Raw genomic sequence first — 56,685 nt, 5'->3', positions numbered from 1 at the left:
CGTTCTTCGAGGGCCTGTCCGCGAAATCCGATGACGTCGATCTCATGGACGCGGCCCCAGGCTTCCCGGTCTTCCAGATCACCCCGCGCCTCGACGAGCTGCGGGAACGATGGCTGAGAGTGCGCGACGGTGAGTCGGGGATGCACTACGGACGAGGCCTGGAGGCTGCTGGCGATGCGGCGGCCGCGGAAGCCGTCTACGAGGAGCTGATCGCCACCGACTACCTGGTCGGCTACTACGAACTCGCGTGGCTCCGATTCAGAAATGAGGAGGTCGAGGCGGCTCTCGACCTGCTCCGCGCCTGCCTCCGGCTGGACGAGTCGCCCGACGACTTCACGTCCTCCATCGCCGGGCAGCTCGGCCACTGGATGTGGGACGCCACCGCAGATCCCGACGCCGAGGATCTGCTGCGGCGAGGTCTCGAGCATCCGGACGCGCGCGCCGACCTCGCCCACCTCTTGATGGCGACGAACAGAGCGGGCGAGGCGGAGCAGGTGCTCCGCGAGGGTGTGACCCTCGGCGACAAGGGCTCGTTCATCGTGCTCGGAAACCTGCTGGCTAGGTCCGACCGTGAAGCGGAGGCGGAGGAGATGTACCGCCGCGGGTACGCCGCGGGCGACGCGTTCAGCGCCTACAACCTCTCGCTCCTGCTCGACGATCAGGGCCGCGGCGACGAAGCGGACGCGTGGCTGATCCGCGCGGCGAACGGCGGCGACCAGTTCGCGATCGATCGGTTGACCTGATGGGCTCACTGCCGTTCTGGCTGAATGCGCTGATCTTCGTCGCCGCCGCCGCTGTCGTGTGGGTCGCCGGTGTGCAGCTGTCGAAGGCGACCGACGTGCTCGACGACCGCCTGCACATCGGCAGCGCGTTCGGCGGGCTGATCGTGCTCGCCATCGCCACGAACCTGCCGGAGATCGCGATCACGGTCAGTGCTGCGATGGCCTGCAATCTCGAGGTGGCGGTCGGCAACATCCTCGGCGGCATTGCGATGCAGACCGTTGTGCTCGTGCTGCTCGACGCGTTCGGGCGCCGCGACAACCTCACGGGCCCCTTGACGTTCCGGGCCGCGTCGCTCGTGCTCGTGCTCGAGGCCGTTGTGCTCGTGACCGTGTTGGGTGTGGTCGTCGCAGGCACGCAGCTCCCCTCCGACCTGATGTTCGCGCGCCTCACACCGGATGTCGTGATCATCACGGCGGTCTGGGTCGGCGGGCTCCTGGTGATCCGCCGAGCCGAACGTCACCTCCCGTGGAAGCTCGTGCATGCGGAGCACTCCGGCTCGTCGTCCGAACACGGTTCCGGGTCGGCGGGCCGCCACCCCCGCTCAAAGAAGCCGCACCCGAGCTACGCGAAGATGTCGACGCCGAAGCTCGTCGCCGTGTTCGCGGGCGCCGCCCTCGCGACGCTCGCGGGTGGTGTCGCACTCGAACGCGCGGGCGACGCCGCGGCGTCCGAGCTCGGACTCTCGGGCGTGCTGTTCGGCGCGACAGTGCTCGCCCTCGCCACCTCGCTGCCCGAGATCTCGACAGGTCTGCAGGCGATCCGTCAGGGCGACGACGAACTCGCGGTGAGCGACATCTTCGGGGGCAACGCGTTCCTGCCGGTGATACTTCTGCCCGCGACGCTCATCTCGGGCCAGGCCGTGCTGCCGACGGCAGGCGGCGTCGACATCTATCTGACGGCTCTCGCGATGCTGCTGACCCTCGTGTACGTCATCGGACTCATCCTGCGTCCGCACCGCCGGGTTCTCGGAATGGGCGTCGACTCGCTCATCGTCCTGCTGATCTACGGCGTGGGCCTCGCCGGGCTGTTCGCGCTCGCGTAGGCGCACGCCGATCCGGATCAGAGGTCGCGCGCGAGCCGGAATCCGATGTGCGACATGCCGGTGTCCTCCGCCTGCGGGGAGCGCGCCGCGGGGCGGAAGCGCAGGCAGTACTCGGGCGAGCAGAGGTGCGATCCACCCTTCAGCACGCGACGCGGGGCACCGGTCTCGTCGACGCTTCCCGCCGCGAGCAGGTCGGCGCGAAGGCCCCGTTCCACCGGCGCCTCCCCCGGCATGATGTGACGCGGCGTGTAGTAGTCGCTCGTCCACTCCCACACGTTCCCGGTCATGTCGAAGAGGCCGTACCCGTTCGGCGCGTACGAGCCCACCGGGGCCGTCCCCGCCCAGCTCACGTGCTGGTACGGGAAGTGCCCGAGCCAGGTGTTCGCCTGCGCGACACCGCCGGGGAAGGGCTCGTCGCCCCACGCGAACCGGGCACCCTCGAGCCCGCCGCGCGCCGCGTACTCGTGCTCCGCCTCGGTCGGCAGCCGGGCGCCCGCCCACTCGGCGTAGGCGAGGGCGTCCTCGTAGGCGATGTGCACCACCGGATGCGTCGTGCGGTCGTCGATGCTCGTCTCGGGCCCGCCCGGGTGCCGCCACGATGCCCCCGGCTGCCACCGCCACCAGGCGCGCCAGTTGCGCAGGTCGACCGGCCCCTCGGTCGGCGTGAACACCATCGCTCCGGGCGCCAGCTCCTCCTCGCTCAATTGCGGGAACTGCTCCGCATCGAGCGGGCGTTCGGCGACGGTCCGGTAGCCGGTCTCGTCGACGAACGCGGCGAAATCCGCGTTCGTCACCTCGTAACGATCGATGGCGAACCCCTCGACCTCGCGCACGTGCACGGGGCGCTCGTCGGGGTAGAAATCGTCGGACCCCATGCGGAACGTCCCCGCCGGGATCGCGACCATGTCGCGCACGGGAGCAGCCACGCGCTCACGCTACCGTCGCGGCCGGGCCGCTAGGAGGCCCCGCTCGTCACGTCCTCGAGCTTGGCGATCACCTGGTCGATCGTGAACGACGCCGGCTTCTGCCTCGGCGGGAACTCGGCGAGTGTCTGCGCCATCCGCGCCACGAACGCCTGCGCCGGCAGCAGCAGGAACACCCGCTCGAGCAGCCAGTCGTAGTAGACGTTCGAGGTGCGATCCGCTCTCTCGAACGGATCGGTGCGGAGGTTGAAGATCTTCGGCGCCCGCAGTTCGACCCACGGATCAAGCCACACCCCGAGCGTTCCCTCGGTGCGCTGCTCGAGGAACACGATCTTCCAGTTGTCGTAGCGGAGCGCGGTGAGGTCTCCCTCATCGGAGACGTAGAAGAAGAAGTCTCGCGGGCTCTTCTCGGCAGCCCCCGTGATGTAGTCGAGCTGATTGTGGCCGTCGAGGTGCACCTTGAACTGCGTGCCGCCCAGTTCGGTGCCCGCCTTCAGCTTCTCGGCAATCTTCGGCTCACCCGCGATCGCGAGCAGCGTCACGAACCAGTCGGCGTGACTCACGATGCCGTTGAGCGTCGTGCCCGCCGGGATGTGACCCGGCCAGCGCATGAGCGCCGGCACCCGGTATGCGCCCTCCCAGTTGGAGTTCTTCTCGTTGCGGAACGGCGTCATGCCGGCGTCCGGCCACGAGTTCATGTGGGGGCCGTTGTCGGTGGAGTACATGACGATCGTGTTGTCCGCGATGCCGAGCTCGTCGAGGGTATCGAGCAGGTCACCCACGATGTCGTCGTGATCGCACATCGTGTCGTGGTACTCCGACTGCCAGCGGCCGGCGCGTCCGCGACTCTCGGGCTTGCCGTGCGTGCGGAAGTGCATGTGCGTGGAGTTGAACCAGAGGAAGAACGGCTCGTCCTCGCCGCTCTTTCGGGTCATGAAGTCGATCGCCGCGTCGCGGAACTCCTCGTCGACCGTCTCCATCCGCTTCTTCGTGAGGGGTCCGGTGTCCTCCACGCGCTGGGTGCCGTCGCCGTTGGCCCACGAGTGGATCACGCCGCGCGGCCCGAAGCGGTCGTGGAATCCGGGGAGGTCGTCCTCGCTCGGGTAGTCGCGGTGCTCCGGCTCCTCTTCCGCGTTCAGGTGGTAGAGGTTGCCGAAGAACTCGTCGAACCCGTGCATGGTGGGGAGGAACTCGTCACGGTCGCCGAGGTGGTTCTTGCCGAACTGGCCGGTGGCGTAGCCCTGCTCCTTGAGCGCCGTGGCGATCGTCGGGTCCTCGGCTCGGAGGCCGACGTCGGCTCCCGGCATCCCGACCTTGGTGAGGCCGGTGCGGTAGGGGTTCTGGCCGGTGATGAATGCGGCGCGGCCCGCGGTGCAGCTCTGCTCGCCGTAGTAGTCGGTGAAGATCACGCCCTCGTCGCCGATCCGGTCGATGTTGGGTGTTCGGTAGCCCATCACCCCGTTCGAGTAGGCGCTGACGTTCGTGATGCCGATGTCGTCACCCCAGATGATGAGGATGTTCGGCTTGCCCTCCATGGTCACCCCTCCGGTGGGCGCACCGCGCGCCGGAGGTGGGGTCCGGCTCAGTGGGGGGCGGCGACGCCCGTCACGACGGATGGTACGCCGGAGCGGAGCCGAGCAGAAGGGGCGGTCTACGCCGACCGCGGGCAACGCACATCGAGGTCTCGTAGGGTCGATCACGTCGTGAACCCCATCCCGGGCGCTTCGCGACCTGACCATCCAGAGGAGAACCATGAAGACCTTCACCCTTCCCGGTACCGAGCTGGAGGTGCCCGAGGTCGTGCTCGGGCTGATGCGCATCCAGGACAAGACGGATGACGAGGTGCGCGAGCTCGTGAACACGGCGCGCGACGCGGGCATCACCTTCCTCGACCACGCCGACGTCTACGGCGCAGAGCTGCACGGATGCGAGCGCCGCTTCGCGGAGGCGATGCAGCTGACGCCCGGCGAGCGGGAGCAGTTCGTGATCCAGTCGAAGGCCGGCATCGTGCGCGAGGGGCCGTACTTCGACTTCTCGTACGAGCACATCATCGCGTCGGTCAACGGCTCGCTCGAAGCGCTCGGCACCGACTACCTCGACATCCTGCTGCTGCACCGCCCCGACGCGCTCGTGGAGCCCGAAGAGGTCGCGCGGGCATTCGACGAGCTCGCGGAATCCGGAAAGGTGCGGGCCTTCGGCGTCTCGAATCACACGGTCGGTCAGCTGGAGCTGCTGCGCCACTACGTGACCCAGCCGATCGTGGCGAACCAGCTGCAGCTGTCGATCACCCACGCGCCGATGATCGCGCAGGGAGTGGCCGCCAACATGCAGGGCCTCAACCAGTCGATCCCCCGCGACGACGGCATCATCGACTACTGCCGTCTCCACGACATCGCCGTGCAGGCCTGGTCGCCGTTCCAGGCGGGCTTCTTCGACGGACCGTTCCTCGGATCGGATCGCTACCCCGAGCTGAACGCGGTCATCGACCGCCTGGCAGCGAGCTACGACGTTCCCGCGGAGGCGATCGCCGTCGCGTGGATCACGCGCCACCCCGCGAAGACGCAGGTGGTGCTCGGCACCACGACACCGGCGCGCGTGGCGGCAGCGGCGCAGGGATCCGACGTGGAGCTCACGCGCGCGGAGTGGTACGAGCTGTTCCGGGCGGCCGGGTACTCGGTGCCCTGAGCGGGATCGACATCCGCGACTCCGGCGTGAGCGGGGTCGCGACCGCCAGGATGGACGCGTGATCGACGTTCTCGTGGTGGGTGCCGGGTTCGGCCGGGACTTCCTGCCCCTGTATCAGCTGCATCCCGAGGTCGCCCGGGTGGGACTCGTCGAGCCGGATGCGGCCCGTCGCCGCGCGACGGCGGACGCGTTCGGGCTCGACGCCGACTACGAGGACCTCGACAGCGCGCTCGCCTCGGGCACGTGGGATGCCGTCCACCTGCTCTCGCCCGTGCGGTTCCATGTGGAGCAGACGCTCGCGGTGCTCGACAGCGGGCGCGCGTGTGCCAGCGCGGTGCCGATGGCGACGGAGCTGGACGACATCGCGCGCGTCGTGGAGGCGGCGTCCGGGGCGAGCGGCGCGTACATGATGATGGAGACCGCGCTCTACCAGCGCGAGTTCCTGCACGCGCTCCACCTCCGCGACACCGGAGCGCTCGGCAGACTCGGCTACCTGAGCGGCGCGCACATCCAAGACCTCGACGGCTACGCACCGTACTGGATGGGGTACCCGCCGATGCGGTACGCGACCCATGTGATCGCCCCGCTCCTCGCCCTCGCGGATGCGCGCGTGGAGTCGGTGACGTGCCTCGGGTCGGGCGAGCTGCTGCCACTGCACCGCGGTGACGGCACGAACCCGTACCCGATCGAGTCGGCGCTCATGCGTCTCTCGACGGAGGCGCCGCTGACCGCCCAGGTGACGGTCTCGTTCTTCGAGAACGCCCGCTCCTACCAGGAAGGCTTCAACGTGTACGGCGACCGCGGCGCCCTCGAGTGGCCGTCGGTCGAGGGCGACGCCGCGATCGTGTACTCGGCGGGACCCGCCGACGGAGCACGCGGCGGGCGCGGCATCCGTCGCGAGGAGGTGCACGCACCCGATCGCACGGATTCGCTGCCCGCCGCGCTGGCGCCGTTCACCCGCGACGGGCGCTATCGCCCACCCGGAGGCCGGCCCGAGGTGACGGTGCACGCGTCGCACGGCGGATCGCATCCGCATCTCGTGCACGAGTTCGTCTCGGCGGTGGTCGACGGTCGCGAACCCGCGATCGGCGCACGACGTGCAGCGACCATCACGGCACCCGGCATCGTCGCGCACGAATCCGCGATGCAGGGCGGACGGATGCTCGAGGTGCCGGCGTACTGAGCGGCGCGAGGTCAGTCGTCGTTGTCGCTGGCCCACCACCGCGTCGAGCTGACCTTGGGGTCGAGGCTGATGTGCTGCATCAGGCTCTCGAGCCCCGCCGTGCCTGCCCGCTCCGGCGCGGAGATTCCCGCGACCACCACGAGCCGCGAGTTCTTACCGTGCCGGACGTTCAGCGACCGGAGGGTGAACTCCGGACGATCCAGCGCATGAAGAACCATCGCGCGCATGCGCAGCTCGTTCTTCTCCGTGGTGCTGACTTCCACGACGTAGTCGGTCGCCGCGACCAGCGAGTCGTTGTGGGGAGGGAGCGCATCCCGTCCGTGGTGGCGATTGATCGCCATTCCCAGCGGACGAAGTCCGGTGTTCGTCGCGACGATCGCTCCGGCTCCGATGAGCGCCATCACCGTCATCCCCGCTCCGGCGAGCATGCCGACGGCAGCCGCGCACCAGAGTGTCGCCGCCGTCGTGAGGCCTCGGATGTTGGCTCCGTCGCGCAGGATCACACCGGCACCGAGAAATCCGATTCCGGAGACCACCTGTGCTGCAACACGGGTCGGATCGGCGGCCGCCATCGTGCCGAATCCGGTCGACCCCATGATGACGAACAACGCTGAACCGACGGCGACGAGCGCGTTCGTCCTGATCCCGGCCGTGCGCAGCCTCCATTGACGTTCGAGTCCGATGACCGCCCCGAGGGCGAGTGCGAGCAGCGTGCGGAGGGCGAGGTCGACCACCACGAGCGGGTCGGTCACAGATCTCGCCCACCCGCGACGAGGCCGTCGCCACCGGCGAGCATGTCGAGCAGATAGGGCGCGACGAATGTGGGAACGATTGCCGTCGGCAGCGCGGGCCGCTTCACACCTCCCGCGCTGATCAGCTGTGCCGCGAGGAACGCTCGAGTGAGGATCGGATCGCTCCCCCCGTGGCCGCCGATATCAAGGTGCCCGTGATCCGTGGTGATCGCCACGAGCCACTCCTCGTCGGGGTTCGCGGCCGCACGCTCCCGCACCGATTCGATCAGCGTCGCGAGCCGCCCGTCGACGGAAGCGACGGCCGCCCGGTACTCCGGAGCCGCCCCACCGTAGAGGTGTCCTGCGAGGTCGACCTCGCCCAGATAGATGAAGCTCGCGCGAGGGCCGAGCCAGCGCAGCGATTGGGCGGACCACGCGACCACCTCGCCGTCCATGCGGCTGTATCCGTAGGTCTCCCCGTCGCGGACGATCACGTTGTGCCGTCCGGATCGGCGCGCCTCGTCCCGCCACCACACGATGGGGGCGGGTCCAGCCGGATCGGCGATGGGAGGCCAGCTCGTGGCGACCCACGTGGTCACGGTTTGGTCCGCGAACCAGGCACGACTGAGGAAATCGGCGTGATCGAGCAGGTTGTGGCCGCTGAAGAAGTTGTCGCGGACTCCGTGCTCCGCGTGGGACGCACCGGTGAGGATCGACGCCCACCCCGGGCCGGACAGCGTCGGGACCTCCATCTCCATGGATGCCATCGACCCCGCGTCGACGAAGGCCGTGAGCGCTGGGGCGTCGCCGCCGGCGAGCGCATCGTCGATTCGCAGGCCGTCGACGCCGATGAGAACCACGTGCCGCGTCACGCGTCCTCCCCCGCCACCGCGACTGCCGACTTCGTCGGGCGGCCGGGCAAGACCTGGTCCGGCGCCCCTGCGTCGGCGGTACGCGCGCGTCGCGCCGCTCGGAAGCGCACGGCTCGATCGATGATCACGCTCAGCACGAGCGCCAGCACGAGCCCGAACGCCATGGCCAGCAAGGGCTGGTCGCCGAACCACTGAGCGGCCAACGCGCCGATCGCGACGGTGTACGTGGCCCAGAGCACACACGCGGCCACGCCGTAGGGCAGCCATTTGCGGTAAGAGATCAGTCCCCCAGCCACGACAGTGATCCCGACGCGAACGAACGGCAGGAATCGTGCTGTCACGATGATGCGCGCGCCGTGCTGATCGAGCTGGCGCGTGGCGGCGTCGAGCATCTTCGCGATCCTGGACCGCTTTCGGAGCCGTGCTTGGGGAATGACCCGTCCGATCGTGAAGGCGAGGCTGTCGCCGATGATCGCCCCGAGCAGAGCCACCACGAGGAGTCCCACGAGCACGACGGGGTGGCCTGCGGCGACCGCCAGCGCGGACAGGGCGATGATCACCTCGTCGCTGGGCACCGTCGGAACGAACGAGTCGGCGATCGTGAAGACGAGAACGATGAGAAGGAGCCACGGCGAGTCGACGAAGCTCAGTGCGACGTCGATCAGACCGGTCATCCCTGCGCCTCAGCAGCCGTCGCCGTACGCGGTGTGGGAATGTCCACCCAGAGCCTCCTTGACTTCTTCGACACGCCCCATCGGGAGCGAGCCAACTTGTATAGACAAGTCAAACTCTTGCATAGATTTGATGGCGCCGGTTACACGGGCGTCCGCGTTAATCCAGATTTCACCTGTCAGAAATCTGGTCGGCCATCGCGGGTCAGTTCGCCTGCAGCTCGCGCCGGAAAGAAGTGTGGAAACTCACCACATCAGGGAGGTAGCGGTCGTCGGAGAACTCCCAGACGACCCCGGCATCGTCGGCCGCGCGGCGACGCACCCGCAGCAGAGGCGATCCGACCGGCACCTGGAGTTGCGTGGCGTCGATCGAATCCGCGGGCACCGCGTCGATCTGCTGCTCGATGACCGAATAGTGGACCCCCCGCTCGGCGAGGTAGTCGGAGATACCGCCGGAATCGAGGTCGAACTGCATCAGGAGGCGACCGACCGGCTCGGTGAAGATCGACCGCTCGAGCATGCACGGCCGCCCATCCAACAATCTCAGCCGCGTCATCTCGAAGATCCGGTCGCCCGGAGTCACATCGAGCAGGGCCGCGGTGGCGTCGTCGCTCGCGTGCATCGAGAAACTCTCTGTCTGCTGACCGAAGGTGTGGCCGGTGGCTCGAGCCCACTGGGAGAACGGGGTGTAGGAGTCGGCGTTCTGCAGCACCGGGCGCGCACGTACCGTTGCAGCCTTGCCACGCGACAGCTTGAGGTAGCCCTCGTTCGACAGGGTCTGGATAGCATGCCGCACCGGACCCCGCGAGACTCCCCAGATCCCGCACAACTGCGCCTCCGAGGGCAACGCACTCCCGGGCGGATACTGCCCCGAGATGATCTCCGACCTCAGCGACTCGGTGATGCGCTCATGCATCGGCCGTGGGTCATCCCCTGTCATCCGGTGCTCTCCCGCTTCCGCTGTCGTCGGCGTACCCGCGCCTCTACCGCGTCGAGACTACAGTGACCGCGCCACGTCGCTCAGAGTCGCATCGAGGGCCTCCAGCAAGCGCGAGATATCCCCTTCGGAGCTGATCAGCAGCGGCCGTATCTTGAGGGTCGAGTTGTGCGGGCCGCACACCGAGATCAGAACCCGTCGATCGCGCATCGCGTTGATGACGGCGCTCGCGACAGCAGGCGCAGGTTCTTTCCCACCCCGGCTCGACACCAATTCGACGCCCGCGTAGAGGCCCGCGCCTCGGATGTCGCCGATGAGCTCGTGGCGGGAGTACAACTCGGCGAGGCCTTGCCGCAGCTGCGCCCCTCGCACGCGCGAGTTCTCCTGCAACCCCTCGTCCTCGATGACGTCCAGCACCGCCGCCGCCGCGGCGATCGACACCGGATTTCCTCCGAAGGTATTGAAGTAGGGCACGCGTTCGCCGAACGGGGCGAGCACCTTGGCCGACGCCGCGAGCGCAGCAATCGGCATCCCGTTGCCCATCGGCTTTCCCATGGTGACCATGTCGGGAATCACCCCGTGACGGGCGAACCCCCAGAAGGTGTCTCCCGTGCGGGCGAATCCGGGCTGCACCTCATCCGCGATGAACACGGCCCCGTGCCGGTGCGTGGCATCGACCGCCTGAGCGAGAACTCCCCTCGGGTCGGTGTAGACACCGTCGGAGGAGAAGATCGAGTCGGCCAGGAAGGCAGCGGCGCGGTACCCGTGTCGGGCGAGGTCGGCGAAAGCTGCGTCGACATTCGCCGCGAACCACGCGCCCAGAGCAGCCGGGTCGTTCGTCGGACCTCGGTACGCGTCCGGCGGCGGCACGGTTCGCACAGCGGGGTTGAGCGGTTGGCCCGAGCCGGTCGCCGGAGAGGCGCCCGCGACCAGGGCCGTCGTCCCGTGATACGCCTCGTCGGTGACGACCACGCCCGTTCCCCCGGTCGACTCGAAGGCGACTCGCAGAGCGAGGTCGTTCGCTTCCGAGCCAGTGCACACGAACATCACTCGATCGAGTTGCGCCGGCAAGGTGGACAGCAAGTTCTCCGCGTAGTCGAGGATCGGCTCTCCGAGATACCGCGTGTGGGTGTTCAACGTCGACGCTTGCGCCGCGATCGCCTGAACGACTCGGCGGTGGGCATGTCCGATGCTCGCGACGTTGTTGTAGCAATCCAGATACTCCTGGCCGTCGGCGTCGTACAAGTGCACGCCGTCGCCGCGAACGATGTTGAGGGGCGCGTTGTAGAAGAGCCGATACGACGGCCCCAGACTTTCGGCCCGACGCTGAACCATCGAGCGTTCCCTGGCCGGAAGTCCATCGACGTGGGCTGAGTCGAAGGCGTTGCCCTCCAGAATGGACGACCGCGTTGCTGTCACTGCTTGCTCGCTCTCAGCTGTTCACCGGGCCCCACGTGTCAGAGCCTCCGCACTTGTATATACAAGTTAGCACGGGTTGGAGCGAGGATTCGCTATCGCTGAGTCGACACCACCGGCTGGCGAAGGATGGTGCGGAACTTCTCGGGAGGCACTCGACGCGCGTCGCTGAAGTAGATCTCGTGGTGCGTGCCACTGGGGCGGAATCCGTGCTCGGGGATGAACTCGTCGTGCATGCGCTCGAGGACCGGCCCTTCGTCGTCGAACGAACCGATGTGGAGCGTCTGCACGCAACGCCCCTCGGCGAGTGAGCGGACGCGCACATCGGCGAGGCGCGCAGGTGGAGCCTTCGCTCCGACTTGGGCGATCGCCTCGTCGACCGCATGCTGGTCGATCCATTCGGGAACCAGCAGCATCATCGTCCAGTCCCAGCGGGACTTGTCGCGAGACGTCGTGAACGACGCCAGATCGTCGGACCACCACAGTCCTTCGAGAGGCGGGATCGCGTAGTCGCGCCCGAGCTCGCGCTTGCTGGCGAACTTGATCTTGTACGCCACCGGATACAGCGCCGCGAGGGCCTCAGCGTAGGCGGGCGAGGTGTTCGGGTCGCCGTGCCCGTCGATCGCCAGATACCGCATGTCGGGTACATCGACGATCACGAATCCGTCTCGCGGGGCCTTGTAGCTGCCCAGCGCCTTGGTGAAGTCGATCTTGTCCGCCATGAAGTTCCTCAACTCGATCGGTGAGCGTGAATCACAAGGGGAACTTCGATGAAATGGTGGATCTGAGGGGACTCGAACCCCTGACCCCCTGCATGCCATGCAGGTGCGCTACCAGCTGCGCCACAGACCCGTGGGCTGAACTCCGTCTCCGGAGACAACCCGACAAGCTTACATCAGTTTGAATGACACCATTGATCCATGACCGAACCCGTCACGATCGCGATCACCCGCCGCGTCGACCCGGACCGAGCCGCCGAAGCCGCGGCGTGGGCCCGCGCCGGCCAGGATCTGCTGAGCGCACGCCCCGGCTACCTCGGCTCCGGCTGGATCCGCCCCGACCCGGCGAGCCCCGAATGGCACATGCTGTTCCGCTTCGCGGACGACGAGAGCCTCGCGGCCTGGCAGGCCTCCCCCGAGCGGGCGTGGTGGGTCGGATCGGCGCAGGGCATCGTCGAGGACTCCCGCCTCGAACGCCGGACCGGCATCGAGGGATGGTTCGACGCCCCGTCGTCCGTCGAGGTCATCTCGCCCAGCGCCGGCACACCTCCGCGATGGAAGCAGATGGTGTCGATCTTCCTCGTGTTCTATCCGCTCAGCCTCGCGGCGAACACGTTCTTCGGCTGGCTGATCCCCGACTGGCCGCTGTGGGCGCGCGTGTTCGTCGCCGTCGTGGCGGTCACGCCGATCATGACCTACGTCGCGCTCCCGCTCATCACCCGGGCGCTGCGACCCTGGCTCATGCGCGGGATTGCTCGCTGAGACCTGTCGGCAGGGTCGGGCAGTCCTTCCAGAGCCGCTCGAGCGAATAGAACATCCGGTCTTCCCGGTGGAAGACGTGCACCACGATGTCGCCGAAATCCAGAAGGATCCAGCGGCCCTCGCCGCGGCCCTCGCGCCGGATGGGCTTGGCGCCTGCCTCGAGCATGGCGTCCTCGACGCCGTTCGCGATCGAGACGACGTTGCGCTCGTTGTCGCCCGAGGCGAGCACGAAGGCGTCCGTCAGCGGCAAGGGACCTGAGACGTCGAGCGCCACCACGTCCTCCGCCTTCTTGTCGTCGGCGGCGTGGGCGGCGACGAGCACGAGTTCGCGTGCGCGATCGGATGCGGTCACGTGGTGGGCTCTTCCTGAGTCACTAGCCGAGCACGCCCGAGGCGAGAGCGACCGCCAGCAACGCGACCACGACGACCGCCATCCCCGCCGCGGCGATGATGAGGGTCGTGAGAGCCCGGTTGCTGCGCTTGGGCGCGACCGTGTTGATGATGTCGCGCGAGGACGTGTGGCTGCTGACCGCGCGGATGGCGCGCACCGGCTGGGAGTCGGTGGAGGTCACCTGCTGGTCACCGACGTCGAGGAGGTGATCCAGGTCGGACTCGTCGAGCTGCGCAGGCAGCGCGCCCGTCGACGAAAGGCTCGCGGGCAACGAGATCGACCCCGTGACGACGACATCGCCGGTGCCGAGAGGCCCTGCGATGAGGCCCGTGTTGGGGATCTCCGGCAGCACGAGGGCACTTCCCGTGACCGAGCTCGCTCCCACGTCGCGCGTGAGCGACCCCGTGGCGGGCTGATCCTCGTCGTCGAGCTCGGCCTGACGCGACCAGTGGTTGCGCGGACGCTCACCCGCCAGGGGCGGCTGAGAGGTGGACTCGACGGTCTGCTCGTCGACCTCCGGTGCCACGGGAGCTGCGCTCGCAACCGACGGGGCGGAGAACGGCGACGGCGCAGGCGGCGCGACGAAGATGGGCGGCTCGACGGGCGCCGACGGAGGCGCCGCCGGGCTCACACCGGCCGCATATTGCGAGAAGCTCGGCGGCATCGGCACGGGCGAGGTGATCGGGAAGATCTGCGGTGAGGGAGCCAGCGGCTCCGGCGCGATCTCCACGGCAGGCGGAGCACTCGGCGCGGGCGGGGTGCTCTCCACCGGCGCGGGCACCACCGGCGACGCGCCCGTCTCGCGGAAGAGCGCCTCGAAACTGGCGAGCGCGTCGGTCGACGGCTCGGCCGGCTCGATCAGCGGCGGCGGAGTCGTGTCGGCGGGCTCCGCGGCGTCAGCCGACGGAACGGAATCATCGACGCCGTCGTCCGGGTCGCCTGCGAGCAGGTCGTCGAAGCTCGGTTCGGCAACCGGAGCCGCCGAGGGCTGGGGGGCAGCCTCGAACGCGGCGCGCCAGTCGGTGGCCGGTGCGGGCGGAGCCGACGCGGCCGCGGGAGCTGCGGGTGGAGCGGATGCGATCGGAGCGGCGGACGGCACCTGCGGCGGGGCGATCGGGGCCGACGACGGTACGACCGGGGCCTCGGACGACGGGGCAACCGGCGCGGCCGAACCGGACTGCGCCGCTGCCTCGCGCTCCTGCGCCTCGCGCATCGCACGCAGCTCACGCCGCGTCAGAGTGTGCTCGAGAGCCGCACCGGCGACCGGCGCGGCGGACGCCGTGTACGCGGGGGGTGCCGGCGGCACGTGGGCAGCGGGCGTCTCGGCAGTCGACGGCTGCGCCGCGGGCGCGGGCTCCGCGGACGGGGGACGCACCTCGGCGCGACCCTGCGTGCGGTAGTCGAGGTCGGACGAGTCCGAGGCCGCAGGCTGCCAGTTGGATCGCATGGCCCGGCGCCCCTCGGGGCTGAAGTCGCGGAAGCGGTATCCGCGATCGGCATCCTCATCCGAGCCGGACTCCGGCTCGTGCACGGGCTGCGACGAGGCGAGCGGAACGTCGTACTGCGGCAGCGGCGGACGCTGCTGGGTCACGTAGGTGAGCGGCTCGGAGGTCGCCTCGGAGACCGGCGCCTGAGAGCCGGTCGGCGCGTCGGCGCCCTCGGATGACGCCGCGGCGGCGGCGCGAGCCGCTTCGGCCTCGCGCTCCCGGATCTCGCGGCGCGAAAGCGGCTGATCCTGGTAGGTCGTCATGTCGTTCTCCGATAGAGGTGGTGCTTGGAGATGTACTGCACAACACCATCGGGGACCAAGTACCACACGGGGAAGCCCCGTCCTACTCGCTCACGGCACTCTGTGGAGGAGATGGCGAGAGCGGGCACTTCCAACGAGCTTACGCCAGCCTCCGGCAATCCGCGAATGTCGAGGGCATGCCCCGGACGCGACACGGCGACGAAGTGCGCGAGCTCCCAGAGCTCGTCGACGTCCTTCCACTGCACGATCTGCGCCACCGCATCCGCGCCGGTGATGAAGAACAGCTCGGCATCCGGACGCATGCGCCGCAGGTCGCGGAGGGTGTCGATCGTGTAGGTGGGGCCGCCACGATCGATGTCGACCCGGCTCACCGTGAACCGCGGATTCGAGGCCGTCGCGATGACCGTCATGAGGTAGCGGTGCTCGGCGGTGCTCACCTCCGCCTTCATCCACGGCTGGCCCGTGGGCACGAAGACGACCTCGTCGAGGTCGAACGTCTGCTGCACCTCGGATGCGGCCACGAGGTGACCGTGATGCACCGGGTCGAAGGTGCCGCCCATGACGCCGACCCTCGGCCGACGTGCGGCTCCTTCGCTCACGAGGTGAGCCTAGTGGTGGCCGCCATGCCCCGCGTCGTGGCTCGAGACCTTGTCGCTGTGACGGTTGGCCACGTCACGGTAGCTCCACGTGACGATCGCCAGCACCACGAAGATGACGGCGGCGATCAGAGCGAAGACCCACGGCTCGGCGATCATCGGCGCGGCCTCGTGCTCGGTCTCAGCCAGGATCGTCGACAGCATCGGAACCTCTTTCACCTTCTCGGTCGCCTCTGCGGCGTGCCGTCGAGTCTACCGGGCGGGTGCGTTCAGCCGCGCACCTGGCCGTCGCCCCGCACGATCCACTTCGTGCTCGTGAGCTCGGGCAGGCCCATCGGTCCACGCGCGTGCAGCTTCTGGGTGGAGATACCCACCTCGGCGCCGAAGCCGAACTCGCCGCCGTCCGTGAAGCGCGTGGCCGCGTTGACCATGACGACCGCGGAGTCCACCTCGGCGAGGAAGCGGTTCGCGGTGCGGATGTCGTCGGTCACGATCGACTCGGTGTGGTGGGTGGAGTAGCGGCGGATGTGCTCGAGCGCCTCGTCGAGCCCTTCGACCACCTTGACCGAGAGGTCGAGGCTCATGTGCTCCGTGGCCCAGTCGTCGTCGGTCGCCGGGACGGCATCCGGGTAGAGCTGTCGAGTTCGCTCGTCCGCGTGGATGGTGACGCCGTTGTCGGCGAGCGCTGCGAGCACCGGAGGAAGGAGGCGCTCGGCGGCGTCCGCGTCGACCAGCAGGGTCTCGAGGGCATTGCACACGCTCGGCCGCTGCACCTTCGAGTTCACGGCGATGGCGGTCGCCATGTCAAGGTCCGCGGAGCGGTCGAGGAACAGGTGCACGACACCCGCACCCGTCTCGATGACGGGGACCTTCGATTCGCGGACAACCGTGTCGATCAGCTGCGCCGAACCGCGCGGAATGAGCACATCGACGTAGCCGCGCGCGCCCATGAGCTGCGTCGCGCCCTCGCGCCCGAATTCGTCGATCGTCTGCACCGCATCGGCGGGCAACCCGACCGAGGCGAGCGCGCCCTGGATGAGTTCGACGAGCACGCGGTTGGTGTTCTCGGCGGCGGAACCACCCCGCAGCACGACGGCGTTGCCGGACTTCAGCGCGAGCGCGGCGATGTCGATCGTGACGTTGGGCCGCGCCTCGTAGATGGCGCCGACGACGCCGAAGGGCACGCGCACCTGGGTGAGCTGGAGTCCGTTGGGGAGGGTCGAGCCGCGCACCACGCCGCCCACCGGATCCGGAAGAGCGATGATCTCGCGCGTCGCCGCCGCGAGTCCCGCGAGGCGTGCCTCGTCGAGGCGGAGGCGATCCTGCAGCCCGGTGGAGAGCCCGTTCTCGCGTCCGTTGGCGAGATCGAGCTCGTTCGCAGGCAGGATGCTGGCGGCACCCGACTCGACAGCCGCGGCGATCGCTTCGAGGCCCGCGTTCTTCTGGGCGGTCGGCGCCTGGGCGAGCGCGATCGACGCGGTGCGGGCCGCATCGAGCTTGTCGACGAGGCTCAAGGTGGTCGAGGTGTCCGGCATGCCGGAATTCTAGCGAGGGGCGGCTCGGCCGCGCCGTGCTATCCGGCCTGCTGCGGCGCGGGCTCGAACCAGGTACCGGTCGGGGCGCCGGCAAGCGCGGCGGCGACGTTCGCTGTGGACGCGAGGAGCACGGCCGTGCCCGAGGACGCCGCGAGCTTCGCGGCCGCGATCTTGGTGCCCGCTCCCCCGGTGCCGACGCCCGCCGCGCCGATGTCGCCGAGTTCGACGCCCGCGAGGTCGTCCGCGAACGGCACGTGGTCGATCCGGCGCGCGCCGGGGAGCTGGGGCGGACGCGTGTAGAGCGCGTCGACGTCCGACAGGAGCACGAGCAGGTCGGCCCCCACGAGCTCGGATACGAGCGCCGCGAGCCGGTCGTTGTCGCCGAACCGGATCTCGTGCGTCGCGACGGTGTCGTTCTCGTTGACGATGGGGAGGATGCGCAACCCGAGCAGCCGCTCCATGGCGCGCTGAGCGTTCGAGCGCGGTGTCGCGTTCTCGAGATCACCCGCCGTGAGCAGCACCTGCCCCGCGACGATGTCGTGGCGGTCGAGGCTCGTCTGGTAGCGCCACATCAGGACGTTCTGACCGACCGCGGCCGCCGCCTGCTGGGTGGCGAGATCCGTCGGGCGGCCGTCGAGCGAGAGGAACGGGATGCCGGTCGCGATCGCACCGGAGGAGACGAGGATCACCTCGGCGCCACGGGCGTACGCCGAAGCGAGAGCATCGACGAGCGGATCGATCTGGGCGACCTGCTCACCCGAGATGGAACTCGACCCCACCTTCACGACCATGCGGCGCGCGCCCACGACCTCCTGGCGCACGGCATCCGCGGCGAGCGTCTCGCTCACTGCTCGTCGTCCGGCTCGGAGTCGTCGGTGGCTGCCCAGAGACCCGCCTCGCGTTCAGCGTCGAGCTCTGCGCGGGCGGCCGTCTTGGCGTCCATCCGCTCGTAGTAACGCTCACGGCGCTCGGCGCGGGTCGCGCGCTGGTTGTCGTCGAGGCGAGCGTCCGTGCCGCGCGGGCTCGTGATGAGCTCGGCAGCGGAGGTGAGGGTCGGCTCCCAGTCGAAGACCATCTCGCCGATCACGACGGTCGACCCCGGCACCGCGCCGCGCACGAAGAGCTCTTCCTCGACGCCGAGCTTCGCGAGCCGGTCTGCCAGGTATCCGACGGCCTCGTCGTTGGCGAAGTCGGTCTGCTCGATCCAGCGCTCGGGCTTGGCCCCGGTGACCCGGTAGATCGTCTCGGTGCCGCCCTCGACGTGCACCTCGAACTCGGCGGCATCGACGGCCCGCGGACGGATGACGATGCGCGGCGGGGGCGGCGCATCCGCCTTGGCCTTCCGGTCGGCGGCGACGAGCTCACCGAGCGCGAACGAGAGCTGCCGAAGCCCCTCATGACTCACGGCGGAGACGTCGAAGACGCGATAGCCGCGTTCCTCGAGGATCGGGCGCACGAACTCGGCCAGCTCGCGCGCATCCGGCACGTCGACCTTGTTGAGCGCGACCAGCTGGGGACGCTCCAGCAGCGGGATCTGCCCCTCGGGCACGGGATACGCCGCAAGCTCGCCGAGGATCACATCGAGATCGGAGATCGGATCGCGCCCCGGTTCGAGCGTTCCGCAGTCGAGCACGTGCAGCAGCGCCGTGCAGCGCTCCACGTGACGGAGGAACTCGAGGCCGAGGCCCTTGCCCTCGCTCGCGCCCTCGATGAGACCCGGGACATCCGCGATCGTGAAGCGCACCTCGCCCGCCTCGACGACGCCGAGGTTCGGGTGGAGCGTCGTGAACGGGTAGTCCGCGATCTTCGGCTTCGCCGCCGAGAGCGCCGCGATGAGGCTCGACTTGCCGGCGCTCGGGTACCCGACGAGCGCGATGTCGGCGACGGTCTTGAGCTCGAGGACGACATCGCCCTCGTAGCCCATCGTGCCGAGCAGCGCGAAGCCGGGCGCCTTGCGCTTGGTGGTGGCGAGTGCGGCATTGCCGAGACCGCCGCGGCCTCCGTCGGCGACGACGTAGCGCATGCCGGGCTCGGCGAGGTCGGCGAGCTGCTCGCCGTCGGCGGCCGAGATCACCGTGCCGACCGGAACAGGCAGCACGAGCTCTTCGCCCTGGTAGCCGCTGCGGTGATCGCCCATGCCGGGTCCGCCGTTGCCGCTGGATCGGTGCGGCGAGCGGTGGTACCCGAGCAGGGTGGTGACCTGCGGGTCGGAGACGAGCACGATGTCGCCGCCGTCGCCTCCGTTGCCGCCGTCCGGACCGGCGAGCGGCTTGAACTTCTCGCGGCGGACGGAGACGCACCCGTTTCCACCGTGACCCGCCCGCAGATGCAGGGTCACGCGGTCGACGAAGGTCGCCATCGTGTGCTCCTGTCTGCTGGTCTGGTCGGAAAAAGACGAAGGGCGAGCCGTAGCCCGCCCTTCGCGATACCCCGTCTTCGCGGGGAAGTCGTGTCGCCCGGGCGACTACGCCGGGGTGACGATGTTGACGACCTTGCGGCCGCCCTTGGTGCCGAACTCCACCGAGCCCGCCTCGAGGGCGAACAGGGTGTCGTCGCCACCGCGTCCGACGTTCACGCCGGGGTGGAAGTGGGTGCCGCGCTGGCGGACGATGATCTCGCCGGCCTTGACGACCTGGCCGCCGAAGCGCTTGACGCCGAGACGCTGAGCGTTCGAGTCGCGACCGTTGCGGGTGGACGATGCGCCCTTCTTGTGTGCCATGTCTTCAGCCCCTACTTGATGCCGGTGATCTTGACACGGGTCAGCTCGGAGCGGTGCCCCTGGCGCTTCTTGTACCCGGTCTTGTTCTTGAACTTCTGGATGACGATCTTCTTGCCGCGCTCGTGGCCGATGACCTCGGCGGTCACCTTGACCTTGGCGAGGGCCTTCTCGTCGTGCGTGATCGTGTCACCGTCGACGAAGAGAACGGGGGTGAGCTCGACCTTGCCGCCCTGATCGGCCTTGAGACGATCGAGCACGACGATCGAGCCCACCTCGACCTTCTCCTGCCGACCACCGGCGCGCACAACTGCGTAAACCACGTGAGTTCCTTACGTATGGATGGAAGTCTGTGCCCGGCGCGAAACCTGGGCGCGGGTGTACTCCCCGCTGGGGAACCGCACCGCGTCACGCGGACGCATGCGGCAAGACACCAAGGATCAAGAATAGCCGACGGGGCCGCATCCGGCAAACACGCTCAGGCCCGTGCGCGCAGCGGCACGAAGCGCCGAACGACGATCACGAGAAGCACCACGGGGGCGTTCCGCACGGCGAGGGCGACGAAGCCGATCGCATTCGGCAACAGCGCGGGCCAGCTGCCCGTTCCGAGCTGCACGATCAGGCTGACGAGCGTCGCGAGCACGGCCCCCGCGAGCGAGGCGACGAGGCCGCGCAGGGCGATCTGCATGATCCCGTCTGCCTGCCTCAACGGCAGCAACAACCACAGCGAGAGGAACACACCGACCGCGAACGGGATGATCTGAACCGCGATCCCCGCGAGGAAGCCCTGCACCGTGCCACCGAGCAGCGACGCAACCGAGGGACCGGCCACGTCGTAAAGCCCGCCACCCAAACCACCGCCCTGGGGCCAATACGCCGAGGCGAAAACCCACGGAATGGACGAGAACAGGAAGTCGGCGAAGGAGATGACGAGGAGCACGGCGGCGACCCAGGCCGCGGTGATCAGGGCATCCCGGGCGAGCGAGGTGTCTCGTGAGTTGGCGACGATGCTCATGTGAGGCATCCTACGGACCGCGCTCTCCCCGAGCCAGGGCGCGCCGGTCGGGCACCGCACCCCTCCCGTAGGGTGGCGATATGGCGGTGCTGATCGACGAGGCGATCTGGCCGAATCACGGCACCCTGTGGGGGCATCTCGTCTCGGACGTCTCTCTCGCCGAGTTGCACGCCTTCGCGCGGCGCGCCGGGATACCTGAGCGCGGCTTCGACAACGACCACTACGACTACCCGCAGGAACGGCGCGACGAGCTCATCGCGCTCGGCGCGGAGGTCGTGACCGGGCGCGAGCTGCTGCGTCGGCTTCAGGAGGCCGGTCTTAGGGTACGTCAGCGCGACAAGCAGCCCCGCTGACCCGCTCCCCCGCGCCTCAGCCCTGGGGCGTCTCCGCCTGGCCCGTGGGCGATCCGGCGGCCGACGAGGCTCTCCGCGAGCGACGGCCGCGCCCCTGACCGGGTGCCTTCGGCTCGGGCAGCGCGTCGAGGACTGAGCCGAGCACGGCATCCGGGTCGACGGCCGGCTTCTGCGCCTGCGCGCGGACCGGGACGATCGGGAGGTCGAGGATCTCGACGGGAGCGTCCGCGACGGCCTCGGCCACCGCCTCCGGGGCGGGCTCGGGCAGGGCGTCGGCGGGAGCATCGGCGTCGTGGTGCACCGTCGACGACGCGATCTTCGCGAGCGCGTTGCGCACGTCGTCGGTGATCTCGTGGGTCACGGGAGCCGCCTTCGGGGCCGAGCCGTGCCCGTTTCCGTTGCCGTTTCCGCCGCCGTTGCCACCGTTGCCGTTGCCTCCGCGTCCGCGTCGGCTGCGGGACGACCCACCGCCCGAGGACTCCGCTGCCGATCCGCGGTGCTTGAACACCGGGTCGTGATGCACGATCACGCCGCGGCCCGCGCAGACCTCGCAGTTCTCGCTGAACGACTCGAGCAGCCCGAGGCCCAGCTTCTTGCGGGTCATCTGCACGAGCCCGAGCGAGGTGACCTCGGCCACCTGGTGCTTCGTGCGGTCACGCGAGAGGCACTCGACGAGGCGGCGCAGCACGAGATCGCGGTTCGATTCGAGCACCATGTCGATGAAGTCGACCACGATGATGCCGCCGATGTCGCGCAGGCGCAGCTGCCGCACGATCTCTTCGGCCGCCTCGAGGTTGTTCTTGGTGACCGTCTCTTCGAGGTTGCCGCCGGATCCGACGAACTTGCCCGTGTTGACGTCGACGACCGTCATCGCCTCGGTGCGGTCGATGATGAGCGATCCGCCCGACGGCAGCCACACCTTGCGCTCGAGAGCCTTCTCGATCTGCTCGGTGATGCGGTACTGGTCGAAGCTGTCGACCTCGCCGGTGTAGCGCTCCACGCGGTCGACGAGGTCCGGGGCGACGGCCGTGAGGTACTTCTCGATCGTCGCCTGAGCGTCATCGCCCGCGATGACGAGCTTCTGGAAGTCCTCGTTGAAGACGTCGCGGATGATCTTGATGAGCAGGTCGGGCTCCGAGTGCAGAAGCGCCGGAGCCTGCTGCGTCTCGACCGCGCGCTGGATCTCGGCCCACTGTGCGGTGAGGCGCTGCACATCGAGCGTCAGCTGCTCTTCCGTGGCTCCCTCGGCTGCCGTGCGCACGATCACGCCGGCGTCGTCGGGGAGCACCTCCTTGAGGATCTTCTTGAGCCGGGCGCGCTCGGTGTCGGGGAGCTTGCGGCTGATGCCGTTCATCGATCCGCCCGGCACGTACACGAGGTAGCGCCCCGGGAGGCTCACCTGGCTCGTGAGGCGCGCGCCCTTGTGGCCGACCGGATCCTTCGTGACCTGCACGAGTACGCGGTCGCCCGGCTTCAGCGCGAGCTCGATGCGACGGGGCTGGTTCTTGGCGTCGCCTTCGGCGTTCGCGGCAGCGGCCTCCCAGTCGACCTCGCCCGAGTAGAGCACGGCGTTGCGGCCACGCCCGATGTCGACGAAGGCGGCCTCCATGCTCGGCAGCACGTTCTGCACGCGCCCGAGGTAGACGTTGCCGATGAGGCTCGCATCCTGCGCACGCGCGACGTAGTGCTCGACGAGCACGCCGTCCTCGAGCACGCCGATCTGGATGCGGCCGAACTTGCTGCGCACCACCATCACGCGATCGACCGACTCGCGGCGCGCGAGGAACTCGGCCTCGGTGATGACCTGGCGGCGGCGGCCCGCGTCACGGCCGTCGCGTCGGCGCTGCTTCTTCGCCTCGAGACGCGTGGAGCCCTTGACCTTCTGCGGCTCGGTGATGGGTGCCGGCTGCTGGCGAGGCTGACGGACCTTGGTCACGGCGCCCGGGGCGTCGTCGCCTTCGCGCGGAGCATCGCCTGCACGGCGGCGGTTGCGGCGGCGCGAAGTGGCACCTGCGGGAGCCTGCTCGTCGGTCTCCGCGGCGGGCGCGGAGGCGCCGGGGGGCGGAGGCGGGGGCGCCTGGAAGAGCAGTGCGAACGGAGAGCCGGACTCGACGGCAGCAGCAGCCTCCGCCTCGGTCGCGGCCTCGGGCTCTGCCTCAACCACGTCGGCCGCGGGCAGGTCCGCTTCGGGCACCTCGGCAACGGGCGTTTCGGCTGCGGGCGCCTGCGCCTCGGGCTTTGCCGCCTTCTTGCGGGACCGCGTGCGGCGGGCGGGCTTGGTCGGCTCCACCGCCTCGGCGCCGGTCGAGTCGGTCTCGGGTGCGTCGTTTTCCACCATCGCTGGTGCACTCCTTGCCCGGGGCGGCCGCGCCGGCTCCCGGTACTCTCCCGCGACTCCGCCTGAGCGGGCCGCTAATCCTTCATGTCGATCGCGACCTCGCACGGCGGTCGGTCGCGGTGGCTCTGTCACAGCCGATCGGAGCTGGCTATCCGACGGAGGTCCACTCCCGACGCGGCGGGTGCTGCCCCCTATATGGCCCGGTATGCCCGGTCAAGCTTGGTAGGCCGCCGATGAGGCGGCTGGCACGATTATCGCACGGAGACGCGGTTCCCGGCGTTTCCCCACTCTGGCCGTGGGAAAATCGCGCCATGACCGCCACAGCATCGGCCGCCTACGACGACGAGTCAGACCTCGTCGAATTCGACGAGGATCAGCACTCCACGCCCCGGCGCGCGTGGGTTTTCGGGATCTGGCTCGTGCTCGCCGGCATCATCGGCGAGATTGCCGCCTTCGCGCTCACCCTCGAGAAGATCGAGGTGCTGAAGAACCCGGATGCGGTCCTCAGCTGCAACGTGAGCGTGTTCGTACAGTGCGGCAAGAACCTCGAGTCGTGGCAGGGTTCGCTCTTCGGATTCCCGAACCCCATCATCGGGCTCATCGCCTGGATGGCCCCGATCGTCGTGGGAGTGGCCGTGCTCGCCGGGGTGCGGTTCCCGCGCTGGTACTGGATCGTCTTCAACGCGGGCGTCGCGCTCGCCGTGGTGTTCGTCATCTGGCTCGCCACCCAGTCAATCTTCGACCTCAACACGCTCTGCCCCTACTGCGTGCTCACCTGGTCGATCACCTATCCGACATTCCTCGCGGTGACCTTCCGCAATATGGCGGAGGGCGTTTTCGGGTCGGGTGCCCAGCGGGCGGGACGAGCGCTCCAGCCCTGGGTCGCCCCCATCAGCATCCTCATCATGGTGATCATCTTCGTGATCGCCCAGACGCAATTCCCTGTCGTCCAGAGCCTGTTCTGAGCGCCCGAGCGCCTCGCAATAGACTCGAGACCGACTTCCCAGCGATCTCCGATCCCGACCGAATCAGGATTCTCTCGTGACCAATTCGCCCCGACCGACGAAGAACCAGCGCCGCGAAGAGGCCCGCGAGGCGGCTCGAGCGCAGCGCGAGAAGGCCCAGAAGCGGCAGAAGACGCTCCGGTGGCTCATCCCGACCGTCGCATCGGTCGCGATCCTCGCGATCGTCGGAGGCGTGATCTGGGCAGTTGTCGCGCTGCAGCCCGCGCCGAAGGCAGTCGATGGGCCCGCGAACATGATCAGCGACGGCATCCTGTTCGAGGCGGACGGCGACGGCGGTGTCACGTACGTCGCGACTCCGGCTGTTCAGGCGGGCGAGGACCCCCAGCCCACCGAGCAGCGCGAAGGTGTGCTCAACATCGTGACCCTTGTGGACTTCTCCTGCCCCGCCTGTAAGGCGTTCGAGGAGACGTACTCCGAGTCGATTCAGAGCCTCGTGGCAGATGGGAGCGCAACGCTCGAGGTCCACCCGGTCGCGATCCTCGACCGCCTCTTCCTGGGTTCGGAGTACTCCACGCGCTCCAACAACGTCGCGGCATGCGTCGCCGAGTACCAGCCCGAGAGCTTCCTCGACGTGATGGCGGCGATGTACGCCAACCAGCCGGACGAGCAGACGACCGGTCTCACCAACGCGGAGATCGTCTCCGTCGTGGAAGGTGCGGGTGTGACGAACGACGACGTCACCCAGTGCATCACGGACGAGACCTTCACTCCGTGGGTCACGACCGCCACCTCGCGATCGGGGGTGCAGGGCACGCCGACTGTGATCGTGAACGGCACTACGTGGGACAGCTCGACGATGGACTTCCCGGCATTCCTTGAGGCGGAGCAGGCGAAGCTCTGATCAGCAGGCCTGCGAACGGGTCGGCCCGCTGGTCGGCTCAGGCGTCTGGGCGGCTCAAGCGTCTGAGGTGAGCCGTTCCCGCAGGGCGTTCTGCTCGTCGGGGGTGATGTCGAGGCCGTCGGTGAAGTACCCCTCGATGTCGCCGAACTCGCTGCGCACCGCGGCGAAGGCGCCGTCGAGGTAGCTCGCGTCGACACCGAGCACGGGGATGAGCTTGTCGCGCGAGGCGCCGCTCGCCTCGAATCGGGCCATGACCGGTTCGAGGGCAGGAAGCAGCTGCTCGTTCGTGAGCAGGTACTCGCGGTAGATGTCGGCCTCCGACACCCCGAGCAGCGCGAGCAGCGCGGCCGTCGCCCATCCGGTGCGGTCCTTGCCGGTCGTGCAGTGGTAGAGCAGCGGAACGTCGTCGTCCGCGAGCAGCAGGCGGTAGAACTCCGCATACCCCGCACGCGCGCTCGGCAGCGAGATGATCTCGCTGTACGCGGCGCGCATCGCGTCGTCCGCACGACCGCTCGCGAGAAAGCCTGCCGCCTGACCCGGATCACGGAAGAACGCCTGCAGCTGCGCGGGGATCGCGATCTGCGAGTCGGCGAGGAGGTCCTCGGCGAGCGCCCGCACACCCGGCAGCTCGCGATCGGGCTGGGAGGTGCGTTCCGTCTCGGTGCGGAAGTCGACCACGCAGCGGATGCCGAGCCCGGCGAGGACCTCTGCATCCGCGTCGCTCAGCCGATCGAGCGCGGTCGAACGGTAGAGCACGCCCCGGCGCACGTAGCGCCCGTCGGCTGTCGGCCAGCCACCCACATCGCGCAGGTTCGGAAGCGTCTCGAGCGGGATCGGCGCGCCGGGCGCCTCGGCGGACATCAGTCCACCGGGAACCAGAGCGCCAGCTCGCGGGCGGCCGACTCGGGCGAGTCGGACCCGTGGACGAGGTTCTGCTGCACCTTGAGGCCCCAGTCGCGGCCCAGGTCGCCGCGGATCGTCCCAGGAGCGGCGCTCGTCGGATCCGTGGTGCCTGCGAGGGCGCGGAACCCTTCGATCACGCGGTTCCCGGCGACGCGCATCGCGACGACGGGACCCGACTCCATGAACTCGACGAGCGGCTCGTAGAACGGCTTGCCCTCGTGCTCCTCGTAGTGGGCGGCGAGCAGGTCGCGGTCGGCCTGCAGCAGTCGCACGTCGACCAGCTGATAGCCCTTCGCCTCGATGCGGCGCAGGATCTCGCCGGTGAGGTTGCGGGCCACCCCGTCGGGCTTGACGATGACGAGGGTCTCTTCCACGGCGGTCACGATGCGTCTCCTTCTGTCGGTGCGGTCGATGTCGTTGAGGTCGGTGAGGTCGATTCGGATGCGGCGGCCTCGGCCTCCGCTTGGGCGTTCGCGGCGAGCCAGGCGGACTTCTGCGCCTCGACTTGGCCGGCACGCACGAAGCAGTAGATCCACATGGCGGCGAAGCCCGCCCCCACGAAGAACATCGCCGTCTCGACGACGCCCGTCGCGATGATCACGAGCTGCAGCGCGCCGCCAGCCCACACGGCCCAGGTCCAGCGCTGGATGCCGGCGAGGATCGCGAGCACCGCCATGAGAATGCCGCCGTAGACGAGCGCGCTCCAGTCGGGGTCGAGGCGGTCGAGCCCGAACACCACGAGGGCCGCGAAGAACAGCATGATCGCCTCGAGCAGCAGCACGATCGAGAGCAGCGTCTCGCGCAGTGAACGTGCGCGGCGGACCCGAGTTCGCGGGGCGGGAGCGTCGGTCACTTCCAACCCTCCTCGCGGGCGAGGGCGATGACGTCGCCGACGAGCGTGATGGATCCGGTGACGACGACGGCGCGACGCGGGGACTCGGCGGCCCACGCGCGAGCGGCCTGCATCGCCTCCTCGGCATCCGCGTGCGTCGCGACGAGGTCGGGGGCGACGTCCATACGGACGAGCTCGGCCAGCTCGTCGGCGGGGATGGCGCGCTCCGAGCTCGACTGGGTCACGTCGACCCGCGCAGCGAGGGCCGCAAGCTCCGAGACGATGCCGTGGGCGTCCTTGTCGGCGAGCACCCCCAGCACGAAGCCGAACTCGTCGAAGTCGAAGTACTCCCGCACCGCGGCCGCGAGGGCCGCCGCTCCGTGCGGATTGTGGGCGGCGTCGACGAGCACGGTCGGGTCGATGCCAACGAGCTGCAGGCGACCGGGCGAGGTGACCTGCCCGAAGCCCTCGGCGACCACATCCGCGTCGAGCGCGAAGTTGCCATCGCCCAGGAACGACTCGACCGCGACGATCGCGATGGCGGCGTTCTGTGCCTGGTGTCCGCCGTAGAGCGGCAGGAAGACATCGCTGTAGCGTCCGGCGCGTCCGCGGATGTCGACGAGCTGACCACCCACGGCGACGGTCGTCGATTCGAGCGCGAAGTCCATCCGTTCGATCACGAGCGGCGCCTCGTTCTGTGCCGCAGCGGCCCGCAACTCGTCGAGCGCCTCGATCGGCTGCATGGCCGTCACGACGGTCGCGGCCGGCTTGATGATTCCGGCCTTCGTGCGCGCGATCTGCTCGACGGTCGCGCCGAGCCTGGCCATGTGGTCCAGCGCGATGGGCGTGAACACCGCGACCTGGCCGTCGGCGACGTTCGTCGAGTCCCACTCGCCGCCCATGCCGACCTCGAGCACGACGGCGTCGACGGGGGCATCCGCGAAGCTCGCGAACGCGAGCACGGTGAGCGCCTCGAAGAACGTGAGGGTCTCCTCGCCGTCCGCAGCGAGCTCCGCGTCGACCATCAGCAGATACGGCCGGATGTCGTCCCAGTTGCGCGCGAACGCCTCGTCCGAGATCGGCTCGCCGTCGATGAGGATGCGCTCCGTGACGCGCTCGAGGTGCGGACTCGTGAGGAGCCCCGTGCGCAGCCCCGAGGCGCGCAGGAGAGATTCGATGATCCGGCTCGTGGAGGTCTTGCCGTTCGTGCCCGTGATGTGGATGACGGGAGCCGCCCGGTGCACGTCGCCCAGCAGCTCCACCGCACGGCGGGTCGGCTCGAGGCGGGGCTGCGGGGCCGCCTCGCCGATCCGTCCCAGCAGCTCGGCGTACGCGGCGTCGGCGGCCTCTCGGAAGTCGTCCTCTGCGCTCATGCGCGCGCCACCTCGATCGTCACAGCGGAGCCATCGCCGACCGGCGTCGCTCCCCCCTCAGCCTCGCGGGCGACGAGGCTCGTGGCAAGCGTCTCCCCCGCGATCAGCTCGCGATGAGCCTCGATCGCCGCGACGGCATCCGCGTCGCCGGCGATGCCGAGCGCGATACGGTCGGTCACCTCGAGTCCGGCATCCTTGCGAGCCTGCTGCACGGCGCGCACCACGTCGCGCGCGAGCCCTTCGGCGACGAGCTCGCGGGTGACCGCGGTGTCGAGCACCACGAATCCTCCCGAGGGCAGGAAGGCGATCGCGCTGGCGGGGTCGGCGGCCTCGAGAACCAGTTCGTACTCGCCCTCGACGAGCTCGACTCCTCCGGCGACGACCGCACCGTCGGCAGACCAGTCGCCCGCCTTCGCCGCCTGGATCACGCGCTGCACGTCCTTGCCGATCCGGGGGCCGAGGGCACGGGCGTTGACGGTGAGGCGCCGCGTGATGCCGAAGTCGGCGAGGCTCGACTCCGCCGACTCGGCGAGCGAGAACTCCTTGAGGTTCAGCTCGTCGCGCAGGATGTCGGCGAAGTCCGCGAGGCTCTCCGAGCCGTGCGCCACGACCGTCGCGCCGGCGAGCGGCAGACGCACCCGCAGCCCGCGCGCCTTGCGCAGGGCGAGACCCGCCGAGGCGATCTCACGCACGAGGTCCATGCTCGTCACGAGCTCGGGATCGGCGGGGAACTCCGCCGCATCCGGCCAGTCGGTGAGGTGCACGCTGCGCCCGCCCGTGAGGCCGCGCCAGATCTCCTCCGAGACGAGCGGCAGCAGCGGGGCCGCCACGCGCGTCAGGGTCTCGAGCACCGTGAAGAGCGTGTCGAACGCGTCGGTGTCGTCGCCCGACCAGAAACGGTCGCGGCTGCGGCGCACGTACCAGTTGGTGAGCACGTCGGCGAAGTCGCGCAGCGCCTCCGCCGCGAGCGGAGTGTCGAACTGGTCGAGGTGGGTCGTCACCGTCTCGATCAGGTCGCGTGTCTTCGCGAGCAGGTACCGGTCGAGCGGATGCGCCGAATCGGTGCGACGGCGCGCGTCGTATCCGGCGGCGTTCGCGTAGAGGGTGAAGAAGTAGTAGCTCGACCAGAGCGGGAGCATGAGCTCCCGCACACCCTGCCGGATGCCCTCCTCGGTGACGCTCAGGTTGCCACCGCGGATCACGGATCCGGAGAGCAGGAACCAGCGCATCGCATCCGCACCGTCGCGGTCGAACACCTCGGAGACGTTCGGATAGTTCCGCAGCGACTTCGACATCTTCTGACCGTCGGAGCCGAGCACGATCCCGTGGCTCAGCACGTTCTTGTAGGCCGGACGGTCGAACAGCGCCGTCGAAAGCACATGCAGCGTGTAGAACCAGCCGCGCGTCTGCCCGATGTACTCGACGATGAAATCCGCCGGGTTGTGGGTGTCGAACCACTCGCGGTTCTCGAACGGGTAGTGCACCTGCGCGAACGGCATCGACCCGGAGTCGAACCACACATCCAGCACGTCGGGGATGCGCCGCATGATCGAGCGGCCCGTGGGGTCGTCCGGATTCACGCGCGTGAGCTCGTCGATGTAGGGGCGATGCAGGTTCGGCTCGCCGTTCTCATCGAGCGGCAGGCGCCCGAAGTCGCGCTCCAGCTCGGCGAGCGAGCCGTACACGTCGACGCGCGGGTACGCCGGGTCGTCCGACTTCCACACCGGGATCGGGCTGCCGAAGTAGCGGTTGCGGCTGATCGACCAGTCGCGCGCGTTCGCGAGCCACTTGCCGAACTGGCCGTCCTTGACGTTCTCGGGAACCCAGGTGATCTCCTGGTTGAGCTCGCCCATGCGGTCCTTGAACTCCGGGACGCGCACGAACCAGCTCGAGACGGCCTTGTAGATGAGCGGATTCCGGCAACGCCAGCAGTGCGGGTAGGGGTGCTCGTAGCTCTTCAGCTGCAAGAGGCGCTTCTCGGCGCGCAGCTTCTGGATGAGGGGCTTGTTGCCCTCGTCCCAGCGCAGACCGGCGACCTCGGCGACCTCGGGGCGGAAGCGTCCGCCGTCGTCGAGAGACAGGACGACCGGGATGCCGGCGGCCGCGGTCACGATCTGGTCGTCCTCACCATAGGCGGGCGACTGGTGCACAACGCCCGTCCCCTCGCCCGTCGCAACGTATTCCGCCACGAGAATGTGGAACGCATTCGGGCCGTAGGCGTCGACGTAGTAGTCCCAGAGGCGGTCGTACTGCACGTCCCCGAGTTCGGCGCCGCGGTAGCGACGCTCCTCGACGGCCGCCAGCGCATCCGCGGCGTCTGCGTAGCCGAGGTCCTTCGCGTACGACGCGACCGTGTCAGCAGCCAGCAGGTAGCGGGCGGCGCCCCCCTCGGATCCGTCGGCGGCACCGGCGGGGCCCGCGGGCAGCACGACGTAGTCGATCTCGGGGCCCACGGCGAGCGCCGCATTCGTCGGGAGGGTCCACGGGGTGGTCGTCCAGGCGAGCGCGTTGACGGCGGTGAGGCCGAGCGCTTCGGCCTTCTCGCCCACGAGCGGGAACGTCACCGTCACGGACGGGTCCTGACGGGTGCGGTAGACGTCGTCGTCCATGCGGAGCTCGTGATTCGAGAGCGGCGTCTCGTCGTTCCAGCAGTACGGCAGCACCCGGAAGCCCTCGTAGGCGAGGCCCTTCTCATGCAGCTGCGCGAACGCCCAGATGACCGACTCCATGAAGCTCACGTCGAGCGTCTTGTAGTCGTTCTCGAAGTCGACCCAGCGCGCCTGCCGGGTGACGTAGTCCTCCCACTCCTGCGTGTACCGGAGCACCGACTCGCGCGCCTTCGCGTTGAAGGCGGCGATGCCCATGTGCTCGATCTCGTCCTTCGTGGTGATGCCGAGCTGCCGCATCGCCTCGAGCTCGGCGGGCAGGCCGTGCGTATCCCAGCCGAACCGGCGGTGCACCTGCTTGCCGCGCATCGTCTGGAAGCGCGGGAAGACATCCTTCGCGTACCCGGTGAGCAGGTGGCCGTAGTGGGGCAGGCCGTTGGCGAACGGCGGGCCGTCGTAGAACACCCACTCGGGCGCCCCCTCGCGCTGGTCGATCGAGGCCCGGAAGGTGCCGTCTTCTTTCCAGAAGGCGAGCACCTCGCGCTCGAGGTCGGGGAAGCGCGGAGACGACGGGACGCCTGCTTGTTCGGCGGCGTGCGCGTCGTGGTGGCGGGGGTAGCTCATGCGGTCCGTCCGTGTCTCGTGGGATCACTTCACGAGGACGACGTTCGCCGCGGTACCACCTCGCTTGCCCGGCATCCGTAGATGCCCGGCCGCTCATTCACGCGATGACGGGCGCACCCGCTCGGTTCTACGCCCCGCAGGGTTTCTTCCGAGGACTCCCCGGTGATGGCCGGATCGCAGTCGATGGCATCCATCGTACCCTCACGGCGCACGGGACGGCAGGATGGGTGGATGCCGGAGACGACAGCGGAGCGGGCTCTCCTCGAGGCCGTCGCGGCGTCGGTCGGCCTCCGGTTCCACGCGGGCCGACTCGTCAGCGCCGAGGCGGGGCCCGGCGGCATCGTCACGGGCTACGCGCTGACTCTCGCGGACGACGCCGGGGTGCGTAGCGAGCGGCTCGTCTACATCGAGACGGCGCCACCGGACGTGCACCATTCGGGCGTCTTGCGGCTGCGCGACGAGCAGGGCGACGAGCGGGCCGTGTGGTTCTACCCCGACGACCCGCGCCTGCCCGCCCTCGCCGACGCCGTGCTGCCGCGCCGGGCGGCGGGCCTGCTCGCCGCGGTCGGGGTGCCGGGGGTCCCGCCGAGTGTCGCCCTCGACGTGGCGACGTACCGGCCCGGCAAGCGCGCCGTCGTGCGAGTCACCTGGCCGGGCGGCGTGCGGTATCTCAAGGTCGTCGCGCCCGGTTCCGCTCAGGCCCTCGCCGAGCGCCACGCCACCTGGATCGCCCACGGGATCCCCGTTCCGGCGGCGGAGGGGTGGTTCCCGACGGGCGTGATCGTGCTCGCTGAGCAGCCGGGGGCTCCCGCGACGGAGGTGCTGCCCGCAGCCGAGCCCGACAGACTGCTCGACGCGATCGACGCCCTGCGTGCGCGGATCGCATCCGTCCCCGCCGAGGGGCCCGCCCGCACCTCACTCGCCGTGCGGTTCGACTGGTACCGGCGCCGCGTCACCCAGGTCGTGCCGCACGCGGCGAACCGGCTCGCCGCCCTCGACCGGGCCGTCGCCGGGCTGCTGCAACCACCCGGTCCCCGAGCGACGATCCACGGCGACCTGCACCTCGGGCAGCTCTTCCTGGACCCCGCCGACCCCTCGCGTCTCACCGGCGTGATCGACATCGACACCGCGGGCACCGGTGATCCTGCCGACGATGCGGCGGCGCTGTGGGCGCACCTCGTAGCGACGACCGCACACGCCCGCGACGGCGGCGAGACCGATCGGGCGGATGCGGCATCCGTGCTCGCGGATCGGGCGGTCGCCCGCTGGAGCACTCCCGCGGATCCGGGCCGCGCGGCGCGCACCGCGGCGATCGCAGCGACCCACCTGCTCGGCCACGTGCTGACAGGGGTACTGCCCGCCGAGGAGGCGATTGCGCGGGCAGAGGCGCTCGTCGCGGGAGCGCTCGAGGGACGCACCTGAGGTCGGCGCCTGAGGGGTGCGTCGATCAGCTCTCCGCGGGCAGTTGCGCGTAGGCCGCGAGCAGAGCTGCCGCCGTCGATGCGTCGTCGACGGTGACCACGAACCTGCGGCCATCTCGCCGCTCCACGTCGAGCGCCTCTCCGGCACGAGCGATCACGCCGAACCCCCGGCCAGGACCCCACCGCCATCCCCAGCCGCCGAAGTCGGCGAGCGGCTCGATCTGCACGGTCTCGACCCGCGCAATGTCGCGCACGGGGATCCGGACGGCGGGCACGCCGAGCGGAGCCGACCGCACGACGAGACCGGAGGGGTCGACCCGAACCGTCCATGCGATGGCGATCGCGGCCAGGCAGAGCAGCAGGAGCGGCACGAGGGCCAAAGGCCACGTGGCCCCGGCGGTCATGGCGATCGCAAGCGCGACGGCACCGGACGCGATCACGATCGCCGCGATGATCGCGAACGCTGCGCCCGTGGAGATGCGGGTGCGAGCAAGCCAGACGGTGCGCTCCCCCGGGGTGAGCGGCATCGCCTCGACGGATTCCGCAACGTGAGTGCGGGGCTGGGCGGCGGGCATGCTGAACCAGGACGCAAGGCCGACCGCAAGGGCGCACGCGGCGGAGATCGCAACCCAGGGGGCGATGCTCGGCGCGGCGCTCGCCTCGACGAGGCCCCGCTGCACCCCGAGGGATGCCGTGGTCAACACCGCGACCATCACCCCGGATGCCGCAGAAGTGCACGCCAGGAGCTTCTGCACGATGCTGAACTGCGACGAACGCGCGGCGGCCAGGATGATGGTGAAGAGCGCGGGAAGCCCGAGCCCCAACAGGGCGGACAGCCAGATCGTGGCCCCGGGTGCGGCGAAGCCGTCCGGTCCGTCGACCCCCCAGTGCACGACGACGGCATCCGGCAGCTCGGGGAGCCAGGCGAGTTGAAGGCCGACGCCGATGGCCGAGGCGGTGAGCGGCACGGCGAGCGTGACCACCCACACCGAGATCGGCAGGCGACGGCGAGCGATGCGTGTCATGCGGAGAACTCCTCGCGGATCAGGGAGAGAACGGTCTGGAGCGGCACACCGTCGCGCCGCGCTGTGGCGACGAGCGCGCGCACCGAGACGACGAGTCCCGATGAACGGGACGCCTCGTCGGTGACGACGGCGCCCCGCCCGCGCCGCAGGTCGATGAGGCCCTCGTCGCGGAGCTGCTGGTACGCGCGCAGCACCGTGTGCACGTTCACGTCGAGCGCGAGGGCGAGTTCGCGGGCAGCGGGGAGCCGATCGCCCGGTTGGAGCGCCCCACGGCTCGCATCGGCGCGGACCGAAGCGGCGATCTGGTCGTAGATCGGCACGTCAGACGCGGGGTCGACGCGGATGAGCATGCGTTGATCATATAGTTCTATTTCATATAGAACAATATGTGAGCAGGTGACGCACGCGCCGTCGCGCCCTAGGCTGACCGCGTGAGCGACGACACCCCCACTCGGCGCTACCCGGACGGGTTCCCGCCGCCTGAAGGAGAGCCAGGCGCAGGCCGCGACAGCGGAGGCGACGACCCTCGACCCGACGACGCGACCGCGCCCACGGAGCGCTTCGCGGAGCCGGCACCCGAGGCTGCATCGATGCCCGCACCGGGATCGGACGCGCCGACCGAGCGCTTCGCGCCTCCGCCTCCTCCCCCGACCCGCCGCGAGGCGATGGCGAACGAGGCGCCCAAGCGTCGCAATGGGGCGATCATCGCGCTGTCGATCATCGGCGGCGTGCTGCTGCTCGCCCTCATCGGGTTGCTCATCTGGATCGGGGTGTCGTCCGGATCGACGCCCGCACCCAGCGAGACCCCGTCCGACACGCCGACCCCGAGCGAGACCACCTCGGCGCCACCCAGCGAAGAGCCGTCGGAGACCCCGAGCGCGGAACCGTCGGAAGAGCCCGAGAACGTGATCGCGAGCTTCACCTCGTCGAGCGACACGGCCGACTGCACCGCCTCGGGCGGCGGGTCGGTGCCGCTCAGCTTCAGCTGGGCGACGACCGGTCAGCGGGTGTGGTTCGGTGTCGGCACCGACGACGCGCAGGCGGAGCCGTACGGCGAGTTCCAGCCGTCCGACTCCCTCGATATCGACTACCAGTGCGGCCAGCCCGACCGTCAACAGCGCTACACGATCACGGTCCAGCGCCCCGACGGCACCACCCAATCCCAAACCCTCACGATCACCGAGATCTGACCGCACCCCGTCCGCCCGATCCCCATCCCCCGATCCCTCATCCCGATCCCGCGAGATGTCCCGTTTTGGTCATCTCGCGCCGTCTGGCGCGCGAGATGACCAAAACGGGACATCTCGGCGGATCGGGGAACGTAGGATTGGGGGGCAATTTCCACACTCAGGCACCCCTTGACGCGGTGCCGCACATAGCGAACCGGAGCCATTCGTGACGTCTGCCATTCCCGAGAAGCCCGCCCTCGAAGGACTCGAGTCCTCCTGGCGGAAGGTCTGGGAGACCGAGGGCACCTACCGCTTCGACCGGCCCGCGGCTCTCGCGGCCGGCAAGGGCTCCGTGTTCGCCGTCGACACCCCGCCGCCCACCGCATCCGGCAGCCTCCACATCGGTCACGTGTTCAGCTACACGCACATGGACCTCGTGGCCCGCTACCAGCGGATGCGCGGCAAGAACCTCTTCTTCCCGATGGGCTGGGACGACAACGGCCTTCCCACCGAGCGCCGCGTGCAGAACTACTACGGTGTCCGCTGCGACCCCTCGCTCCCCTACGACCCCGACTTCACTCCGCCCTTCGAGGGCGGCGAGGGCACGTCCGGCAAGGCCGCCGACCAGCTGCCGATCTCGCGCCGCAACTTCATCGAGCTCTGCGAGCGGCTGACCGCCGAAGACGAGAAGCAGTTCGAGGAGCTCTGGCGCACGCTCGGGCTCTCGGTCGACTGGGATCTCACCTACCGCACGATCGGCGACGAGGCGCAGCGCGTCGCGCAGCGCGCCTTCCTCCGCAACCTGGAGCGCGGCGAGGCATACCAGGCGGATGCGCCGACCCTCTGGGACATCACCTTCCGCACCGCGGTGGCGCAGGCGGAGCTCGAAGACAAGGACCAGCCCGCGGCGTACCACCGCGTGAGCTTCCACAAGCCCGACGGCTCCACCGTCGAGATCGAGACGACCCGCCCCGAGCTGCTGCCCGCGTGCGTGGCGCTCGTGGCGCATCCGGACGACGAACGCTACCGGGGCCTCTTCGGTACGACCGTGACGACCCCGATTTTCGGCGTCGAGGTGCCGGTCGTGGCGCACCACCTCGCGCAGCAGGACAAGGGATCCGGCATCGCGATGATCTGCACCTTCGGCGACGTGACCGACGTCGTCTGGTGGCGCGAGCTCGGTCTGCCGAACCGCGCGATCATCGGATTCGACGGGCGTCTGCTGGCCGAGGCGCCCGCCGCCGAGCTCTTCAGCGAGTCCGGGCGCGAGGCCTACGCCGAGCTCGCGGGCAAGACGGTGTTCAGCGCGAAGGCACGCATCGTCGAGCTGCTCGCCGAGTCGGGCGAGCTGATCGGCCAGCCCCGCAAGATCACCCACCCCGTGAAGTTCTTCGAGAAGGGCGACAAGCCGCTCGAGATCGTCTCGACCCGCCAGTGGTACATCCGCAACGGCGCCCGCGACGAGGCGCTCCGCGAGCGGCTGCTCGCGGCCGGTCGCGAGATCGACTTCCACCCCGACTTCATGCGCGTGCGCTACGAGAACTGGGTCGGCGGCCTCACGGGCGACTGGCTCATCTCGCGGCAGCGCTTCTTCGGCGTGCCGATCCCGGTCTGGTATCCGCTCGACGCCGAGGGCGAGGCCCTCCGCGATCAGCCGATCGTGCCGGATGAGGCGTCGCTGCCGGTCGACCCGTCGTCGGATGCCGCTCCCGGCTACGACGAGTCGCAGCGCGGCGTGCCCGGCGGCTTCGTCGGCGAGGTGGACATCATGGACACCTGGGCGACCTCGAGCCTCACCCCGCAGATCGCGGGTGGCTGGGGCACCGACCCCGAGCTGTTCGACCTGGTGTTCCCGTACGCGCTTCGCTCGCAGGGGCAGGACATCATCCGCACCTGGCTGTTCTCGACCGTGCTGCGCGCCGAGCTCGAGCACGGGGTGAGCCCGTGGGCGCACGCCGGCATCTCGGGCTTCATCGTCGACCCGGACCGCAAGAAGATGTCGAAGTCGAAGGGCAACGTGGTGACCCCGCAGGGCCTGCTCGACGAGCACGGCTCGGATGCGGTGCGCTACTGGGCGGCATCGAGCCGCCTCGGCACGGATGCCGCGTTCGACCCGCAGAACCCGAAGCAGATCAAGATCGGCCGACGACTCGCGATCAAGGTGCTGAACGCGGCGAAGTTCGTGTACTCGTTCCCGTTCGCGGACGGCGCGGCTGTTTCGGAGCCGCTCGACCTCGACATGCTCGCCGAGCTCGGCCGCGTGATCGACCATGCGACCCGGGCCTACGAGGACTTCGACCACGCCCGCGCGCTCGAGGTGACGGAGCAGTTCTTCTGGACTTTCTGCGACGACTACCTCGAGCTCGTGAAGGAGCGCGCCTACACGGGCGAAGGCGCCGCACAGGCATCCGCGGTTGCGGCGCTGCGCCTCGCGATCGACGTCATGCTGCGTCTGCTCGCTCCCGTGCTCCCGTTCGCCACGGAGGAGGTGTGGCGCTGGACACACGACGGCTCGGTGCACACCGCCGTGTGGCCGAGCGTCGACGAGCTCGGTGCCGTCGAGGCGCCGCGCGGACTGCTGCCCGCCGTGTCGGAGGCGCTCATCGGCATCCGCCGCGCCAAGACGGATGCGAAGGCCTCGCAGCGCACGGAGGTCGCCTCGGCGACGCTCGCCGGGCCCGCGATCCTCGCGGATGCGGCGGACGACCTCCGCGCCGTCGGACGGATCGCGCGGCTCGACCTCGTCGACGCCCCCGAGGTCGCGGTGAGCGACGTGGTGCTCGTTCCGCAGGAGGCGTGATGACGACCGTCCGCCCGGTTACCGCATCCGACGCCGCGAGGTGGAGGGAGCTGTTCCGTGCGTACGGCGAGTTCTACGAGACCGACTTCACCGACGAGGTGCTCGACGCCGTGTGGGCGCTCATGCTCGATGTCGCATCCGGCGTGAACGCGCTCGTCGCGGAACGAGACGGTGAGGTGATCGGCCTCGCCCACTGGCGCACGCACCCCGACACCTTCACGGGCGGACGCGACGGCTACCTCGACGACCTTTTCGTCGATCCCGAGGTGCGCGGCACCGGTGCCGGACGCGCGCTCATCGAGGCGGTCGCCGAGCGCGCCGTGACGCCCGGTGGCACCCTCCGCTGGATCACGGCGGAGACGAACACGACCGCGCAGGCGCTCTACGACCGCATCGCCACACGCACCACGTGGCTCACCTACGAGATGAGGGGCTGATGCAGCTCGGAACGCGCTGGCCGGTCGGCGGCGACGTGCCCCCGAGGGTGCCGGAGGCCGTGGTCGCGGCGATCCGCGAGGTCGAGGCCGAGCTGGCGGAGGTCGACACCGCGCAGTGGCGCTGGACGCTCACCTGGCTGGAGGGCCGCCCCGTGGTCGAACTCGACGACGGCACGCGCCTGCGCGTCGCGCACGACGGCTCCGTCATCCGCGACCAGCTCGACTGAGCAGATTTGGCCGAACGGCCCGCGGCCTCGGCCGCCGTCGCTACGCCCGCGCGAGGATCTCGCCGTGCGGGAACACCATCCACCCGTCGGGGTCGACCGCCCACTGCGCCCACGCGTAGCTGATCGCCTCGAGGTCGGCGCGGGAGGCGAATCCACGACCGATCGCATCGCCCGCGAACGCGGAGGCGAGCACGCGGTCGCGCCACATCCCGCCCCACCAGGAGCGCTCGTCGTCGGTCGAGAAGCACCACACCGACGCGGTCGCCTCGACCGAGGAGAACCCCGCGTCGCGCGCCCACGACTTGAGGCGCCTGCCGGCATCCGGCTCGCCCCCGTTGCTGCGGTGCACCTGCTGGTAGAGCGCCGCCCACGAGGTGAGCCCGGGTGAGGACGGATACGTGATCACCCCGCCGTAGTCGCACTCCCGCACCGCCACGAGACCACCCGGGCGGACGACGCGGCGCCACTCGGCGAGCGCCTCCACCGGCCGCGAGAGGTGCTGCAGCACCTGATGGGCGTGCACGACGTCGAACGCGTCGTCCGGGGCGTCGAGCGCGTACGCGTCGCCGACGTGGAACTCGATGTTGCGGATCCCCCGCTCAGCGGCGTGAGCACGCGCCTGCGCGACGACCTCCGGGGAGGCGTCGACCCCGACCACGCGGCCGGGGGCGACGAGTTCGGCGAGGTCGGCGGTGATCGTGCCGGGCCCGGATCCCACATCGAGGATGCTCATGCCGGGCCGGAGCTCCGGCAGCAGGTACGCCGCCGAGTTGTGGGCGGTGCGCCAGATATGCGAGCGCAGCACGCTCTCGTGGTGGCCGTGGGTGTAGCGCTCGCCTGCAGGATCCGTCACCTCGCCCAATCTAGCGACGCGGCCCGCCTAGGCTTGGCGGGTGACGAATCCGTTCCTCGCCGAGAGCAAGCTTCCGTACCTGCTTCCCGACTTCGCGGCCGTCCGCGACGAGCACTACCTGCCGGCGTTCGAGCGCGGGATGAGCGAGCAGCTCGCCGAGATCGCGGAGATCACCGCCGACCCGGCGCCCGCGACCTTCGGGAACACCCTCGAGCCGCTCGAGCGCTCGGGCGCCGTGCTCGATCGGGTGGCGACGGTGTTCTACACGCTCGCCTCCTCGGACACGACGCCGCACATCCAGGAGCTCGAGGAGGACCTCGCGCCGCGTCTCGCCGCCCACCACGACGCGATCGTGCTCGACGCCGAGCTCTTCGCCCGGATCGACGCGGTGCACCGCGCGCACGAGGACGGCACAGCGCCGCTCGATGCGGAGCAGAGCTATCTCGTGCACCGGCGCCGCACCGAGATGGTGCTCGCGGGCGCCGCGCTCGACGAGGGGCAGAAGGAGCGCCTCCGCGCGCTCAACCAGACCATCTCGACGCTCACCACGCGGTTCGAGAAGAACCTGCTCAACGACACGAACGAGCTCGCCGTGCACATCACCGACGAGGCGGAGCTCGCGGGGCTCGCCGCGGGCGAGCTGTCGGCTGCCCGGGAGGCGGCGTCGGCGCGCGATCTCGACGGATGGCTCGTGACCCTCGTGCTGCCGACCGGCCATCCCTGGCTGGGCGCCCTGGAGGACCCGGCCACCCGCGCGCGCATCATGGCGGCCTCGCGGGCTCGCGGCATCCACGGCGGCGATTTCGACAACACCGGGCTCGTCCTGGAGCTCGTGCGGGCACGTGCCGAGCGCGCGCGGCTGCTCGGGTTCCGCGACCACGCATCCGTCGTCACCGCGGACGAGACCGCCGGCTCCCCCGCCGCCGTCGCCGAGCTCCTCACCCGGCTCGCGCCCGCGGCGGCACGCAACGCCGCCGCCGAGCGCGCCGAGCTGGAGGCGCTGCACGGATCGGCCATCGGCGCCGCCGATTGGGCGCACGCCGCGGATGCCGTGCGGCGCGAGCGGTTCGCGATCGACACGGCGGCGCTGCGCCCCTGGTTCGAGGCGGAGCGCGTGCTGCGCGACGGCGTCTTCTTCGCGGCGGAGCGTCTCTACGGGCTCCGGTTCGCCGAGCGCGATGATCTGCGCGGCTGGAACGACGAGGTGCGCGTCTTCGAGGTGTCCGACGACGACGGGGCGGTCGGCCTCTACCTGCTCGACCTCTACACGCGAGACTCCAAGCGCGGCGGCGCCTGGATGAACTCGCTCGTCGAGCGCTCCGAGCTGCTCGGTACACCGAGCGTCGTCACCAACAACCTCAACGTCCCACGCCCCGCTGCGGGCGAACCGACGCTGCTCACCCTCGACGAGGTCGAGACGCTCTTCCACGAGTTCGGGCACGCCCTGCACGGCCTCTTCGCCCAGGCGAGGTTCCCGAGCCTCGCCGGCACGAACGTCTTCCGCGACTTCGTCGAGTTCCCGAGCCAGGTGAACGAGATGTGGGCCATGTGGCCTGAGGTGCTCGCGGACTACGCCCGCCACCACGAGACGGGCGAGCCACTGGATCCGGCGATCTCCGAGCGTCTGCGCGAGGCCGAACGCTTCGGCCAGGGGTTCTCGACGAGCGAGTACCTGCAGGCGGCGCTGCTCGATCAGGCCTGGCACGCGCTCGATGTCGAGGAGGCGGCGGATGTCACGGATGCGGCCGCGTTCGAGGCGCGCGCCCTCGCCGACGCCGGCCTCGCCTCCGACGCGATCCCGCCGCGCTACGCGACCACGTACTTCGCGCACGTGTTCTCGGGCGGATACGACGCGGGCTACTACTCCTACATCTGGAGCGAGGTGCTCGATGCCGACACGGTCGAGTGGTTCCGCGAGAACGGCGGCATGACGCGCGAGAACGGTGAGCGGTTCCGGCGCCGACTCCTCCAGACGGCGAGCGCGCGCGACCCGCTCGAGGCGTTCCGCGACTTCCGGGGTCGGGACGCGGCGCTCGAGCCGCTCCTCGAACGCCGCGGGCTCGCGTAGGGAGGGCGCCGCGACCAGGAGGTTTGGCGCCCGGAGGAGGTTAGCTTAGGCTTACCTCACTACCTCCCGTCGTCTGAAAGGACCTTCTTCGTGCGCGCACTCCGCACCGTTCCGCTCCTCCTCGCCGCAGCACTCACGCTCTCCGCGTGCGCCGCATCCCCGACATCCTCGAGCGAGGAGCAACCCTCGGACGACGCCTTCCCCGTGACGATCGAGCACGTCTACGGCGAGACCGTCATCCCCGAGAAGCCGGAGCGCGTCGCGACGATCGCCTGGGCGAATCACGAGGTCCCGCTCGCGCTCGGAATCGTGCCGGTCGGCATGAGCAAGGCCACCTGGGGCGATGACGACGGCGACGGCGTGCTGCCGTGGGTCGAGGACAAGCTCACCGAGCTCGGCGCCGAGACGCCCGTGCTGTTCGACGAGACCGACGGCATCGACTTCGAGGCCGTCGCCGACACCCAGCCCGACGTGATCCTGGCGGCCTACTCCGGCATCACGCAGGAGGAGTACGACACGCTCTCGAAGATTGCGCCCGTCGTCGCCTATCCCGAGGTCGCGTGGGGCACGTCCGTCGAAGACATGATCACGATCGAGGCGACCGCGCTCGGCTACGCCGCCGAGGGCGAAGCACTCGTGGAAGAGCTGCAGGGCGAGGTCGAAGCCTCGCTCGCCGACTACCCCGGCCTCGCCGACGCCAAGGTGCTGTTCAGCTACCTCGACCCGTCCGACTTCAGCCAGATCGGCTTCTACACGAGCCACGACACGCGCCCCGGCTTCCTCGAGGGGCTCGGCATGCCGACCCCGGATGTGGTCGCGGAGGAGTCCGCGAAGACCGACGCGTTCTATGTGACCGTGAGCGCCGAGGAGGCCGACCGCTTCGCCGATGTCGACGTGTTCGTGACCTACGGCGACGCGGGCAGCGACATCGTGGCGCAGCTCCAGGCGGATCCGCTGCTCTCGAAGATCCCCGCGATCGCCGAGGGGCGCGTCGCGGTCCTCGAGAACTCGACTCCGCTCGCGGCATCGGCGAACCCCTCGCCGCTCTCGATCGGCTGGGGCATCGACGACTACTTCGCGCTGCTCGCGGCGGCTCTGCCGCAGGACGGGTGAGTCCCACCGCATCGACGGCCACGCCGCCGGGCACCGCGAGAACGCGGCGTCCGGCGGCGGTCCGGCTCGCGTGGATGGCGGCGGCGCTGGGCGTGCTCGCGCTGCTCGTGATCGCATCGGTCGCCTTCGGAACACGTGAGATCAGCGTCGCCGAGCTGTTCGCCGCGCTCGGCGGCAGCACCGAGACGGTCGGCGAGGCCGCGGTCGTCGCCCGCATCCCACGCACCGTGCTCGCGGTGCTCATCGGCGCATCACTCGCCCTCGCCGGGGCCACGCTGCAGGCCGTCACCCGCAATCCCCTCGCCGATCCGGGCATCCTCGGCATCTCGACGGGCGCCTCGCTCGCCGTCGTCTCGGGCATCGCGTTCGCCGGCCTCGTCGACCCGGTGGCGACGGTCTTCGTCGCGATCGGCGGGGCATCCGCCGCGGGCGTCTTCGTCTACGCGATCGGGTCCCTGGGGCGCGGCGGAGCGACTCCGCTCAAGCTGGCCCTCGCCGGCGCGGCCACGACCGCGGCGCTCGGCTCGCTCGTGAGCGCCGTGCTGCTCCCCCGTGTCGATGTCATGACCACCTTCCGCTTCTGGCAGATCGGCGGAGTGGGCGGCGCCACGTGGGACCGCATCGCACTCATCGCGCCGTTCCTGGCCGTCGGTGCGCTCATCTGCGGGATGTCGGCGCGCGGCATGAACTCGCTTGCTCTCGGCGACGATGTCGCCACGGGGCTCGGCGCGCACGTCGGCCGGACGCGCATGGTCTCCGCCGCGGGGGCCCTGATCCTCTGCGGTGCAGCGACAGCGATCGCGGGCCCCATCGGATTCGTCGGGCTCGTCGTGCCCCACGTGTGCCGCCTGCTGGTCGGCACCGACCACCGCTGGCTGCTGCCCTTCAGCGCCGTCACCGGAGCCGCACTCCTCACCGGCGCCGACATCGTGGGACGCGTGATCGCCCGCCCCGCAGAGGTCGAGGTCGGTATCGTCACGGCGCTCGTCGGAGCCCCGTTCTTCATCTGGATCGTGCGACGACGGAAGGTGCGCGAGCTGTGACCGCCGTCGCCACCGTGACCCGCGGCCGGCGCCGCCGCGCCCGCATCCGTGCGTGGCGGATCACCGTTCTCGCCATCCTGCTCGCGGGCGCATTCGCCACCGCGCTCATGATCGGCCACACCTTCTACACACCCGACGAGGTGCTGCGCGTGCTGTTGGGGCAGACCGTTCCCGGCGCGTCGTTCACCGTGGGTGAGCTGCGACTCCCCCGAGCGCTCGTCGCGGTCATCGCGGGCGCATCGTTCGGCATCGCCGGCTCCACGTTCCAGACCATGCTGCGCAACCCGCTCGCCTCGCCCGACATCATCGGGATCACGTGGGGCGCGAGCGCGGCTGCGGTCGTCGGGATCGTCGTGCTCTCCGCATCCGAGACCGCCGTGTCGTTCCTCGCCCTGGCGGGAGCGCTCGCCACCGCCCTCACGATCTACCTGCTGGCGTACCGCCGCGGGTTCTCGGGAGCGCGCCTCGTGCTCATCGGCATCGGCGTTGCGGCCGTGCTGCAGAGCATCGTCTCGTGGGTGCTCTCGCGGGCCGCCGAGTGGGATCTGCAGACGGCCATGCAGTGGATCACCGGGAGCCTCGGCGGGGCGAGCTGGGAGGCGCTCCTGCCGCTCGCGATCGCGTTCGCCCTGCTGGCCCCGCTGCTCGTCGTTCTCGGGGGCGGCCTCGGGGTGTTGCGCTTGGGCGACGACGCCGCCGCCGCGCTGGGGGTGCGCGTGGGCGTGACCCGCCTCGTCCTCGTGCTCGGCGCGGTGGCACTGCTCGCGTTCGCGACCGCAGCATCCGGACCGATCGCCTTCGTCGCGTTCATGGCCGGTCCCATCGCCGCGCGACTCGTCGGCCCCGGCGCCTCGCCGCTCGTTCCCGCAGCCCTCGTCGGCGCCCTGCTCGTGCTCACCGCCGACCTGATCGGCCAGTTCGCGTTCGCCGGCCGCTACCCGGTGGGCGTCGTCACCGGGGCGCTCGGCGCGCCCTACCTCGTGCTGCTGCTGGCACGCATGAACCGCCGAGGAGGCACGCTATGACATCCGCCGAGCGCCTGCGGGCCGAGTCCGTCACCCTCGCGTACGGCGACCGCGTGGTCGTCCGCGACCTCGACCTGACGATCGAGACGGGCCGCATCACCGCGATCGTCGGCGCCAACGGATGCGGCAAGTCCACGCTGCTGCGGGCCCTCGCGCGCCTGCTCGCCCCGCGCCGCGGACGCATCGTGCTCGACGGCGCCGCGATCGGGTCGCGTCCCACCAAGGAGGTGGCGCGGATCCTCGGCCTGCTGCCGCAGAGCCCGATCGCCCCGGAGGGCATCGTCGTGGCCGACCTCGTGGGGCGCGGTCGCCACCCACATCAGCGCATGCTCTCGCGATGGAGCACCCGAGATGACGAAGCCGTGGCGGCGGCCCTCGAGGCGACCGGCATCTCGGATCTCGCGGATCGCAGCGTCGACGAGCTCTCAGGCGGCCAACGCCAGCGGGTGTGGATCGCGATGGCTCTCGCGCAGGAGACCGACATCCTGCTGCTCGACGAGCCGACCACGTTCCTCGATGTCGCCCACCAGATCGAGGTGCTCGACCTGCTGGCCGACCTCAACCGCGACCGCGGCACCACGATCGTGATGGTGCTACACGACCTCAACCTCGCGGCACGCTACGCCGACACGATCGTCGCGATGCGCGACGGCACGCTCGCCGCGTGCGGCACGCCCGCTGAGGTCGTGACCGACTCGTTCGTGGAGGAGGTCTTCGGGATGCGCACGCGCGTGATCCCGGATCCCGTCTCCGGCTCCCCCCTGATCGTCCCCATCGGAAGGCACCATGTCCGCTGAAGCCCTCACCCGCCCCTCGACCGAGCCGTGGATCTTCACCCGGATGGCGGTGGAACGCATCGAGGACCTCACCCCGACCTTCCGCCGGTTCGTGCTGCGCCGCCTCGACGGCGAGCCTCTTCTCGCCGACCCGGGCTTCGATCAGCGGATCAAGGTGGTGCCGCCCAGCCCGCAGGGCATCGACGCGATGCCGACGCACCACCTCGAGTGGTACGCGGCCTGGCGCGCGATGCCGGAAGCCGAACGGCCTCCGTTCCGCACCTACACGATCCGGGGCTTCGCGGGCGATTCGCTCATCGTCGACTTCGCGCTGCACGGGCCCGACGGACCGGCTGCTCGGTGGGCGGTATCGGCATCGGTCGGCGACGAGCTGCTCGTGCTCGGCCCGCACGCGGAGCACCCGGGGCCGCACGGCGGCATCGACTTCGTTCCCCCCGCCGAATGCAGTCACCACCTGCTCGCGGGCGACGAGACCGCCGCCCCGGCGATCGCGCGGATCATCGAGCAGCTTCCGCCGACGGCACGCGGCACCGCGGTGCTCGAACTGCCGGATGCCGCGGATGCCGACTACCTGCCCGCGCATCCGGGGTTCGAGGTGCGAGTGCTGCCGCGCGACGGACGCCCACGTGGCGAGGCCCTCGTGGAGGGCGTGTGCCGCATCGCGACGGAGCTCGTGGAGGCAGCCCCTGGCGCCGAGCCGGAAGAGGTCGACGTGGACCGCGACCTGCTGTGGGAGGTGCCGAGGAACGCGCGCGGCGGGGCCGCCCTCAAGAGCGCACCCCTCTACGCGTGGCTCGCGGGTGAGGCGGGCGCGATCACCGCGATCCGTCGCCACCTCGTGAAGGAGCTCGGTGTCGACCGACGCGCGGTGGCGTTCATGGGCTACTGGCGCCAGGGGCGCGCCGAGAACTCCTGACGCGAGCGGGCTACTCGGCCCGCACGGCAGGTGCTGTGCGCGCCGCCCGGAAGGCGATCGCGGTGACCCCGGCGGCCGCCAGCAGGAACATCGCGGCGAGCGCAATCCACCCCAGGAACTGGTGCTCGAGCGCCGTCGCGGCGATGACGAGCGGCGCGACCATCGAGCCGACGGCGAAGGCCATCGAATAAACGCCCTGGTAGGCCCCGGGGCGATCGGGGTCGGCCAGCTCAAAGCTCAGTCCCCACGCGCCTGCCTGCGAGAGCACCTCGGCGAGCGCGTGCAGCACCGTGCCGACGAGCAGCAGCACGACCGCAGCGACGAGGACCGGGATCGCGGCGCTGCCGTAGAACAGGCACGCCGCCGCCATCAGCACTCCCGCGACGGCGGTCACCCCGCCCGCGCGGCGCAGATCGTTCGTGCCGCGCGAGAGCGGCACCTGCAACAGGATGACGAGCACCGTGTTGGCGACGAGCATGATCGAGAACACGAATTCGGGCGCCACCGTGTGGTGCGCGATCCACAGCGGCAGCCCGACGTTCATGACGCCGAACTGGATCGCGAACACCGCTGCCAGGGCTGAGAACGCGAGATAGCGCGGATCCCGCCACGGCGAGCGGCCCCGGACAACCCGGGGTTCGTCGGGAAGACGAGCCGGCGCATCCACGCGCGCCGGGAGCCCCACGAGCAGAACCGCGGATCCGGCGTAGGCGAGGCCGCCCACCACGAGGATCGCCCGGTACGCCTCGGGGGTGCCGATGGCGAGGGCGATGGCGCCCACCCCGCTGCCGAGCGCGATGCCCACGTTGGTGACGGTGCGCAGCACCGCACGGCTCGTGACGCGCGATTGCCCCGTGAAGGCGCGCGCGATGATCGCCGAGCGGATGGACGTGTTCGCACCGAGCGCGATCGCGATGATCGACTCGATCAGGATCGCCGCCCACAGCTCGGTCACGAGCGCGTAGCTCGCGAGCGCCAGCCCGGCGACGAATACCGAGGCCACCGCGAGCCACCGCGCCGAGACGATGTCGGCGAGGTGCCCGCCGAAGTAGCTCGCACCGATCCCCACGGCCGCACCGACCGTGAAGACCACCGCCACCTGCTCGGCAGGGAAGCCCCCGACGAACGAGAGGTAGAGCACGACGAGCGTGACGGTGATGCCCCGACCGATCGTGCCCACGAGCGTCGAGATCGTGAGGGAGCGCAGCACCGGATCAGAGAGCGCGGCCCGGGCACGAGCGAGGCGCGACGGTCGCATCGTGGCCTCCGCCTCCGTCATCCCGGCTCCCCTCCGGGCGCCGCGGCGGGAGCCCGGAAATCAGCGTATCCGCCGTCGACGACATCGCGGATCGCGCGCGACTTTGGTCCCTATGGGGCGCCGAGACACCGGAATACCGTCGGAGACATCACCCCACACCGATGGGAGAAAGGGGACTCAGATGTCCACCACCGCACCGACCAGCACCACCATCAGCACGCGCCACACCGGGCTCGTCCGGCTGGCCGGACTCGCCGGGATCGTCGGCGGCGCGCTGCTCATCGCCGCCGCGGGCACGGTCTGGATCGCCGTGTCCACCCAGCTGCGTGCCGAGAACATCACGATCCCCGAGGACGCCATCGCCTTCCAGGGCGCGACCGTTCAGGGCCCGATCACCGCCTACATCCAGGCGGACATCATCCAGACCCACACGCTCGAGATGAGCGAGGGCAAAACCTACGCCGAGCTCGACCGCGACGACCCGATGCGTGCGACCGTCATGAACGCGTCGTTCCTTCGGGCGTCGCTCTTCACCTCGGTCGTGTCGTTCGGTGTCGCGGCTCTGGCTGCCGGCATCGGGGTGCTGTCCATCTTCTTCGGGGCGGCCCTGCGGGGGCTTGCGCCGTCGCCGAAGACCGTCGCCGCTGCGACGGAGACCGGTCCTGTCGCGACCTTCACTGGCTAGTCCGTCGAGACCGGTTCGGGGTCGCGACGCTGTGGTCGCCAAGAAAGCCACAGCATCGCGACCCCTCCCACGACCAGCCCCCAGAAGGGCGAACCGATCCCGGCGACGGTCACGCCGGACGCGACCACGAGGAACGTCACCACGGCGACGATCCTCGTCGATGGGTCCTCGAGCGCTCCCGTCGCCGCGGTCGCGAAAGCACCGAGCAGCGCGAGACCCGCCACCGCCGTGATGAGGATCGGCGGAGTCACCGACACGAGCGCCGTCGCGGCCCCCGCCCCCAGCCCGAGCACGAGGTAGACGACGCCGGAGGTCACGCTCGCAACCCAGCGGCGGTCGCGATCCGGATGGGCATCGGGCCCCGCCATCATCGCCGCCGTGATCGCCGCGAGGTTCAGGGCGTATCCGCCGAACACGGCCCCGGCGACGGTCGCCGCACCCGTGGAGGTGAGGATCGCGCGGGCCGGCGGATGCGGGTACCCGAAGGTCGTGAGCACCGCGAAGCCCGGCACGTTCTGCCCCGCCATCGTCACCACGTAGAGCGGCAGTCCGAGGCTCACGAGCACGAGCGGATCGAAGGTCGGCCAGGTCACCGTGAGGGTCGGCCAGAGCGCCGCACCGGCCAGATCGGCGCCCTCCCCCGACACCGCGACCGCCACGATGGTCGCGACCACCGCGCCGGGCACCGCCCAGCGCGGGGCGAGTCGGGCCAGCAGGAGCCAGACGAGCACCACGGGAAGGGCGAGCGCCGGGAGCTGCACCGAGGCGAGCACCGGCGCGAGGCAGATCGGGAACAGGATGCCCGCGAGCATCGCGCTCGCGATGGGGCGCGGGATGCGCGTCATCGCGCGGGCGAGCGCCGGCCAGAGCCCCGTCGCGACGAGGAGCACGCCGCACAGCAGGAACGCACCGATCGCCGCACGGTAGTCGCCGGTCGTGGCCTCCGCCGCGACGAGCAGGGCGGCGCCGGGCGTCGACCACGCGAAGCTGAGCGGCATCCGGAAGCGCAGTCCCAGCACGATCGCGACGATCCCCTGCAGCACGCAGAGGGCGAGCAGACCGGATGCGGCGTCCGCATCCGAGGCACCCACGGCGTGCAGCCCCGCGACGACGAGCGCGAACGAGCTCGCGAATCCGGTGACCGCGCCGACGATGCCGGCTCCGATCGGCTGGGCGAGGTCGGATGCGGCCATGCGCCGAGCCTAGGGCCGAGTTCGCCATGTTTCGCGGGCCACCGCGCGAGGCGCGGCGTGCCGTTCAGGCGCGGAACAGGGGCCCGAGCCTCCCGGCCGCATCCGCGCGGATCCACACCGCGATCTCGTCGATCGGCACCTCCCGACGTACGACGCCGCCCTCGGTGCGATCCCCCGTGAACGCGTCGACCCAGGTGCCGGGCGGCAGCCATGCGGTCACCACTGAAGCGCCCTCCTCGACGACCGGCGCGACGAGGAGCTCGTCGCCGAGCATCCACTGGAACGGATGCGCGAACGCCTCCGGAGCGTCTGGGGCGTCGAAGAACACCGGGCGCATGAGCGGCTCCCCAGCCTCGACCGCCCGCCGCGCCTCCTCGGCGAGGTAGGGCACGAGCCGCTCGCGCAGGCGCGCGAACTCGCGGAAGACGGGGATCACCCGGTCATCGCCGGTGCGCTCCTGGATGTTCCACGGGGTGCGGTCGCGCGACGGCGTGCGGTGATGGTTGAACTCGGAGTGGTACTGCATGATCGGCACGAAGGCAGCAGCGGCAGCCGAGCGCAGGTACAGCTCGGGGGTGGGCACGTCGCCGCTGAACCCGGCGAGATCCCAACCCCAGTAGACGATGCCGCTCGCGGCGGCGTTGAGGCCGGCCAGCAGCGACCACCGGAACGCCTCCCAGGTGGAGTTCTCGTCCCCCGCCCAGAAGGCGCCGTGCGCTTGGCTGCCCGTGAAGCCCGCCCGGCTGAAGGTCACCGGCGCCTTGCCGCTTCGGCGCAGCAGGTCGCCGTACGCCTTCGCGTAGTGCACCGGGTAGAGGTTGTTCATCTCGTCGCCTCGGCGCCCGTCGAGATACACGAGGTCGCGGCCCCAGGCATGCTCGCCGCCGTCCGTCTTGAAGCCGTCGATGCCGACCTCGTCCACGAGGTAGCGGCGCTTCTCGGTCCACCATCGAGCGGCGCGGTCGTCCGTGAGGTCGGGCATGAGCCCGAGCGGGAACCACCAGCCGCGGTTGCGGTACGGACGCAGGCCGCCATCCGGTGTCTCCTCGCGGATCAGCACCCCGTCGCGGATCGCGGCGGCGGCGTCCTCGGCCGCCTGGCCGGTCGGATGCGGCCGCATCTTGATGAGCGGGATCTGCCACAGGTGCACGCGGATGCCGCGGCTGTGCAGCTCGTCGACCATGCCCTTCGGATCGGGCCACGCGCCCTCGGCGGGGAAGACGAAGTCGCCCAGGCGTCGGGGGGTCCCGCCGTCGACCGGCTGCGCGATCGCGTCACGCCATGTGGTGAAGGTGCTCTCGTCGCTCCACGCTTCGATGACGAGAGAACCGACCGGGATCTCGTACGCGCGATGCAGATCGAGCTGCCGCATCACCTCCGCCTGCGTGTTCCACTCGTTGCCGCTGGCCCACAGCCGGAACCCCCAGTCGGGCAGCTCCTCGGCGCTTCCCGCCTCGGCGAGGAACGCGCGCAGCACCTCGCGCGGGGTGCCGTCGTAGAGGGCGAGTTCGAGGGCGCCGTCTGCTCCGGTCTCCGCCTCGGCCCAGAGCAGTTCAGGCGTCGAGGCGCCCACGTCGAACCACACCCGCCGTGAAGTGCGCACGTGGAATCCCCACCCGGATCCGCCGATCACGTGCGCGAACGGCATCGGCAGGTAGGTGCGCCGCTCGCGGCCCTGATCCTTGTACTGCTCGAACACGACGGAATCGAGTTCCGTGCCACGTTGGTCGAGCGCGTCGTAGCGCTCCCCGAACCCGACGACCCGCTCACCCGGAGCGAGCGGCAGTGCGAAGCGGATGCGGAGGGTGCGTTCGCCGACCACGAGACGCGAGACGCTCCCCGGCACGATGCGGGACGTGCCGGCCTCGACGAGCCCCGGGGCGCCCTCACGCCATCCGGCGACCTCCGTCTCGAACCAGCGCGTGCCGCCGTTGTCGGAGACGAACCGGTACCGCACCTGCTCCCCCGCGACGAGCCCGTCGAGCTCCGTCGACCAACCCCCCGCGGCGCGCGCCAGCCGCGCCTGCGCGGAGGCGAGGTGGCCGCCGTCGATGATGCGCCCGCGAACGGTCGTCGGCTGCGGCGACAGCTCACGCGAAGGCTGGGCGACACCGTCGCGCTGCCACTCGAGCCTCACCTCGCTGACCGCGGCGTCCGCCCGCACACCGAGGACGAGCGGACGACCCGCGACGGGGTCGACAGGGAAGCGCTGCTCGGAGTCGACCGCGTACGGATGCCCCGAGCCGGCCGGCCGGTGACGGATCACCGCGAGGTCACGCCGAGCTCGTCGGCGAGGATCAGGTACATGCCGTGCGACCAGAGGAGTGGCGTGGCGACGGGACCCCAGTTCGCGACCCACTCGTCGCGGTACTCGGGATTGAGCAAGTCCGTCGGCACCTGCTCCGGGAACTCGCCCTCCGCGGTGAGCTGAGCGGCCGTCCACCGTAGGCGTGCCAGTGCCGCCCCGCGATCACCTGTCGCAGCCTCGTTCCACCCGACCAGACACGACAGCAGCAGCCAGAGCCCCCCGCCGAAGAACTGATCCGCCAGATAGCGGTGCACCCCACCTCCGACGTCGAGGCGCGCGCGGATCTCGTCGAGAGTCGCGGCGCCGATCGGATCTCCGGGCGCCACGAGCCCGAACGGCACGACGCACGCCGCGAGGGAGGCGTCGATCTGGTCACCGCCCAGCCACTTGGTCAGCCGGGGTGGTGATCCGGCGACGCCCTCGTCGAGGGCCAGCGTCCGCGACGCATCCGCCGAGGCCCGCGCTTTCGCGCGCCGAGCGCCATCCAGAATCGCCATGTCGGCTGCCGCGGCGAGACCGGCGTACAGCGCGCCGAGCGTCGAGCCGTGGCGCTTGTCGACGTTCTCCTCCCACCAGTCGTAGCAGGGCACGTCCCAGAACGCCGCCGCATAGTCGGTGGCCACCTCGATGCCGGTCCGCCAGCGATCCAGGTCGCGGCCGTGGCGCGTGGCGTGCACCTCGACCGCCCACAGCCACATCCCGTAGCCGTCGGTCTGGAAGTTCCACCACTCGTCAGCCCCCGCATCGGGAGCGATCGCGAACCGGGTCGGAAGCATGTCAGCCGGGGCGAGCTGTTCCCCGGCGGCACGCCTCAGGATCAGCTCGTCGACCTCGTCGCGGCGCTCGGCGAGCCGCTCGGCGACCCAATCGTGGAAGGCATCCGCCGACTCCGCGTCGCCGTAGCGCGACATCCCCTCGGCGATGAACGCGCCGTCCCGCAACCAGCTGTAGCCGCGGTAGGCCGAGAAGCTCGGTGACGCGGGGTAAGCGCCCCCGGAGTCCTGGTACCGACGGATCACCTCGTGGGATCGCCGCGCGATCTCCAGCAGGTGCTCCCGATCGGCGAGCGGCTCGGTCATCCCGCGCGCTCCCACCAGACGAGGCTCCACACCGACAGGCTCGGCAGCGAGAACTCCAGGAATCGACCGCGATCGTCATCGACGACGGCGAAGTCCACGGCACGCGGCTCGCCGATCCCGTCATCGGGGGTGTCCCACCAGACGCCCGAAATGTCTCCCGTGACCGCCACGCGGACGCGGATTCCGGCGAACTCGGCGGGCACAGTCGGCTGCGCGCTGTTCCACAGCTCGGTCTCGATCCCGACGAGGTTCACGAGGTTGAGGACGGTCGTCGCACCGTATTCGCGGGCGACTACCCAGACTGTCCCCGGGACAGCCCCGGCCGAGTACCCGGCCCGATGCGCGGTCGGCAGATCGGGATGCTCGAGCAGCACGACGTCGTTGGTGGGGCCCACCTGGGTCCACGCGACGTCGGTGGCGCCGCCGTGCAGCGCCGCGGTGTGACGGACCGCGAAGTCGGCGTAGCTGCGCAGCAGCTCCGCGTCGTCGCCGGTCAGGGTCCCGTAGTTCGGATAGTAGGCCTCGGTGAGGAGGCCGGTACCCTCACCCGCGAGCAGGTGGAAGCCGCCCGCCGCGTTGATCGTCGCCCACGCCAGCCGGAAGGCCGTCATCGCGCCATCCTGCCGCCCGTCGACCGGGTGGAACGCGCGCAGGTAGGCGGCGAGGATCACGTGCTTGTCCGGCCGCAGCTCCCGAGAGCGGCGGATGAGGTCGTAGAGATCGCGGTACGTGGAGTGCGGCTCCCACACCTCGATGTAGGTCGCTGCATCCGCCGAGACCGCGGGCATCGATTCGAGCGGCCACGCATTCACGAGATTGAAGATCGACCCGCCCTCGGGCGCGACCTCGAGCACCTCGGTGCAGGCCTGCTCCACGAAGCCGGTGAACTCCTCGGCGAGCACGACCTCCTCCCATTCGCCGGTCGCACGCGAGAGCGAGCGCTTGGGGTAGCCGTACTGGTCGATGTGGATACCGTCGAAGCCCATCCGGGCGATCGTGTCGCGGTACTGGTCGATGATCCAGCGGCGCCAGCCCGACACCTCGCGGATGTCCTGCAGGTAGAAGATCTCGGCGAGCTCGAGACGCTCGTGGCGTCCGTCGTAGAGCAGCCAGTCGGGATGCTGGTCGGCGAAGTCGACCTCGGCGCCATAGAGGGCTCCGTACGCGATCGCCGCCATGCCCCGCTCGTGAGCGAGGTCGACCTTGCGCTGAGCGACATCGCGCGAGAGGTGCCGGCCCAGCGGGTCGACGAAGTCGGCCGTCGGCGGCACGAGAGTGTGGTGGGAGTACATCCAGTCGTAGAACTGCACGACGTTGATGTGAAGCGCGAGCATGGCGTCCGCGCGGGCACGCGAGAGCTCGGCGCTCTCGTCGGCGGAGAAGTCCGCGAAGAACCCGTAGCGCGGCGCGCTCGTCCAGTGCGCGGCGACGTCGAACGCCGTCGTCGCGCGCACTCCCGTCGCCGGATCCTCGATGAGCACCGCGAAACCGATGGCGTGGCCATCCGGTGCCGTCGAGGCCGGCGACGGGAGCGCGACGTCCGTCTGCACCGTTCCGTCATCGCCCACGACGAGCGTCAGCTCGTGCGGGGCGCGGTCGCCCTGCCCGGGGGCGCGCAGCGGCGCACCCCCGGTCAGTACGGCGACCAGCCGGAGGGTCCCGGGGTTCGCACCCCGGACATCGATCCTCAGGCCGACCTCCTCGCCCGGTCGGAACTGGGCGCGGGTCGGTGCAACGGACAGGGTGATCAACGATCGACCTCCACGGTGAGACGGACGGGGTTGTGCGGAATCGGCTCGCCTCAGCCGCGCACGCCGGCGGAGAAAGCTCCGTTGACGAAGTAGCGCTGCAGGGCGACGAAGATGGCGATCTCCGGGAGGGCCGCGAGTGTCGTGGCTGCGAAGACCGTCGTCCATTGGGTTGCATGCGAGTTGAAGAAGAGCTGGATGCCGATCGGCAGCGTGCGCAGATCGGGATCCTGGATGAGCAGTCGCGCCCACCAGAAGTCATCCCACGCGCCGAGGAACGCGAACACCGCGACGGTGGCGAGGGCCGGCTTGCTGAGCGGAAGCAGCACCCGGAGAAAGAACGTCCACGTTCCACCTCCGTCGATACGGGTCGCGTCCTCGAGCTCCCTCGGGATGCGCGAGAAGAATCCGCGCAGCAAGAAGGTGTTGAACGCGACCGCGTTCGAGACGTAGACGGCCCAGAGCCCCCACCAGCTGTTGGTGAGCCCGAGGTCGCGCAGCACCTGGAACTTCGGCAGCAGCGCGATGAGGTCGGGGATCATCATCGTGACCAGATAGAACCCGAAGATGACCTCTTTGAGCGGGAACTCGAGACGGGCAAACGCGAACGCGCTGAGCGACGACACGATGAGCGTCAGCACGACCGCGACGACCGCCACGATGAGCGAGTTGAGCGCGTAGCGGGCGAGGCCCGCCTCATTGATCGCCCGCACGAAGTTGTCGAGCGTCGCGTTGTCCGGCCAGATGGTCGGCGGATACGGCATCACCCAGCGCTCGGGGCTGAGCGCGGTCCCGACCATGTACGCGAACGGCAGCACCATGACGACGGCGCCCAGCGTGAGCACGACGTACTGCACGATGCGCCACCGCACGAGCCCGCGCGTGGCGCGCTCGAATCCGCGGCGGCGGCGGCGTGCGGGCTGCTCCGGGGCGACCACGGCGCCCGTGCGCACGAGCATGTCGACCATCAGTCCACCGCCCCTCGGGTGATGCGGCGCTGCAGGAACCCGAACACCATTACGGTCGCACCGAGGATGAGGCCCACTGTCACGCCGTACCCGAAGTCGAGGTTCGTGAAGGCCTGGTTGTACATGTACGACAGCAGTACCTCGGTGCTCTTCTCGGGGCCGCCGCCGGTCAGCAGGTAGACGGAGATGAAGACGTTGAAGGCGCCGACGATGAGCACGACGCTCACGAACTGGAACGTGGGTTTCAGCAGCGGCAGGGTGACGCGCGTGAACCGCTGCCACGCGTTCGCGCCGTCGAGCACGGCTGCCTCGTTCAGCTCATGCGGGATCGACTGGAGCGCCGCGAGGAAGATCACCATGTTCCAGCCGACGCCCTTCCAGATGCCGAGGACCATGATCGGCACCTGGGCGGGCCAGGTCTCGTGGAGCCACGGGACGGGCTCGGGCAGGATGTGCACGATGTTGACGAAGAAGTAGTTGACCGGCCCGTCGCCGTCCGAGAACAGGAACGCGAAGACGTAGCTGACGATGAGCCACGACGTCACCACGGGCAGGTAGAAGAGGGCGCGGTAGATGGTGCGCCCGCGGATGCGCCCGTTGAGCAGCACCGCGGCGCCGAGCCCGAGGACGATCTGGATCGGCACGGTCACGATCGCGTAGAGGAAGGTATTGCGCACGGCGACCCAGAACGTGGGGTCCTGGGTGAACGCGCGCACGAAGTTGTCGAGCCCGATGAACTCGCTCCGCGACGGTGCGGGGAGGTTCCAGTCGTACAGGCTCATCTGAATACCGCGGATGAGCGGCCAGACGACGAAGACCAGCACGAGGATCAGACCGGGTAGCACGAACGGCGCGGCCGTCGCCAGCTGACGCATCCGGCGCGAGCGGCGGCGAGTGGCGGGAAGCGGACGCACGCTGGGGGTGAGGGTG

Annotated in this window: 54 protein-coding genes and 1 tRNA gene (2 of these 55 only partly in view); 20 read left to right on the top strand and 35 right to left on the bottom strand. The window is 70.0% G+C overall.

The window, feature by feature from the left end; all coding sequences use genetic code 11:
* Positions 1–743 carry the 3' portion of a nitroreductase/quinone reductase family protein gene (locus FVQ89_RS07755; RefSeq protein WP_255513480.1) on the top strand. Its footprint begins 364 nt before the window's first position, so 743 of the gene's 1,107 nt are visible here — the last part of the coding sequence; its start codon lies beyond the left edge, outside the window; it ends in the stop codon at positions 741–743.
* Positions 743–1,825, top strand: a complete 1,083-nt coding sequence (locus FVQ89_RS07750) for a sodium:calcium antiporter (RefSeq protein ID WP_147901247.1) — start codon at positions 743–745, stop codon at positions 1,823–1,825. Before FVQ89_RS07755 ends, FVQ89_RS07750 begins: the two co-directional genes overlap by 1 nt.
* Before the next feature lie 17 nt (positions 1,826–1,842).
* Here the strand turns inward: FVQ89_RS07750 and FVQ89_RS07745 are convergent, their stop codons facing one another.
* Together FVQ89_RS07745 and FVQ89_RS07740 are read right to left on the bottom strand one after the other, a co-directional pair.
* Positions 1,843–2,730: a formylglycine-generating enzyme family protein gene (locus FVQ89_RS07745; protein ID WP_187264974.1), complete on the bottom strand. Its 888-nt coding sequence runs from the start codon at positions 2,728–2,730 to the stop codon at positions 1,843–1,845.
* 50 nt (positions 2,731–2,780) lie between these two features.
* Positions 2,781–4,283, bottom strand: a complete 1,503-nt coding sequence (locus FVQ89_RS07740; protein ID WP_147901246.1) for an arylsulfatase — start codon at positions 4,281–4,283, stop codon at positions 2,781–2,783.
* 217 nt (positions 4,284–4,500) lie between these two features.
* On the opposite strand from FVQ89_RS07740, the gene FVQ89_RS07735 reads away from it, so the two are divergent.
* Both FVQ89_RS07735 and FVQ89_RS07730 read left to right on the top strand, forming a co-directional pair.
* Positions 4,501–5,433: an aldo/keto reductase family oxidoreductase gene (locus FVQ89_RS07735; RefSeq protein WP_147901245.1), complete on the top strand. Its 933-nt coding sequence runs from the start codon at positions 4,501–4,503 to the stop codon at positions 5,431–5,433.
* A gap of 58 nt (positions 5,434–5,491) precedes the next feature.
* On the top strand, positions 5,492–6,616 hold the full coding sequence (locus tag FVQ89_RS07730; protein ID WP_147901244.1) for a Gfo/Idh/MocA family protein: 1,125 nt from the start codon (positions 5,492–5,494) through the stop codon (positions 6,614–6,616).
* A gap of 11 nt (positions 6,617–6,627) precedes the next feature.
* Here the strand turns inward: FVQ89_RS07730 and FVQ89_RS07725 are convergent, their stop codons facing one another.
* The 7 genes from FVQ89_RS07725 to FVQ89_RS07695 all read right to left on the bottom strand — a co-directional run bounded on the left by FVQ89_RS07725 (position 6,628) and on the right by FVQ89_RS07695 (position 12,095).
* Complete coding sequence (locus tag FVQ89_RS07725; protein ID WP_222706052.1) at positions 6,628–7,368, bottom strand: MgtC/SapB family protein; 741 nt, start codon at positions 7,366–7,368, stop codon at positions 6,628–6,630.
* A complete protein-coding gene (locus FVQ89_RS07720) occupies positions 7,365–8,219 on the bottom strand; it encodes an alkaline phosphatase family protein (RefSeq protein WP_255513479.1) in 855 nt (284 codons plus the stop codon). The genes FVQ89_RS07725 and FVQ89_RS07720 overlap by 4 nt, the downstream gene beginning before the upstream one ends.
* Positions 8,216–8,893: a DedA family protein gene (locus tag FVQ89_RS07715; protein ID WP_147901242.1), complete on the bottom strand. Its 678-nt coding sequence runs from the start codon at positions 8,891–8,893 to the stop codon at positions 8,216–8,218. Before FVQ89_RS07715 ends, FVQ89_RS07720 begins: the two co-directional genes overlap by 4 nt.
* Before the next feature lie 202 nt (positions 8,894–9,095).
* Positions 9,096–9,806, bottom strand: a complete 711-nt coding sequence (locus FVQ89_RS07710; RefSeq protein ID WP_187264949.1) for a GntR family transcriptional regulator — start codon at positions 9,804–9,806, stop codon at positions 9,096–9,098.
* A gap of 81 nt (positions 9,807–9,887) precedes the next feature.
* Positions 9,888–11,162 (bottom strand): aspartate aminotransferase family protein, encoded by a 1,275-nt coding sequence (locus FVQ89_RS07705; RefSeq protein ID WP_147901240.1) that lies wholly within the window; start codon positions 11,160–11,162, stop codon positions 9,888–9,890.
* A gap of 176 nt (positions 11,163–11,338) precedes the next feature.
* Positions 11,339–11,965 carry a GyrI-like domain-containing protein gene (locus FVQ89_RS07700; protein ID WP_147901239.1) on the bottom strand — a complete coding sequence of 209 codons (627 nt, stop codon included), beginning with the start codon at positions 11,963–11,965 and terminating at the stop codon, positions 11,339–11,341.
* Positions 11,966–12,019: 54 nt separating this feature from the next.
* A tRNA-Ala gene (locus tag FVQ89_RS07695) sits at positions 12,020–12,095 on the bottom strand.
* A gap of 68 nt (positions 12,096–12,163) precedes the next feature.
* Here FVQ89_RS07695 and FVQ89_RS07690 point away from each other — a divergent pair.
* Positions 12,164–12,724: an antibiotic biosynthesis monooxygenase gene (locus FVQ89_RS07690; RefSeq protein WP_147901238.1), complete on the top strand. Its 561-nt coding sequence runs from the start codon at positions 12,164–12,166 to the stop codon at positions 12,722–12,724.
* Here the strand turns inward: FVQ89_RS07690 and rsfS are convergent.
* From rsfS to FVQ89_RS07635, 10 genes are all read right to left on the bottom strand, one after another.
* Positions 12,702–13,076: a ribosome silencing factor gene (gene rsfS, locus FVQ89_RS07685; protein WP_147901237.1), complete on the bottom strand. Its 375-nt coding sequence runs from the start codon at positions 13,074–13,076 to the stop codon at positions 12,702–12,704. The two genes, FVQ89_RS07690 and rsfS, sit on opposite strands and share 23 nt — an antisense overlap.
* Before the next feature lie 22 nt (positions 13,077–13,098).
* Entirely contained in the window at positions 13,099–14,865 is a 1,767-nt protein-coding gene (locus FVQ89_RS07680; RefSeq protein WP_187264948.1) for a hypothetical protein, read from the bottom strand.
* Complete coding sequence (gene nadD / locus FVQ89_RS07670) at positions 14,862–15,464, bottom strand: nicotinate-nucleotide adenylyltransferase (protein WP_147901235.1); 603 nt, start codon at positions 15,462–15,464, stop codon at positions 14,862–14,864. Before nadD ends, FVQ89_RS07680 begins: the two co-directional genes overlap by 4 nt.
* A 9-nt stretch (positions 15,465–15,473) precedes the next feature.
* Positions 15,474–15,665: a hypothetical protein gene (locus tag FVQ89_RS07665; RefSeq protein WP_147901234.1), complete on the bottom strand. Its 192-nt coding sequence runs from the start codon at positions 15,663–15,665 to the stop codon at positions 15,474–15,476.
* A gap of 65 nt (positions 15,666–15,730) precedes the next feature.
* Complete coding sequence (locus FVQ89_RS07660; protein WP_147901233.1) at positions 15,731–16,996, bottom strand: glutamate-5-semialdehyde dehydrogenase; 1,266 nt, start codon at positions 16,994–16,996, stop codon at positions 15,731–15,733.
* 38 nt (positions 16,997–17,034) lie between these two features.
* Entirely contained in the window at positions 17,035–17,787 is a 753-nt protein-coding gene (proB, locus tag FVQ89_RS07655; protein ID WP_147901558.1) for a glutamate 5-kinase, read from the bottom strand.
* A 53-nt stretch (positions 17,788–17,840) separates the two neighbouring features.
* On the bottom strand, positions 17,841–19,355 hold the full coding sequence (gene obgE, locus FVQ89_RS07650) for a GTPase ObgE (protein ID WP_147901232.1): 1,515 nt from the start codon (positions 19,353–19,355) through the stop codon (positions 17,841–17,843).
* A 105-nt stretch (positions 19,356–19,460) separates the two neighbouring features.
* A complete protein-coding gene (gene rpmA, locus FVQ89_RS07645; RefSeq protein WP_147901231.1) occupies positions 19,461–19,715 on the bottom strand; it encodes a 50S ribosomal protein L27 in 255 nt (84 codons plus the stop codon).
* A gap of 11 nt (positions 19,716–19,726) precedes the next feature.
* Positions 19,727–20,035: a 50S ribosomal protein L21 gene (gene rplU, locus FVQ89_RS07640; RefSeq protein WP_187264947.1), complete on the bottom strand. Its 309-nt coding sequence runs from the start codon at positions 20,033–20,035 to the stop codon at positions 19,727–19,729.
* 155 nt (positions 20,036–20,190) lie between these two features.
* Entirely contained in the window at positions 20,191–20,727 is a 537-nt protein-coding gene (locus tag FVQ89_RS07635; protein WP_147901230.1) for a hypothetical protein, read from the bottom strand.
* Positions 20,728–20,807: 80 nt separating this feature from the next.
* Between FVQ89_RS07635 and FVQ89_RS07630 the strand changes: the two genes are divergently transcribed.
* The gene (locus FVQ89_RS07630; RefSeq protein WP_147901229.1) at positions 20,808–21,080 is read left to right on the top strand and encodes a DUF4031 domain-containing protein; all 273 of its coding nucleotides are present in this window, start codon (positions 20,808–20,810) and stop codon (positions 21,078–21,080) included.
* A gap of 16 nt (positions 21,081–21,096) precedes the next feature.
* Here the strand turns inward: FVQ89_RS07630 and FVQ89_RS07625 are convergent, their stop codons facing one another.
* Positions 21,097–23,523 (bottom strand): Rne/Rng family ribonuclease, encoded by a 2,427-nt coding sequence (locus tag FVQ89_RS07625; protein WP_370454458.1) that lies wholly within the window; start codon positions 23,521–23,523, stop codon positions 21,097–21,099.
* A gap of 206 nt (positions 23,524–23,729) precedes the next feature.
* Here FVQ89_RS07625 and FVQ89_RS07620 point away from each other — a divergent pair, with 206 nt between their 5' ends.
* Complete coding sequence (locus tag FVQ89_RS07620; protein WP_147901227.1) at positions 23,730–24,383, top strand: vitamin K epoxide reductase family protein; 654 nt, start codon at positions 23,730–23,732, stop codon at positions 24,381–24,383.
* A 76-nt stretch (positions 24,384–24,459) separates the two neighbouring features.
* The gene (locus FVQ89_RS07615; RefSeq protein WP_147901226.1) at positions 24,460–25,284 is read left to right on the top strand and encodes a thioredoxin domain-containing protein; all 825 of its coding nucleotides are present in this window, start codon (positions 24,460–24,462) and stop codon (positions 25,282–25,284) included.
* A gap of 54 nt (positions 25,285–25,338) precedes the next feature.
* Here the strand turns inward: FVQ89_RS07615 and FVQ89_RS07610 are convergent, their stop codons facing one another.
* Genes FVQ89_RS07610 through ileS form a run of 5 tightly spaced genes read right to left on the bottom strand, consistent with a single transcriptional unit; the run spans position 25,339 to position 31,622 of the window.
* Complete coding sequence (locus FVQ89_RS07610; protein WP_147901225.1) at positions 25,339–26,145, bottom strand: tyrosine-protein phosphatase; 807 nt, start codon at positions 26,143–26,145, stop codon at positions 25,339–25,341.
* A complete protein-coding gene (gene ndk / locus FVQ89_RS07605) occupies positions 26,145–26,573 on the bottom strand; it encodes a nucleoside-diphosphate kinase (protein WP_147901556.1) in 429 nt (142 codons plus the stop codon). The genes FVQ89_RS07610 and ndk overlap by 1 nt, the downstream gene beginning before the upstream one ends.
* Positions 26,567–27,040 (bottom strand): DUF4233 domain-containing protein, encoded by a 474-nt coding sequence (locus FVQ89_RS07600; RefSeq protein ID WP_147901224.1) that lies wholly within the window; start codon positions 27,038–27,040, stop codon positions 26,567–26,569. The genes ndk and FVQ89_RS07600 overlap by 7 nt, the downstream gene beginning before the upstream one ends.
* Positions 27,037–28,392 (bottom strand): folylpolyglutamate synthase/dihydrofolate synthase family protein, encoded by a 1,356-nt coding sequence (locus FVQ89_RS07595; protein WP_147901223.1) that lies wholly within the window; start codon positions 28,390–28,392, stop codon positions 27,037–27,039. The genes FVQ89_RS07600 and FVQ89_RS07595 overlap by 4 nt, the downstream gene beginning before the upstream one ends.
* Positions 28,389–31,622 (bottom strand): isoleucine--tRNA ligase, encoded by a 3,234-nt coding sequence (gene ileS / locus FVQ89_RS07590; protein WP_147901222.1) that lies wholly within the window; start codon positions 31,620–31,622, stop codon positions 28,389–28,391. Before ileS ends, FVQ89_RS07595 begins: the two co-directional genes overlap by 4 nt.
* A gap of 231 nt (positions 31,623–31,853) precedes the next feature.
* On the opposite strand from ileS, the gene FVQ89_RS07585 reads away from it, so the two are divergent.
* Positions 31,854–33,044, top strand: a complete 1,191-nt coding sequence (locus tag FVQ89_RS07585; protein ID WP_187264946.1) for an aminoglycoside phosphotransferase family protein — start codon at positions 31,854–31,856, stop codon at positions 33,042–33,044.
* Between the two features lie 25 nt (positions 33,045–33,069).
* On the opposite strand, the gene FVQ89_RS07580 is transcribed toward FVQ89_RS07585, so the two are convergent.
* Together FVQ89_RS07580 and FVQ89_RS07575 are read right to left on the bottom strand one after the other, a co-directional pair.
* Entirely contained in the window at positions 33,070–34,068 is a 999-nt protein-coding gene (locus FVQ89_RS07580; RefSeq protein ID WP_147901220.1) for a DUF1648 domain-containing protein, read from the bottom strand.
* On the bottom strand, positions 34,065–34,418 hold the full coding sequence (locus FVQ89_RS07575) for a GntR family transcriptional regulator (RefSeq protein WP_147901219.1): 354 nt from the start codon (positions 34,416–34,418) through the stop codon (positions 34,065–34,067). The genes FVQ89_RS07580 and FVQ89_RS07575 overlap by 4 nt, the downstream gene beginning before the upstream one ends.
* Positions 34,419–34,499: 81 nt before the next feature.
* Here FVQ89_RS07575 and FVQ89_RS07570 point away from each other — a divergent pair, with 81 nt between their 5' ends.
* The 4 genes from FVQ89_RS07570 to FVQ89_RS07555 all read left to right on the top strand — a co-directional run bounded on the left by FVQ89_RS07570 (position 34,500) and on the right by FVQ89_RS07555 (position 38,701).
* The gene (locus FVQ89_RS07570; protein ID WP_147901218.1) at positions 34,500–35,258 is read left to right on the top strand and encodes a hypothetical protein; all 759 of its coding nucleotides are present in this window, start codon (positions 34,500–34,502) and stop codon (positions 35,256–35,258) included.
* 205 nt (positions 35,259–35,463) lie between these two features.
* The gene (gene valS / locus FVQ89_RS07565) at positions 35,464–38,037 is read left to right on the top strand and encodes a valine--tRNA ligase (RefSeq protein ID WP_147901217.1); all 2,574 of its coding nucleotides are present in this window, start codon (positions 35,464–35,466) and stop codon (positions 38,035–38,037) included.
* Positions 38,037–38,474 (top strand): GNAT family N-acetyltransferase, encoded by a 438-nt coding sequence (locus FVQ89_RS07560; protein ID WP_147901216.1) that lies wholly within the window; start codon positions 38,037–38,039, stop codon positions 38,472–38,474. The genes valS and FVQ89_RS07560 overlap by 1 nt, the downstream gene beginning before the upstream one ends.
* Positions 38,474–38,701 (top strand): hypothetical protein, encoded by a 228-nt coding sequence (locus tag FVQ89_RS07555; protein ID WP_147901215.1) that lies wholly within the window; start codon positions 38,474–38,476, stop codon positions 38,699–38,701. Before FVQ89_RS07560 ends, FVQ89_RS07555 begins: the two co-directional genes overlap by 1 nt.
* A 40-nt stretch (positions 38,702–38,741) precedes the next feature.
* Here FVQ89_RS07555 and FVQ89_RS07550 read toward each other — a convergent pair whose 3' ends face one another.
* Positions 38,742–39,554, bottom strand: a complete 813-nt coding sequence (locus FVQ89_RS07550) for a methyltransferase domain-containing protein (RefSeq protein WP_147901214.1) — start codon at positions 39,552–39,554, stop codon at positions 38,742–38,744.
* Positions 39,555–39,594: 40 nt separating this feature from the next.
* On the opposite strand from FVQ89_RS07550, the gene FVQ89_RS07545 reads away from it, so the two are divergent.
* From FVQ89_RS07545 to FVQ89_RS07525, 6 genes are all read left to right on the top strand, one after another.
* A complete protein-coding gene (locus FVQ89_RS07545; protein ID WP_147901213.1) occupies positions 39,595–41,622 on the top strand; it encodes a M3 family metallopeptidase in 2,028 nt (675 codons plus the stop codon).
* Between the two features lie 90 nt (positions 41,623–41,712).
* Entirely contained in the window at positions 41,713–42,735 is a 1,023-nt protein-coding gene (locus tag FVQ89_RS07540) for an iron-siderophore ABC transporter substrate-binding protein (protein ID WP_147901212.1), read from the top strand.
* Positions 42,732–43,778, top strand: a complete 1,047-nt coding sequence (locus tag FVQ89_RS07535) for a FecCD family ABC transporter permease (protein WP_370454452.1) — start codon at positions 42,732–42,734, stop codon at positions 43,776–43,778. Before FVQ89_RS07540 ends, FVQ89_RS07535 begins: the two co-directional genes overlap by 4 nt.
* On the top strand, positions 43,775–44,803 hold the full coding sequence (locus FVQ89_RS14590; protein WP_255513477.1) for an iron chelate uptake ABC transporter family permease subunit: 1,029 nt from the start codon (positions 43,775–43,777) through the stop codon (positions 44,801–44,803). The genes FVQ89_RS07535 and FVQ89_RS14590 overlap by 4 nt, the downstream gene beginning before the upstream one ends.
* Entirely contained in the window at positions 44,800–45,600 is an 801-nt protein-coding gene (locus tag FVQ89_RS07530; RefSeq protein WP_255513476.1) for an ABC transporter ATP-binding protein, read from the top strand. Before FVQ89_RS14590 ends, FVQ89_RS07530 begins: the two co-directional genes overlap by 4 nt.
* A complete protein-coding gene (locus FVQ89_RS07525; RefSeq protein WP_147901211.1) occupies positions 45,590–46,516 on the top strand; it encodes a siderophore-interacting protein in 927 nt (308 codons plus the stop codon). The genes FVQ89_RS07530 and FVQ89_RS07525 overlap by 11 nt, the downstream gene beginning before the upstream one ends.
* A 10-nt stretch (positions 46,517–46,526) precedes the next feature.
* On the opposite strand, the gene FVQ89_RS07520 is transcribed toward FVQ89_RS07525, so the two are convergent.
* On the bottom strand, positions 46,527–47,795 hold the full coding sequence (locus FVQ89_RS07520; RefSeq protein ID WP_147901210.1) for an MFS transporter: 1,269 nt from the start codon (positions 47,793–47,795) through the stop codon (positions 46,527–46,529).
* Between the two features lie 160 nt (positions 47,796–47,955).
* On the opposite strand from FVQ89_RS07520, the gene FVQ89_RS07515 reads away from it, so the two are divergent.
* Entirely contained in the window at positions 47,956–48,459 is a 504-nt protein-coding gene (locus tag FVQ89_RS07515) for an aromatic ring-opening dioxygenase LigA (protein WP_147901209.1), read from the top strand.
* Here FVQ89_RS07515 and FVQ89_RS07510 read toward each other — a convergent pair.
* The 6 genes from FVQ89_RS07510 to FVQ89_RS07485 form a co-directional block, all read right to left on the bottom strand.
* Positions 48,456–49,652 carry a benzoate/H(+) symporter BenE family transporter gene (locus FVQ89_RS07510; RefSeq protein WP_147901208.1) on the bottom strand — a complete coding sequence of 399 codons (1,197 nt, stop codon included), beginning with the start codon at positions 49,650–49,652 and terminating at the stop codon, positions 48,456–48,458. The two genes, FVQ89_RS07515 and FVQ89_RS07510, sit on opposite strands and share 4 nt — an antisense overlap.
* Before the next feature lie 64 nt (positions 49,653–49,716).
* Positions 49,717–51,918, bottom strand: coding sequence for a TIM-barrel domain-containing protein (locus FVQ89_RS07505; RefSeq protein WP_147901207.1), 2,202 nt, complete (start codon positions 51,916–51,918; stop codon positions 49,717–49,719).
* Positions 51,915–53,039, bottom strand: coding sequence for a glycoside hydrolase family 15 protein (locus tag FVQ89_RS07500; protein WP_147901206.1), 1,125 nt, complete (start codon positions 53,037–53,039; stop codon positions 51,915–51,917). The genes FVQ89_RS07505 and FVQ89_RS07500 overlap by 4 nt, the downstream gene beginning before the upstream one ends.
* Entirely contained in the window at positions 53,036–54,790 is a 1,755-nt protein-coding gene (locus FVQ89_RS07495) for a glycoside hydrolase family 66 protein (protein WP_187264945.1), read from the bottom strand. The genes FVQ89_RS07500 and FVQ89_RS07495 overlap by 4 nt, the downstream gene beginning before the upstream one ends.
* A 50-nt stretch (positions 54,791–54,840) precedes the next feature.
* A complete protein-coding gene (locus FVQ89_RS07490) occupies positions 54,841–55,755 on the bottom strand; it encodes a carbohydrate ABC transporter permease (protein ID WP_147901204.1) in 915 nt (304 codons plus the stop codon).
* Positions 55,755–56,685, bottom strand: partial view of a carbohydrate ABC transporter permease gene (locus tag FVQ89_RS07485; RefSeq protein WP_147901203.1) — the 3' portion only. 5 nt of this gene lie beyond the right edge of the window; only the last 931 of its 936 coding nucleotides appear in the window; its start codon lies off the right edge, out of view; the stop codon is at positions 55,755–55,757. Before FVQ89_RS07485 ends, FVQ89_RS07490 begins: the two co-directional genes overlap by 1 nt.

The sequence above is a fragment of the Homoserinibacter sp. GY 40078 genome (assembly GCF_008017545.1).
Taxonomy (GTDB): domain Bacteria; phylum Actinomycetota; class Actinomycetes; order Actinomycetales; family Microbacteriaceae; genus Homoserinibacter.
This window is presented reverse-complemented; position numbering and strand designations above follow the sequence as displayed.

Excerpts from the sequence above, each read along its gene's own strand:
- FVQ89_RS07715 (WP_147901242.1), bottom strand. The coding sequence starts at position 8,893 with ATGACCGGTCTGATCGACGTCGCACTGAGCTTCGTCGACTCGCCGTGG.
- FVQ89_RS07620 (WP_147901227.1), top strand. The coding sequence starts at position 23,730 with ATGACCGCCACAGCATCGGCCGCCTACGACGACGAGTCAGACCTCGTC.
- FVQ89_RS07700 (WP_147901239.1), bottom strand. The coding sequence starts at position 11,965 with ATGGCGGACAAGATCGACTTCACCAAGGCGCTGGGCAGCTACAAGGCC.
- FVQ89_RS07680 (WP_187264948.1), bottom strand. The coding sequence starts at position 14,865 with ATGACGACCTACCAGGATCAGCCGCTTTCGCGCCGCGAGATCCGGGAG.
- FVQ89_RS07690 (WP_147901238.1), top strand. The coding sequence starts at position 12,164 with ATGACCGAACCCGTCACGATCGCGATCACCCGCCGCGTCGACCCGGAC.
- FVQ89_RS07500 (WP_147901206.1), bottom strand. The coding sequence starts at position 53,039 with ATGACCGAGCCGCTCGCCGATCGGGAGCACCTGCTGGAGATCGCGCGG.
- FVQ89_RS07735 (WP_147901245.1), top strand. The coding sequence starts at position 4,501 with ATGAAGACCTTCACCCTTCCCGGTACCGAGCTGGAGGTGCCCGAGGTC.
- obgE (WP_147901232.1), bottom strand. The coding sequence starts at position 19,355 with ATGGCGACCTTCGTCGACCGCGTGACCCTGCATCTGCGGGCGGGTCAC.
- FVQ89_RS07525 (WP_147901211.1), top strand. The coding sequence starts at position 45,590 with ATGTCCGCTGAAGCCCTCACCCGCCCCTCGACCGAGCCGTGGATCTTC.
- FVQ89_RS07585 (WP_187264946.1), top strand. The coding sequence starts at position 31,854 with ATGCCGGAGACGACAGCGGAGCGGGCTCTCCTCGAGGCCGTCGCGGCG.
- proB (WP_147901558.1), bottom strand. The coding sequence starts at position 17,787 with ATGGTCGTGAAGGTGGGGTCGAGTTCCATCTCGGGTGAGCAGGTCGCC.
- FVQ89_RS07660 (WP_147901233.1), bottom strand. The coding sequence starts at position 16,996 with ATGCCGGACACCTCGACCACCTTGAGCCTCGTCGACAAGCTCGATGCG.
- FVQ89_RS07580 (WP_147901220.1), bottom strand. The coding sequence starts at position 34,068 with ATGACACGCATCGCTCGCCGTCGCCTGCCGATCTCGGTGTGGGTGGTC.
- FVQ89_RS07530 (WP_255513476.1), top strand. The coding sequence starts at position 44,800 with ATGACATCCGCCGAGCGCCTGCGGGCCGAGTCCGTCACCCTCGCGTAC.
- ileS (WP_147901222.1), bottom strand. The coding sequence starts at position 31,622 with ATGAGCTACCCCCGCCACCACGACGCGCACGCCGCCGAACAAGCAGGC.
- FVQ89_RS07750 (WP_147901247.1), top strand. The coding sequence starts at position 743 with ATGGGCTCACTGCCGTTCTGGCTGAATGCGCTGATCTTCGTCGCCGCC.
- FVQ89_RS07635 (WP_147901230.1), bottom strand. The coding sequence starts at position 20,727 with ATGAGCATCGTCGCCAACTCACGAGACACCTCGCTCGCCCGGGATGCC.
- FVQ89_RS07710 (WP_187264949.1), bottom strand. The coding sequence starts at position 9,806 with ATGCATGAGCGCATCACCGAGTCGCTGAGGTCGGAGATCATCTCGGGG.
- FVQ89_RS07740 (WP_147901246.1), bottom strand. The coding sequence starts at position 4,283 with ATGGAGGGCAAGCCGAACATCCTCATCATCTGGGGTGACGACATCGGC.
- FVQ89_RS07560 (WP_147901216.1), top strand. The coding sequence starts at position 38,037 with ATGACGACCGTCCGCCCGGTTACCGCATCCGACGCCGCGAGGTGGAGG.
- FVQ89_RS07630 (WP_147901229.1), top strand. The coding sequence starts at position 20,808 with ATGGCGGTGCTGATCGACGAGGCGATCTGGCCGAATCACGGCACCCTG.
- FVQ89_RS07515 (WP_147901209.1), top strand. The coding sequence starts at position 47,956 with ATGTCCACCACCGCACCGACCAGCACCACCATCAGCACGCGCCACACC.
- FVQ89_RS07555 (WP_147901215.1), top strand. The coding sequence starts at position 38,474 with ATGCAGCTCGGAACGCGCTGGCCGGTCGGCGGCGACGTGCCCCCGAGG.
- FVQ89_RS07490 (WP_147901204.1), bottom strand. The coding sequence starts at position 55,755 with ATGGTCGACATGCTCGTGCGCACGGGCGCCGTGGTCGCCCCGGAGCAG.
- FVQ89_RS07665 (WP_147901234.1), bottom strand. The coding sequence starts at position 15,665 with ATGCTGTCGACGATCCTGGCTGAGACCGAGCACGAGGCCGCGCCGATG.
- FVQ89_RS07520 (WP_147901210.1), bottom strand. The coding sequence starts at position 47,795 with ATGACGGAGGCGGAGGCCACGATGCGACCGTCGCGCCTCGCTCGTGCC.
- FVQ89_RS07595 (WP_147901223.1), bottom strand. The coding sequence starts at position 28,392 with ATGAGCGCAGAGGACGACTTCCGAGAGGCCGCCGACGCCGCGTACGCC.
- FVQ89_RS07745 (WP_187264974.1), bottom strand. The coding sequence starts at position 2,730 with ATGGTCGCGATCCCGGCGGGGACGTTCCGCATGGGGTCCGACGATTTC.
- FVQ89_RS07510 (WP_147901208.1), bottom strand. The coding sequence starts at position 49,652 with ATGGCCGCATCCGACCTCGCCCAGCCGATCGGAGCCGGCATCGTCGGC.
- FVQ89_RS07705 (WP_147901240.1), bottom strand. The coding sequence starts at position 11,162 with ATGGTTCAGCGTCGGGCCGAAAGTCTGGGGCCGTCGTATCGGCTCTTC.
- FVQ89_RS07610 (WP_147901225.1), bottom strand. The coding sequence starts at position 26,145 with ATGTCCGCCGAGGCGCCCGGCGCGCCGATCCCGCTCGAGACGCTTCCG.
- FVQ89_RS07575 (WP_147901219.1), bottom strand. The coding sequence starts at position 34,418 with ATGCTCATCCGCGTCGACCCCGCGTCTGACGTGCCGATCTACGACCAG.
- rpmA (WP_147901231.1), bottom strand. The coding sequence starts at position 19,715 with ATGGCACACAAGAAGGGCGCATCGTCCACCCGCAACGGTCGCGACTCG.